The sequence below is a fragment of the Arcanobacterium urinimassiliense genome, assembly GCF_900119495.1.
Classification (GTDB): Bacteria; Actinomycetota; Actinomycetes; order Actinomycetales; family Actinomycetaceae; genus Arcanobacterium_A; species Arcanobacterium_A urinimassiliense.
On sequence record NZ_LT632435.1, the window covers coordinates 199,784 to 254,386 of the forward strand.

The following is a 54,603-nucleotide window of genomic DNA, read 5'->3' on the forward strand; positions in this document are numbered from 1 at the left end:
CTCTTTCGGCGCGGGGGTGCACTTAATGACGGAATAAAGTCGGCAGCTCGGCCAATACCGATGCAAGGCGTGCGCGTATATGCCCAATGGGTGGAAAAGCGCGGAGCTTCTCCTATTTACTGGGCCGTTACCGATGAAAACGGTGAATTTAATATCGCTATGCAGCCGGTGAATATGGCCAATGCAAAGAAGCTGGAATTTGATGCCAATCCGATGCTCGGCCAAGCTGAGAAAGTAAGAGTGTGGGCGGAGAACCCTGATAATAAGACCTATGCGGTGCTTTATAACTACACCATGGGCACTCTTTGGCCAAATGCACCGATTACGGATGTGGCGAATCGAGCAGATTGGAATCTCGTTACTAAGAAATTAACGAACGTACTTATCGCTTTCGGGGAAGCTCCTAAACCGGAGATAATGCATTTAGATAATCCAGCGGCCACGGAAGCGAAACAAGCAGGTGGATTTATTGAAGGCACAGTTTTCTGGAATCTAAATCGTTTGGTCAGCGGGGTATCTTGGTCGAATATTAATACGAAGAATTCTTCCGATATTCCGGCAAATTCAAAAGTCACTATTTCCTATCTTTCTGATTACGCTCTACAGCGCATTTATTCCGACGGCCCAGCTGCAATTGGTTTTGATGGCAAGATTCGCGCTTTGAAGTGGAATTCCGTCTGGGAAGCAAAGCTGCAAAATTGGATTAAGCGGGAAATGGCCAAAGAGGGCAAAGAAAAGTGGATAGCAGAGTCGGTAGCGGTGGAGAGTGATCCGGCTACTGGGAAGTATGTAGCCCAGTTCAAAGGTATTTGGGGCTTAGCTTGGGATACGAAAGCAAAAGTAGGCGGTTTGTGGACTCAAGAAGAAGTAAATCGTCTCCATACCTTGGCGCCGAGTGCAGATGCCGGATCTTGGGGAGCTACCCCCGTGGGCGAGCAGAAGCATATTAATGACGATTGGCTATTTATTTCTACCTCGCAAACTCCAGGAGTAGGAATTACCAGCCCTTGGCATATGAATGGCTATATGGGTAAATCTGTTTCTTGGGATGTGTGGAATATAAATCAAAGAAATCTGAGCTTCACGCCCGAATCAAGCGGTTTTGATGTCTATCCGTACGATATTACGGATAACTATGCACAGCCGGGTGATACTGCGCATACAGCTACCAGCGGTTTACCGATAAAAGCGGTAAATGGTTTGGAATATCAAATTGAGTGGACAGAGACCGAAACTGGTACCGTAGTGCAAACCTGTGATGTAGCAAGTGCAGATGGGGATGGAAAGCTTCCCTCTTGCGACTACAAAGTAGCGGATGACCTCGAGGGTACTACTTCTTATACGGCTACTCTTTACACTTATGCAGATGGTAAGCGTGGTTCTGCGCTAGCTGCGGATTCCTTTACTGCGGCAATTGCCAATACACCTGTTTACCAGCTGACGAAGGTCTCCCCCGGTAAATCTGCAGTATCGGGAGAGCCAGAATTTGCTGATGCCAAAGGTAGTACGGCTAATTCGGCAGAAGTAAAGAAGCAGGTAGTAAAGTACGAGCTGGCGGCGGCAGCGGCTGATGCAGTTGCTCCGGGCACGGCAAGTATTGATGCGGAGACGGGGAAAATCACTTTGCAGACTACAGCGGAACAGGCTGGCAAAGATCTCTTTATTCCGATGAAAGTTACCTTCAAAGACGGTAGCGTGCGTACCGGAAAAGCGCCGTTTACGGTATTGAAAGATACCGATGGAGATGGTCTGCCGGATCCGGATGATCCAGATAATCCGCAAACTGGAGAAGATTTTTGCCCCACGGTAGCTGGCCCAGATTTCAATGATGGCTGCCCGCTTCCGAAGTGGAATGACGGCGTCACGGATGTAAAGACTCCGATTGATCTGCCCAATGTGGGAGATAAAGGTCTAGTGGATTATCAAGGAAATCCGGTAGCAGGAAAAGTTACGAAACTTCCGGCCGGCGCTCAGATTGTGGTGAAGGGCAATGGTGAAGCGGAATTTGCCGCGGGCGCAGATGGAGTGAAAGATGCTCTGCGAGTGACTCCGAAGAATGCGAAAGACGGCGATAAGATTCTCCTCACTGTTAAAACTGCAGACAGCAAGCATGTAATTGACGATGCTGTGGTAGATATCTGGAACGACGAAGATGGAGATGGAGTACGGGATAAAGATGATGATTGCCCAGGTACTCCGGCAGGCACAAAGGTAAATGAGCGGGGTTGCCCGCTTCCAACTGCTGATAATGGCAAGACTACTGCTACTACTGGTAAGTTACCGAAGACGGGAGCTCCGGGAGCGGCTGGAGTATTTGCCTTGGCAGCTGCGCTAATGGGTGCCGGTATCGGGATGCGTTCTCGCCGAGCAGATTGATTTACTGCTACTAATGCGGAGTTAAAAACTCGGTAATTGATACGTGCGGCGGGCAGTTTCTCTAAGCTGCCCGCCGCACGCATATTATTTGTGTCTTTTTTGGACCCCTAGATAGTGTCCCTTCTCCGTTTTTTCTTGTGCCCCTTCTGTACCCCCTAGAGCCTTAAAATTGCCAAAAACTTACTCAATTTTACCTAAAGCGCCGCCGTCGTTTTTTGGCTTAAAATAAGCGAAAACCCCGCCAAATCAACGATTCAGCGGGGTGGCTGGCGGAGGATGGGGGATTCGAACCCTATCCCGCCTCCACCAGCTAAGATATAATAAACTTTTCTAAAAGTCCCCCTCTAGGGAGGTCTAATTTACAGCTTCGAGAGACTTTTATTTAACAGTTTGGATATGGGCAGGGGCGCTGTCGCTGTCCATTATATCGTCAAGACGATCTAGTGAAGCAGTCAGTAACGCATTACCTTCTTCAAAAAAGTCTTCGTTAAAATGTTTTTTCCAGAGGGGCATAAAGTCGTCTTCTAGCCAGTCTTCAAAAACTTCTTCGGTCGGTAGCTCGGTCCAGGCGTCGAGGTTTAACCAGGTTTTTGCTTCGTAGTCACTGATGAGATTTTCTAGATTTTCGATATGTTCGTTGCGGTTTGTCATTTTCTTTCCTTTTCCTTTGGTGTTAGGGGGAAGTTGTTTTCTTCCTTATGTCTATAAGTGTATGTGACATCATGTAACATTGCAAGAGGATAATGCATATATTCTAGTGAAGTAGGTCACATTAACGTTCTTCAACCACGTACTCAACCCGCACCATATATCCGAGCGCGGTAAGCCTAGCGCAAAGCGTAGCAACTTTAGCACTATGCTCACTCCAAGACATTAATTTCGCGTCTTCTCCCATGCCACGTCGATACGAAGAAGCAGAGCGATAGATAGAAAGCACTATCTCTTCTGGCTCCCCACTATCTGTTTCTCCGATAAAAGCTTCTGTCTGATCTATACAGTCTTCGATTTCATCTATCCTATCTAGATAAAGTTTTTCGATTTGTGCGGCAGCCTCGGGCGGGATAGGCCAGTAACCGTTCTCCCATCTAGTAATCGTCCTCCGGTCTTTATAGCCTAGCCTTTCGACTAAATCTTCCTGGCCTATTCCAAGAAATTGCCTGTAGGCACGTAATGTAGCTCCATCCATTCACTTACTCCTCTACTATTTGGATTTTTTGAGAATCTTGCGCGATATCCGCCTTAAAGGTTTCTACCTTTTGAGCTAAAAGCTCGTTAGTTTCGCCTGCTTCCCATGCGGGGATAAATTCGCGGTAAAGCCAAGTAACGAAAGCTTCTTCAGTCGGTAGAATAGTCCAAGTTTTTAGGTCGTCGAAATAATCTTCGAGTTCTTCATCTTCGAAAGCAGTTCTTAAATCATCTAGATGTATGTAGCGCTCTTTTACGATTGTCCAAGATTCTTTAATATCGGCTTTTACTTCTGCCTTAGTCCAGCCTAGTCGGTAGAAGTGTGGAAACTCTTGCGAATTATTAGTACCAGCTATAGCAAGTATCCCGTCCTCATCATAGAGGTATGTGGTGTAGGTGGTGATTCCTTCGGAGCGGTCGAAGTCCGGCACTATTTCGTAAATATCGCCGTTGTCGATGAATTTTTTATTGATGTGTACAAGCATTTTCTTTCCTTTTCCTTTGGTGTTAGGGGGAAGTTGTTTTCTTCCTTGTGCATATAAGTATATGCGACATCATGTAACATTGCAAGAGAATAACGCACACACTTTAGTGAAGTAGGTCACATAGTGTTTTAAGCATAAAAATAGTGCCCTACTAGCCACACCTATAGAAGGCGCAGCCAGTAGGGCACAAAAATTTTATTCAGCTAAATGCTTCGGCTCACGCTCTAGGCTAGCCATTTCTAGCTCTGCTAGGTTATCGCTGATGGTAGGAATAAAATCGGGTGCTACACTTTCCGGCTCTCCGGCAGTAGTTTTCATATCATACAAACCAGCAGCAGAAAGACCCAGAATAATGCCTTGCACGGCTGCTTGATACCAGCCGAAACTGCCAAGCGCGTACTGTGCTATAGCCAGCCCTACACCAAGCAACACAGCCAATAAGGCTGCCCATTTACCTTTCACACCAAGCGACTTACCCAAATTAACCAACGCCAACACAGCAGGGATAGAAGCTAAAGAAACAATAGTAGTACTCATACTCTATGCTCCCTTCCGTACCTGCTCACAGCGTGCCTGCAACACGGCAGCGTGAGCTTCAGTAACTTCCGCCCACGAAGGCGTATCAAACGCTATCGCAAGAGGATTATTATACGAGGCTAGGAACTTGTTTCCGTTAGAATGAGCTGCCCAGAACCCGCTAGAAGTGTTGAGGATAGCGCATTTCACGCTACCATCGCTAGCTTTCCAATAAATACCAACATTTCGCATTTTTTTCTTCCTTCTATCTTCCCCACCCGCACCAGTGTTTTGTGTAGGTGTAGACTTTCCGTTTCTTATTTCTTCCGCCCGTTTATCGAGCCAACCGAGCTTCGATTCCCACCGACCCGGACAAGCAGTATTGAAAAACCGTTTATGCGGTGAGAGAGGCAAATAGCCGNTTTACAGCTTCGAGAGACTTTTATTTAACAGTTTGGATATGGGCAGGGGCGCTGTCGCTGTCCATTATATCGTCAAGACGATCTAGTGAAGCAGTCAGTAACGCATTACCTTCTTCAAAAAAGTCTTCGTTAAAATGTTTTTTCCAGAGGGGCATAAAGTCGTCTTCTAGCCAGTCTTCAAAAACTTCTTCGGTCGGTAGCTCGGTCCAGGCGTCGAGGTTTAACCAGGTTTTTGCTTCGTAGTCACTGATGAGATTTTCTAGATTTTCGATATGTTCGTTGCGGTTTGTCATTTTCTTTCCTTTTCCTTTGGTGTTAGGGGGAAGTTGTTTTCTTCCTTATGTCTATAAGTGTATGTGACATCATGTAACATTGCAAGAGGATAATGCATATATTCTAGTGAAGTAGGTCACATTAACGTTCTTCAACCACGTACTCAACCCGCACCATATATCCGAGCGCGGTAAGCCTAGCGCAAAGCGTAGCAACTTTAGCACTATGCTCACTCCAAGACATTAATTTCGCGTCTTCTCCCATGCCACGTCGATACGAAGAAGCAGAGCGATAGATAGAAAGCACTATCTCTTCTGGCTCCCCACTATCTGTTTCTCCGATAAAAGCTTCTGTCTGATCTATACAGTCTTCGATTTCATCTATCCTATCTAGATAAAGTTTTTCGATTTGTGCGGCAGCCTCGGGCGGGATAGGCCAGTAACCGTTCTCCCATCTAGTAATCGTCCTCCGGTCTTTATAGCCTAGCCTTTCGACTAAATCTTCCTGGCCTATTCCAAGAAATTGCCTGTAGGCACGTAATGTAGCTCCATCCATTCACTTACTCCTCTACTATTTGGATTTTTTGAGAATCTTGCGCGATATCCGCCTTAAAGGTTTCTACCTTTTGAGCTAAAAGCTCGTTAGTTTCGCCTGCTTCCCATGCGGGGATAAATTCGCGGTAAAGCCAAGTAACGAAAGCTTCTTCAGTCGGTAGAATAGTCCAAGTTTTTAGGTCGTCGAAATAATCTTCGAGTTCTTCATCTTCGAAAGCAGTTCTTAAATCATCTAGATGTATGTAGCGCTCTTTTACGATTGTCCAAGATTCTTTAATATCGGCTTTTACTTCTGCCTTAGTCCAGCCTAGTCGGTAGAAGTGTGGAAACTCTTGCGAATTATTAGTACCAGCTATAGCAAGTATCCCGTCCTCATCATAGAGGTATGTGGTGTAGGTGGTGATTCCTTCGGAGCGGTCGAAGTCCGGCACTATTTCGTAAATATCGCCGTTGTCGATGAATTTTTTATTGATGTGTACAAGCATTTTCTTTCCTTTTCCTTTGGTGTTAGGGGGAAGTTGTTTTCTTCCTTGTGCATATAAGTATATGCGACATCATGTAACATTGCAAGAGAATAACGCACACACTTTAGTGAAGTAGGTCACATAGTGTTTTAAGCATAAAAATAGTGCCCTACTAGCCACACCTATAGAAGGCGCAGCCAGTAGGGCACAAAAATTTTATTCAGCTAAATGCTTCGGCTCACGCTCTAGGCTAGCCATTTCTAGCTCTGCTAGGTTATCGCTGATGGTAGGAATAAAATCGGGTGCTACACTTTCCGGCTCTCCGGCAGTAGTTTTCATATCATACAAACCAGCAGCAGAAAGACCCAGAATAATGCCTTGCACGGCTGCTTGATACCAGCCGAAACTGCCAAGCGCGTACTGTGCTATAGCCAGCCCTACACCAAGCAACACAGCCAATAAGGCTGCCCATTTACCTTTCACACCAAGCGACTTACCCAAATTAACCAACGCCAACACAGCAGGGATAGAAGCTAAAGAAACAATAGTAGTACTCATACTCTATGCTCCCTTCCGTACCTGCTCACAGCGTGCCTGCAACACGGCAGCGTGAGCTTCAGTAACTTCCGCCCACGAAGGCGTATCAAACGCTATCGCAAGAGGATTATTATACGAGGCTAGGAACTTGTTTCCGTTAGAATGAGCTGCCCAGAACCCGCTAGAAGTGTTGAGGATAGCGCATTTCACGCTACCATCGCTAGCTTTCCAATAAATACCAACATTTCGCATTTTTTTCTTCCTTCTATCTTCCCCACCCGCACCAGTGTTTTGTGTAGGTGTAGACTTTCCGTTTCTTATTTCTTCCGCCCGTTTATCGAGCCAACCGAGCTTCGATTCCCACCGACCCGGACAAGCAGTATTGAAAAACCGTTTATGCGGTGAGAGAGGCAAATAGCCGTAAGTTTTCCGTAAATCAGCTATTAGTTCCGCCACCGTTTCCATATCCGCTCTAGAACATTCTGGACGGCACTCAATACCTATCTGGCGCAAGTTTGCTGCCCAAGTCCCGGCATGATAGGCAGTATTTTCCGGCGAAATAATACAAGTTACGCGCCCGCCCGATACAACATAATGCGCGGAAGTTTTTCCGCCTGGACGGCAGAGAAAGCGTATTACATCGTCATGGTATTGCCCGTCATAGCCCCAATGGTGAATAGTTATACCTTGGATACGGTTGCCTTCCCGGCCAGGCTCATAGTTCGGTGAATCGTACTGCGTTTCATACCTATACGCCATAAACACCCTCCTTTCGGGTATTAAAAAAGCCACCCCCTAGAGGAGCGGCAATAAACATATTTTCTAATAGCTAGTTTTGGTGAGAAATCGTAGACGTGAGACTATCCATTTTTTGCCCGATACTCTCCACCTGCGCAGAAATCTGGCTCTGACCAGCCTTTAACTCTTTAATCTCCCTATCGTGCCCATCCACACGTGAGGTTAACAGCCCGCGTATTTCGTGCGTGGATTCTCGCTCTGATTCCCGATATTTTCGCTCCGCCTTAAACGCCTCAACCAACCATTCCACCTGGTCTTTCAGGCTCCCGCCATGATCTGGGGAGAGTTCCTGCATGGTTTGTTTCGAGCGTTTCAGTAGGGCTGCGAGCGCGGTAATAATCGCTGCGATGCCTACGCCGCCGCCGAGTGCAATAATTACTTCTGTCATAGTTTTTATATTCCTCTCGATTCGGTCTGTACTTCAGCGTCCGTCTTTGTAGGCGGATTGAGTATAGCCAGCACAGCAGTCTTAATCATCGCGTCGGATATGACGTTTTCGTCGTATCCTAGCCGGGAATGATACGGCTGGGTTGTTTTAGTTTTTTCCCATTTTTTTACGATTTCTTCACTCGAAGCAAGCTTTAGCCCCTGCCGAAAATACCAGGACTCGGGAGCCTCACCAGTATCTAAGTAGGCTGTAAGAGCAACAAAAACACGATTTCTGAAGTCTATATTTTCGTATATTTCATAGGCGGTCGCGTAGGCCATAGGTTTTCCTTTCGTTAGGATTGTTTGACGAGCTGCCACTGCAGGGATTCAATAGCAGGAGCATTATGCTTGTAATTCAATAAGCGCACTTGTGTATTGTTTCCGGTGGGTTGCCCTGTTTGGGCTAGTGTGAAGCCGCCTGTTTTCAAAATACTGTAGGCGAAGCCGTACCCGGCGGGAGGCTTGTATGGCAGGGGCATATATAGGGTGGTTGCTACCCAGTCGGAGCCGGAGTATCCCCACCGGTATGATGGGCAGGGTTGGATGCCGCTAGCTTGGTACCAGTGGCCTTGAATACGCAAAGAATTCTCTGGTATGACCTGCCCTGTTGGTGTTTTTACTCCAATAATGCAGGCTTTCCGGGCAGAAATATGGATGCGTACCCTATCTCCTACCTGGAGGGGGCAAAGCACATCCGGGTCAGTTAAGAGCGGTTTATTGTCGCCGTCGACTTGTACGGCTAGAGGGGTCAGGGCGGTTACTGTTCCCCACCGCCACGCATCCTGCTCCACCGGAGGTTTCAATAGTGTTGTGAGTGGGTTGTTGTCTAGCATTTTTTATACTCCTACCTGCCTAGATGTAACCTGCAGTAGCGCGCCGGGGGTGCAGTCGAGGCTCAAATTTTCTACCACCTCTAGGCCATCGTTCTCACCTCGCACCACAGCGTTTAGATCCAGTGGCGTGTAGAGCATTTCGCGCTTATATACTTTCCCGCTCACCCCGGTCTGTAAAAGCCGCTGTGCGTAAGCGTCCAGTACTGCCTGCGAAGTAACCTCAACATTCTGTTCGCTACGGGTTATCCAGCGGTGTTGCCGCTGATACGAGTAAGGCGATTCAGGGTTCTCGTTTCTTGCTATCGCTATCATGCCCGGCTTATCCCCTGTAGAAGTGGAGTGGCAAATAACCTCATTAGGTCGCAGTATTTCTTCATCCCACGCTAACCCCGGAAGATGCCTTTTATGCAGCTCGTTATCTTTGAAAGTGTAGACAACCGGGCGTCTTTCCGGTGGCGCATACTTGCTACACCGGAGCCGGCCTAAACTATCGGTGTAGATGGCGAAAAAGCCGCCCGCCCGTAGCAGCTCATTCACTATTTTTAGTCTAGTGGTGCCCGGTTCGAAAGTGAGTGGAGAGCGCAGCCGTTCCATCCCTGCATCCGGGTCAACAATCACCTGCAAGGCAGCAACCTCACTGCACAACTGTTGGACTTGTGCTATGACGTCGGTGCCGGCTGGGATAGTGAGGGTTTGTGCGGTTGCAGAATCAGCAAGGAAAGAAGTCAAGTCATAAAACTGTAGCTGCTGGGTGGTGTCGTTTTCGCTTCCCCCATCCTGATTTTTTGTACTGGTTACTGCGAAAACACCTAGCGAAGAAACCACCGGAGCCTCCGGGTTTGTTAGGTCTACGCGTTTTACTTGTATCCGGTAGTCATTCCAAGCAGTAGAGGTAATACTGGTTTCGGTTATGGTTGTTTCGCCTGACCAGCGGATTTGCGCGTTCACGTTTCCGGTTATTCGTCCGCCGGTAGCCGCTAGTTTCCGGATAGGCTGCAAATATAAATCGAGCAACCAAAATTCATAATCCTCCACCAACACGCTCATTTTTATTGCTCCTCGTTTTTAGTTTCAGTGTGGGTAAGCGACACAGTGTATCCGCCCCAGATTTCCCGAACATACGAAACATCAGAAACCACACCAAAACGCACCTGATCGTCTACCGTCCGGAGAGCAACCACCCCCGGATATGCCGCTAAAGCGCGGATAGCTTCAAGCTGTTTTTGTACATCTGGTTCGGAGGTTTTTTGCGGAATCAACATACCCCGCAACTGCTGTACACGTGAGTGTGCTTTGCCGCGCACCACCGTCGGCAGGCTATCTCCAGCCAGTACGTAGGTTTTATCTGTATAGAACCCGTGCCTAGTATCCATGCTTGGGTTGTAGCGTAGCTGGCTGAAAGACTGCCAGCCTGCACCCCAATTGAAGAAAATACCCTTCAACGGGCATTCCTCTAGCTCTAAAGGTGTAGAGAAAGACCGGGTAGATAGCTGCCGACTCACTGCCACCGCCCGATATTTCACCGACCCCATAGTAGGGGGAAGATAATCGGTGAAAATGTTTGCTTCCTGCCCGGCAGTTAGAGACCCTACTGTTATCCAGCCTTTCGTACTGTCCCAGCGTTGGATAAGATTCTCATCCACACTGACGCCCCCAGCCGGATTAACTACTTTAAGGTTTATGGAGGCGTTTTCACTCCAGGAAGCAGTAAGCGACGGTATCAGGGGTGCTGCGTATTCTACCGTGAAAGTCGAAGTAGCGGGGATGGAGTCTACGCGGGAAGAAATAACCGCCTCTAGGTTTACCGTGGTTTTGTTGGGTAGGTCGGTGATTTCCCACTTTATCGCCGGCGTACCATAGCCCGAACCAGTTTTAGCAAACTTCCCATCACTACTTTTTGCTTCTATTTTCCACCGTGCCGGCTCATCCACATCCGAAAGCAAAACCACCATCGTGGAAGCTTTATCTATTTTACTTCCCTGCCCCGGATACAAAATACGCAGCGAAGGCCGGTCAACAATCTCTAAAACCTGCAAAGGAGAATAAGGCGAAAACGTCTCATGCCCGCCCTGCGTGCAAACCTGCCATTCTAACCGTGTGCCATCTGTGAAGCTTTTATTTAAAACGTAGCTACTGCTAGAGGTCTGCTGGTTTATGGCTGTCCAGGTGCCGCCGTTAGTGCGGTACCGGATAGAAAAACGCCGCTGCTCCGTACCGTCTACCGGTTGGTGTGACCATTCGAATTTTACCGGCTCACCCGCCGGGTAATACCCGCCCGTAGGCGCAACAACCAACGGAGCATTCGGGGCAGCCAGTAAAAGCACACTGTTAGATTCGGCCAGTTCGGATTTCAGCCCGTTCTCGGTTATAGCCTGAATCTGATACTTATGCGGCTTGGTCGGGGTAGGGGCTTGGATAAGCCAGTTGGTGGCGCTAGCAGGAATATCTCCCGCTATCAGAGTGCTGCCTTCAAAAATACTGTAGGAAAGCGCCGTATTGTTGTTAGGATTCCGCCACGATAGCTCAATATCGCTACCGGATCTAGTGGCCTGCACGTTAGCCGGGGCAAACGGAGCTGTGTCCACCCAGTTCGACATGGTAGCGCCGAATAGTTTCAGGTTTTGTGCGTTCACCTGGAAAACAGTGTACTGATAGCGCTCGCCCGGCAGTACGCCGGTGTCGGTGATGCTGTAGCTGGCAGCGGTGGCGGGTGCTACTACCCGGAAGCCTTCCCAGGCACCATTTTCTTTCCGCCGGTCGATATTGAAATGCCCAACCTGCACCCCGCCTGTAGTGTTCCGGTTCCACGATAGGACGACGCGCCCGTCGGCATATTTCGCGGTAACGTTAGTAGGCCCGGGCATGTTGCTAGGTGCCCTGGGTGCGACTTTAAAGGTTACTTCTGCGCCTGGCACACTGTAATGGAAACCGGAGATGGAGGCGGTTATCCGGCCGCCGGATTCTACACCGGCCTGGCGGGTAAATTTTTTGTCTTCCACCCACAGCCGTTGCACATCCCCGCCAGCCACCACCGGAGTAGAGCCATTAAAAGTAAAACTGCCGGATACGTGTGTCTGCACCGAAGCGTTCCATGTAGCCGAAGTCTTCTGCAAAAAAACTTCGCCCCGCCACACTTCCTCAGTAGCCGACTGCGACAGGCGCGTAGCCTGCACACCAAGACGATACGCGCCATTAGCGGCACCCCACACTATAGCCATTCTCTACACTCCCATCATTCTTGAATACCTACCAATATTCCCAGCCAGCCCGTCAGCTGCACGCACACCCGGATGGGCAGCGATACGCCCATCAACTAGTTCAAAAAAGCCTTCCTCAGAAAGCCGCAACTGGCCTTGCACTACTGCTCCTTCGAAAGACGGCGCAGCCACCTGCACGGTAGGGGGAAGATTTTTCCGAGCTGAAACATATCCTCCTGCCGCGAATTTCGGCACCGCCATGCTATTAAGCTGATGGAAAAGTTCTGTACCGTATTTTTGAACCGCGGCCGCCCTGATTACGTATTCCCCATCAGATAGGCGAGCAGGGATAGAATCTGAAGTGCTAGTGCCAGGGCCCTTTATAAGCCCACCAGTCGCATGACCACCACTACTACCGCCAAAAATGCGGGTAATCGTTTCATGAATATTCTGGAAAATATCATGCACATGCTTAGATTTTGTTACTTTCCCATCCACGCTCTCCATCTGCTTCTTCAGCCCAGTAATGTCGTTAGATGCCTTCCATTTATCAAAATCAGCTTTAGTGCGCACCGTGTCAGGGATAAGCCCATAATTAGCAGCTAAAGCAACCGCTTCATCACCAGTCAAACCCATCTGAGTAGCCGTATTAATAAAATCTTGCGCTACCGAATGAGTTTTAGCTGCCAGTTCGTCAGTTGCGCCATTCTGGGCATAGTAGGTTTGGACAACTTTTTGAGAATCTTTCGCTAAATCAATCAACGACTGTTGATTTTCTCTTTGCGCTTTCGTCCCTTCCGCGCTAGCACCCACACCAGCATTAAGAGCTTCATTAATTTTCTCTAAACTATCTTTATATTTGATAGCTGCTTCGTCTGCGCTCAAATTTATTCCGGCGGCTTCAGCGAGCTGTTCTAAATATTTTCCTAAATCTTCTGCCGCCCCGGCAGCCGAGTCACCTACCTGATCTAGACCGTCAGCATTCGCAGTTGATGCGTCTGCCATTTCTCCCGCCGCGGTAGTTGCTTCACCGTAAGAATCCCGCATATATCCGAGAGCAGTATTCGAATCTAGAATTTTTTGCCGCTCTTCCGACATCGCCTTATTTTTTTCATCTACCGCATCAGCCCAGCCTGTACTATAACGCTGCGCCTGCATGGTACTAGTGTTGTATTTATTCAATTCTGCGTTAGTTTGATTTACCTGGTCGCGTAGCTGGTGTACGGTTTCGATAGCGTTTTTATCTCCAGCTATGGCTTTCCAAAAATCTGACGCGTGCCCGCCAGCTTTCTCATAAGATTTAGCCATTTTTTGTAAATCTTCATCCGCCGCTAAAGCCTGCAGACTCTGGTCAGTTATCGCGCCCGTGGTTTGGTCAAGGGTGGAACCGAGTTCTTCTTGGGCTTGTTTTGTTTCAGCGGTTTTCCCTGAAAGATACGAAAACGCCGTCCCTAACGCCACTATGGCTAAACCTATACCGCTACTAATGAGGGCGCCTTTAGCGCTTTTCCCTAGCATGGATATAGCTCTAGAAATGAAAGGAATATCAGCAGCTTTCAAAGCCCTGAAAGCACTCACAGTTTCCATTACTCGCGGGGCTAAAAGTAGGAAACCGCCCGTAGCTAAAGTCATTACGCCACCTAGACTGGTGAGGGCTCCTACTACTCCTTGAATAGGGCCTGGAAGTTTAGCCATAAAACCGGCCATGTCTGCCAGGAAACTCACGATAGGGCCCACAATCGGCAGAATGATTGACCCTATCGAAATGCCCATATCAGTGAGGTTGTTTTTCAAAACTTCAACACGGGAAGCCACCGTCTTATAGCGTTGTTCTGCTTCGTTTCCTAACGCGGCCCCTTCTTTGAAAGCCTGATTGCCCATACTCATAGCTTTAGAGAAAAGGTCAGCTGCGGAAGCGGAAGACCGCAATGCATTCCCTACCCGCACATCCGTCATACCAAGATCTTGAAGTATCGGCTGGATAGACTGACCAGATTTAGATATTTTCCCTAAACCTTGCACAAAAGAAGTGATAGCCCCGCCCGCATTTTTCTTAAACGCTGCCTGGAATTCTTTTGTAGTCATTCCTGCGGTTTTAGCGAAAACCTCCAGCTTAGAATTTCCGGTATCTACCGAGTTTCGCATTTCTATCATGACGCGAGAAAATGCGGTACCGCCAGCTTCCGCCTCAATACCCACCGAAGACAAGGCCGTCGCAATACCAAAAACGTCCCCTTCAGTAAGCCCAGCCTGTTTCCCTGCCGAAGCGAGCCGCATCGACATATCAGCAATCTCCCGCTCCGTCGTAGCAAAATTATTACCTAAAGCCACAATAGAAGAACCCAAGTTAGGGAATTTGTCTTGCGAAGTACCCATAATATTGGCGAATCTGGCAAGCGTGGTAGCTGCTTCTTCTGCGGAAAGATTAGTGGATTCGCCCATGTCAATCATGGTGCGGGTGAAAGAAGCAATGTTTTCTTTCTGTATCCCTAGCTGGCCGGCCGCTTCCGCAACACCCGCTATTTCTTTATGAGAAGCCGGCAACGTCCGCGCCATCTCCCGCAACTCACCATTCAACTTCGCATAATCTTCATCCGTACCATCAACAGTTTTCTTTACACCAGCGAACGCCGACTGCCAATCTACTGCCGCTTTAGCCGCGGCACCTAAACTTCCCACCGCAGCCAAACCAAACCCGGTAAGAGCCGCACCCGCAGCAGTCCACTGTGCCCGCTGATACTCCATTGACTGCGCCATACGGCCCAAACCTGTTGAAGCGACTTGTTTAGTTTTATCTGCTTTTTTCACTAAATCGTCTAGAGAAGTTTCCGCAGAGCGCACCTGTGCCTTAAAATCGGCAACATTAGCCCGCATAGTTACTGAAATAGTTTTATTACTACTCATTTTTGTGAAAACTCCTCAAAAAAAATGTGGCAACCTTTTTATCTGCGCCAGTTTGGATCTAGCCGCACTCCAATTTTTAGCCCCGGCTCCGGGTCTTTAACATCTTTCATATAGCGTTCTTTAGCTGCGCAACTACAGCAAATAATCGTGTCGTCTACTTCGAACCAGCCGTCCAGGTCGGCGTCGAAAGCTAGCCGGGCGGGTTGGCGGCAATCCGGGCAAAGACTCTGTTCAAAAATCTGTAATGCACAGGTTAGAAGCCTATCTAGGGTAGTCCAGCCGCTAGATTCTGGCTCTAAACCCAGAAACACGGTAGGGCGCACGCCCCAATTTTTTGCGCTCTGTAACTCCAAAAGAATTCCTCTATTTTTTGGTAGTCCGAGAGCGCTTGCTAAAAAACTGGTAGGCCGTCTATTTCTAGTTTTTGTAGTTCTGCCCAGGCTTTCACGAGTTCGGAAATTTGTACCGGCATGACGGTAGAAAGATGCACCAGGTCATCCCCGGTGAGGCCTTTCGGCTCTACAATCTGGGCAGCTATAAGATGGAGAGTTTTTTCTTTCTCCCCTAAAACGCCATGTTCGGTTTTAATTTTTTGTAAAAAGACAGCCTGTTCGTCTTTAGAAGCTTCCTCAATCTTTATATCCAGATAGGAAGCTAAATATTCTTTTTGAAGCTTTTCTAGCTTTTCTGTACAGGTTTTAACCCCTGCCGCGTCTCCACGTTGCATAGCTTCCATAGCCTGGTTGCGGATTAACGCGATTTTGTAGTTTAGATCTCCGCGTGAATATAGGCGTACCGTGGTGGAGTTTCTGCGGGCAGTAGCGAGGAAAGCTTGAAAATCAAAATTTTCTAACTCTTCATCTATTTCTATTTTCTTTTCCCGCTCAGTTTTCCCTAAATCTTCACTAACCGGGCTAGTTTCACTTATGGAGAGTTCATCTTCAAGGCTCATAAAACTTTTTCTTTCTACAAAAAAACGACACAAACAGAAAAAGGGGGTGGAGAGAAGTGGGAATAGAGTTTTTTGAAAGGAAAAGGAACAGAAAGGTTTCAAAAAAAAGCTATCCCACTTCTCTCACGCTTTTTTAGCTTGCTACTTTCACGTTTTCCCAAGCTGCACCTACAGCAAGCGGAATAACGCGCTTAATATAGCCAGCGAAACGGTCTTGCGGCTTCTGCGGGTCATCAGTAGTAACCTCATATACAGAAACCTCATCCCCGGCAGCCCATTCTTTAGACTCGAGCGGGCCTTCCCGCTCCACGAGCCACACCTGGGTGCCTTTTTCTTTCAAAGCTTCCCAAGCGAAATCATCTTCCTGACTAGCCACACCAGCATCGTCAAGATAGCGGAAGACCGAGAGATTCCCTGAGTAGGTGGAAAGCCCGAATGCTTGACCTTCTCCACGGTTACAGAGCTCAGTTTCGGTAATCGTGTTAGATCCGGCTGCGCCGAGTTGGTAGTCGGATTTCATGATTCGGCAGGAAATCTTTTTCCCTGCTTTTAGTTCTTGAACTGTGGGCGCATCCGGTTTAGCCGGCTTGACGGTTAAAAGCGTTAATAGTATTCGCCCGTCCGCGATAGTTTTAGGCATTATTTTTCTCCTTCAGATTGGTTTTTTGTTTTCCCTTTACCGGTAGTTTTTCCGGTACGGGCGTGAGCTTTTCACCATCTAGGGTGGTGAATTCTTTTCCAAGAATCGGATGGTCTACCCAATGCGAGGGTATCCATTGCCGTTCTCCGCGGCTATTTAAAACTTGGATTTTCATTTTTCTTCTTTCTGTGTGTAGAGAATGTAGATATCATCTGCGAAAACTGGGTACCCGCCACGTCCAGGAATATAGGCACTCTCATCCACTATTAGTGGCGTGGTGTCAGTGAGAATAAAATCGTGCACACCATAGCCGGTGCGGTAAGTTTTCCTATCTAGCCCAGCACGGAGCCGAGACTGGATAGCCTGGATAGATTCTTTATCTTCACCGACTATCCGGAGTCTTAGCTCTATCTGGGTGGTGTCCCGGCCGAGGATGGTTTCTTCATCGGAGCGGGCTCCGAGCCCGGTGAGGATTAGAACATAGGGAAGGTCTTTTTCAAACTGGGCTCCCGCAGCACTACCCTCAAAAATAAGGACAGTGGCAGGTAGCAGGTTACGGATTATTTTTTTCATTTGATTATGATTTCTTCCGCTATTTTTTCTAACTCCCGGATAAAATTCGGGGCTTCTTCCTCACCGGCTTTTACCGGGTCACGCACAGTACCTCCACCACGGGAAGTACCAAAATAAGCCACATTCGCTAACGCACCACGCGGCTTGTCTGGCCCTATCTCCACCTCGACTATTTTGTCTTCAAGAGTAAGGTCATAGCTTATAGTGTTAGCTATATGCCGGAAGCCTCTATCGGAAGATTGCCGTAAATCTTCCTGCATCGACTTTTTAACATTCACGCCCGCTTTCCGCACCACCGGCACAACCCAGCGGGCTAAACGCTCATCGACACGGCCTAAATCATGCGCAAATTTCCGCACTTCCCGCATATCAATATCCATCTCCGCCATAAGCAGCCCTCACCTCCTCAACCGGAACACGTAAAGCCGTCACATGCGTCTTCTGCCTAGCAGCCTGACGTACACTAAACTTTCGCCCAGCCATACCACCAAAACGGTCAGATAAAATCTCGACAATGTCTCCCGGCCACAAATCCGGGGCAGACACCGGAATATGCAGCATGAGACCCGTGTAAGGAAACACAGAGCCAGCTACTTCTACTTTTTCACTAGACTGCACCGGCGCAATTTTCCCAACACCAACCCACACACTCTGTAACTCCGGCACCATTTTCAAACTGTCCGGGTTGAGCTTTTTCTCTCGTCCTGGACGCAACACTTGCAGTCGCATACTATAAGCACGCTCTGCCTGTTTTTTTGCCTGCCAACTAATCCGCCGCACCAAAAACCACCCCCTAGTTTTGATACCAAGGAAACCGGTTAACACTACGGAAAGGCACATACCCGGTAGAAGTACTAGGCTGTAAGTCTTCACGTGCTACCGATATAGAACCGATTCCGGTAGAGGAAACGCCTATCCGAGAAAGGGAAGCTTTCTCACTACCAGTAAGATAGAAACCCATTTCTCGGATAGGCGCATTGGAGCCTGACCAATCATCCGCAGATTCGGATGAATAACCGCCCGGATTCGTGTACCCGCGGGAAGCGCATGCGATAGTCACGTTTTGCACCACTACAGGTATTTTCCCGGTGGGGAAAGTTTTACCAGCAAGCTCCATCTCAACCAGCCCAGCAGCTTGGCGTAAACACCATTCTGCCCGCTTCACATCGACGGCTTCACTTATTTCCTCACCTACAAAATCACCTAGATCTTGCACAGTGAGGCCAAAAAATTCACCCATGTTATTCATCCTCTTTTTCTACAAAAATCCCCTTTTTAGGCTGCTGCTAGTTTGAACGCCACCGCACGGTCAGCATCCAAAGTTGCCGCACCGTAGAAAGTGTCAATAACAGAACGGTCTACGAAATAATCCGGATCATAATCCTGTATCCAACGGAGCGAGAAACCGTCTTGAGCTACTATAGAGCCTTTCGCGGCACCCTGCGGGATAGCGGTAGTGCGGGTAACAAAAGTGAAAGCGTCCCGCTCGTAAGCGATAGCTTTATCTGCCGGGAGAGACGCATCAGCCACGATCGTGAAGCCGAACAGGTTTCCGATAATTGCTCGACGTAAAGCGTCCCCGCCGTCACCAGCTTCATTAATCTTCTGCAGCTGCGGAACAGAAAGCAGCAGAGCTTCCACATCTGCGCCAATAGCTAAATACCGGTTAGCGGCCGGCACTTTACGCTTATTAAGCACGGCACGAGCAGCAATAATCGACTTCAAAACGTTAGAGCCATCCTGCTTAATATCCTCAATCGGCTTCTTTTTATCATTCTGAATAGCCACCATTTGCGCAATAAGCGGGGTGGGGAGCTTATCTACCACGGATTCAGCCTGTGGACGCAGCACTTGCGTAGCTAAATCTTGAATGGTGAAAGTGCCTTCAAAGTCGTTAATTTTTACCGCATTATAGAGCTGGTCTTCCAGCTTCACGGCAACAAACGGTTCGCTTAGATCGTTGTATCCGATAGCTTCACCGGCGTCCCGGTTTGCTTTCGTATATACTTTCGCTTCACCAGCACTAATAGGCTTTTTCACATCGATGGTTGCGCCACGGCCAGGAATCATTTCTTGAGAATAATTCTGGTTTACGGTACGCGGCAGAATGCTCAAGTACCGCAGGGCGGTTAAAGAAGCCAGGGCGGCTTCTTTCGGGGTGTAAAGGCTGTTTGCCATAATATTTTCTCCTTAAAATGTTAAAAGCCGCTTTTTAAGCGGCTTAAAGAATAGTTTTTTAGTTACCGAACATTAGTTTCGTTAGCTCTTCAACAGTTGTTTCTTTATCTTGCCCGGTGTTTTTGGTTTTTCCGTCTAACGGGCGAGGCCGGGAAGAAACACTCGTATGGTTGCGGGGAATAAGCTTGAGAAGCTTTTCCGCATCCGCTAGCATTTCTTCTTTACTTCCCCCGTTGAGGCGTGTAGCAAGTTCTAGCGGAAGCGCGGTTTCTAGTGCGACTTCCATTTGCAGATTTTTCTGCATTGCTGTTTCGTAGAGCTGTTTATATTCGGAGAGGTCTTTTACCTGCTTTTCTGCCTCCTTAGCGCGGGCACGCAGATTACGGTTCTCTGAATTCTTTTTACTGATAACTGCACGAGCTTTCTCCACATCCCAGCTAGATTCAACATCTGCGCCAGCTTCAGTATCAGCTTCTGGGCTGGTTTCTTGCTCGATCGTGTTTTCTTTTTCCTCCAAGGGAATATTTTCCGCTTCCATTTCTGTCGCGGTAGCGTTTTGTTCGGTATCCATAAGGTTGCCTCCTAAAGGGCATAAGGTTTTTTCGTATAAAAATATCCACCCCTGAAAAGAGGGGTGGATAAAATAAAACCAGCACAAACCAAAACTGTTTTTAGTTCGTGCTGGTTAAAAGTTTTTAATGGCTTCTTTTATCTAATTTTTCGCATTTTAGGGACTAGCTTTCCGTAACCATGATTAGGATTAGCGTTAAAAGGTATTACTTCGCCGGTAGTTTTATCTACTAGAAAAGCAGGTTGACCAATAAGTCGATATTTTTCGTCATTACCTAAAGCATAGTAGTTATCGTCTTCAAGAATATGCGAAAACTCTACTTGCCTATTCTTAAACATTTCATGAAAGCGTGCTTCAGCTAGTTTGATTGCTTCTTCTAAACTAATCATCGCTCTCCCCTAATATTGTCCAAAGCACATTCTCAACAGGTTCCGCATTATCTAAACGCCACGCCCGTACAGTGCGAGGAATCATGCCTCTATTATATAAGAAACTTCCCACTTTTTCGCCAGTTTGCCCATCATAATAGTTAACACCAGAATCTGTATTCTCCCAAAACCAAGTATGCCCAGCCAGACTATCTTCCCAGGTGCCTGAAATAATTCCGCGTGCCCCAACCTCTAATTCCCTTAACTGTTTAGAGAGAGGATTAGCGTTACGGTTACACATCCGTTTCGGAATCCTGTCCCCAACCCGCCACTGATGTATAGCCGAAATATCAGTATCAAATTTTTTCATACACGGAGCAACCCCTGGAGCAGCCACTACATGATAGCCACGTGCATTAAGCTCCATAGCAATCGACGCTCTAACACAGTTCAACCCATCTTTACTAGGATTAACTAACTTATACGATTCAGAAGGCATTATAGGGTCGCCTTTAGATAAACAACCCAGACCTTTTATATTTGCGATAGAAGACTGCGAAATTGGTTTACCAAATACTGTTAAAGCAATATCAGCAGCAGAAGATTTTTGAGTAATACCATAAAACCTGTTTACATGTTTCTTATAAGCACCCTGTTTAACAGGTACCCCGTCTCTAAACATTTGCGGAGATATTCGCCGCATCCGCCACAGAATATTATCTCGCTCTTTGAAATGTTTACGCACCGGAGCTAACCGACGCTCTCCAGCATCATCAGCCATACCGGCAGCAGCCTTATATACGGCTGCCCAGTCTGCTTCCTCATCAGATGGCACCCAATCCCCGTAAACAATCTCCGCACTACAACCACAGTGATGGTGAGATTCAAAAAATGCCGTCTCTTCAGAATAAACCGGACCACGAGAAGCCAACATGGCACAAAAAGCGCACGGTTTCCCGTCTGTTACCCGACGGTAGCCGCCTGCACGCCCCGAATACTTCACCGTAATATCAATAAGATTACGGCCACCAGCTAAAGCCAACTGACCACAGTGAGCCGCTAAACGACTACAAGCCTTATCAACCGCCCGCCTATATGGGCTTCCTGAGCGGATACCTGCCTTAATCCCAGCCACACCCAACACAGTGATAGCTTCATCCGTTTTCGCCCGGTCATACACTGGTAGGCGAATATCCTCCCTCCAGCCAGTCTCCGCAAGAGAATACTCATCCACATAGGTTGCAGCATAGTCACGCGAACGATTAAACCCGTCCTCGGTTACACGTTGAACTTCGAGACGCCACCGCCACGAGCCAGAAATGTCCTCTTCGTTAACGTATTTAGCTAACGCTTTGACTCTTCGCTCAGTCTGCTCACCTAGCACTATTTGTTTTTTCCGATGTGCCTCGGTGAGTTTTCGCCCTTCCTCGCTATTCGCCACAACTAAATCCCGCTACCTCTACTCAACTGTTGCTCATATATGGCTGCGAGACGTTCTTCCCCTGCCGGGTTAGCGGCTATGTATTCTCGCCAGTCTTCAGCCATTTGCGGAGTGACGCCGGGAATCATGTCCCACAGTTTCTCCGGCGGTACAGACAGCGACTGTGCCATCTTTCCGAGCGCATCAGCAGCCTGTGAAAGTGAACGAGACTCCACATCTTCCCACTGGGCAGTAATCGAAAAATCGTTCGCATCCTCCACCCGGCCTTCCACCAGAGAAGCCAAACGTAGAACTTCCGCGATAGACCGCCCCATAGCTTTCTTTTTCTGCCGAATCTTATTCCGCTGCGTACTCCGCGCCTCCGCCAACGCATCAGCAGACAAATTCACTAACTGGCCGCCATTAAAAGTCCACACGGGCGTTTGAGAAGTAGCTGCCAGCATGTGCACGTCTGTTTCTACCGCCTGTAAAATACCGGAAAGCTGCGTTTCAGGCAAAGAACCAAAACTTACACCTTCTTCACCAGTGAGCACCGAATCGTTAGCGAGCTTCATTTTCGCTTCTTCACGCTCTGCCGCATCATTCGGCACTTCCATACCTGTAGCGTAAATAATCCGCCACGAATTATGATGCTGAATCAAAAGACGATCATAAAGAGTTTTAATAAGACGCTTCACGCCCGTCTTATTCTTCTCAACCTCACCAAAAGTACGCCCTTCTAAATCTTTATCAGAAGCAAACTGCACAACTGGTACTATTCCTAAATTGTGGGGGCGGGATTCTATAAGCTGAATTTCTCCACTATTTTCCCGGCCAAGAAAATGCACAAACTCTTCATCATAAAGCCGATAAACTTCCGTACCTCCCGGCTGCGGAATTACCCGCAACGCCGCAATCGGATACTCATCATCCGAAACATCACCATAGAGAGTGAAAAGGTTACGCGGGGAATAAGGCCGCATCCAAGCCCGCCCATCCGCATATAAAGGCGAATCACTCATAGCCGGCAACACCATCATATAAGCGTAACCGTAAGAAAGAGCCGCCTCCCACAACGCACCTTCCCGAGAAGGCATACCGTTATAAGCCCACGGCGCAAAAAGATTCTTCACATTACTTACAGAATCGGTGCTCACCCCGGAAAGAATCATTTGCTGCGCGGTTTCTTCCACAATAAGCCGTAAAAGAGGAGTTTCCGCCAATTCACGTAAAGCCCGCTTCTCAGGAGTGTTCCGCTTCCCAGCCTTAATAAAAGATGCAGAATAATTCACCGAATTTAACCAGGCATCTATCTCATCTAAACGCTGCAGCTCTTTCGACCGGTACGAGAGTAAATCTTTCGTCTGGCCTACTAACCTATTTACCATATTCTGCCTCCTCTCTTTTGTTTACTATTCATCCACATGCGCCGCACCAGCCCAGCACCGACCATAGCGACAGCCAAATCAACCTTCTTTTTCGAACTCCGATTTTCTTTCCCAATAGACAACCCCGCCCTGGTAGGGAACCGGCGCGCATTCAAAACATGCGTACGCAACCGCACATCCCCATCGTGTGGAAGCCCACCGTCAAGAATTTCCTGCTCACATATAGCCACCTGCGCCACGAAAGCCTTCAGATTATTAAAATCCGACATATCGAACATGATGGAGTGGCCGCGCCGGGTAGCGGTAGGCCATATTTTTAACCGGCGGCTATAGTCTTGATGCCACCGGTCAAACACTGGGTCCCAGTAGCGAAGAAAAGTTTCATCCTCCACCGCATGCGACGGGTCACCAAAAAAACCAACCACCTGGTAGTCTTCAAAAATTTTCCGAACCGTGGCGTCAACTTTTTCTCTAGATACCATCCAGCCATGCCCGCGCTCGCCCGGAGGACGCTGCCAATAACCAAACACCCTCCGGAAACCATCCGACAACCTAGCACCCACTAACGCAGTGCCGTCTTCTGTTTTAGAACAATCCAGGAAAAGAACTATCTGCTCCCCTAGCTCTAAAACGGTTTCTTTATCCAAGTTCTTGTCCCAATCCCGTGCACGTATCCAGGATTCTTCCGCGGACTGGATCTGGTTGTACCATTTCCGGCGAGACTCAGAAGCCGGATTCTTCGGGTTAAGAATATCTTTCATTATCCGCCCGCCATCACTGGTGTCGAGCCAGATAGAATCTCCTCGAATCACATCAATAACAGTCGGAATATTGTCAGCAGTTATCTTCGCATCATCCGGAGCTTCTAAAGAATCATATAGAAGCCCAAAATCTTGCTGCAGGGCACCGTCTGGAGAAGCAGAATCTAGTGTTGCTTCCCATCCTTCTCGGGTGCGTTGCGCTATAGAATCTTCACCTTCCCGGTAGGCGTTACAAATATCAAGTATTCGTGCAGGGCGGTCTTTTTTCGCTTTCGCCGCATTACCAGAAATCGCCCCATCCAACGCATGCCCACCATTGTTAGCTTTCCAATTCTGGGTCTCATTCCGGATAACTAGGCTAGGCCGGTTTCCTTCGATAGAGTCAGGAGAAGAACTTTTCGCCTCCATCAGTACGCTGTCTCCGAGTGCCCACACTGTGTTACGAAGCGGAAGAATCCCATACCGTAAACGTGCCTCCGGAGTGAGCATAGTGCGCACAAAACTCATAGTGTTATCGGTCTGTTCTTTAGCGACCGCAAACACTTGCACTCTAGCGGCGGGGTTAGGCCGCAAACTAACCTCACCATCGGTAGTAATTTTATCGGGTACGGATGGGCCGACTAGGTAGCATAAGCCGACGCCTGCGGCGAGCGGGTCTTTCCCGTGCCCTTTCAAACGCTGTAGCACGGCGTCTTCTTTCACCCACTGTAGATTCTCCGGGTTGACTGCGTGCCACCAGAGAATAAAGCGTGCCTGCTCGTCAGTCCACACCCATGGTTGGCCGTCCTCATTCCGTAAATAAAGCCCTGTCCATGCCAAAATATCCCAGCCACCAGAATATTCAGGAAGAATAAACCCTTTCTTGTTCCACTGCCAGGTTGGGCCAACTCGTACCGGGTTTATGGGCCAGTTAGGAGGAGGAGCAGAAGAAAGTTTCCGCCGATACCAGTCTTTAATCTCCCGCAGCTCATCTTCCCGCTCCCCTTTAATTAAAGAAGCAGCCTCACGAAGTTTAGCCATGCGCTTTCGCCCACCTGGACAGCCCCGCGGTGCGCTGTTGAAGCGAATCCACACTCTGTAAACCGTTACTATCAGAATGGTGTGCTCCAGTTTCCGCATCTGGTAGAGCGAGCCGGCCGATTAGCCGCCCGAAAAGGTCACGGTTTTGGCGAAGCTCATTAAGTAAAGGGTGCGCAACCGGCTGGCCTTTGTAGCCTTCCGAGACTACGCCTTCTCTACCGATTCGTCTTTGGAGAGTATTTATTAAATCTAAAGTCGCGCAGGCCTGCAGTAGTAAATCTTTTTCATGCTGGGAAAGACTGTAGGTGGAGAGCGTTTCTGCCCAAAGTTTCCGCCCCGCCGCACCTAAACTAGAAGGAACTTTCACCCCGCGTATTTTATTAGACATAAAATTTTCAACCTCCAAAAGGGTAACAAAAAGACGCCACCACCAAGGGCGACGCCTTTACAGCACAAAAAATTTAGAAAACTTTACCAGTTACACAAATGTACCGGCCTGAATCCGGAGGATAAATTTCAATATTCTTTCCCCCTTCCCGAATTACATGGCCTTTACCGCCCTGCATGGGCAGGAAAATATGTATGCCAGTACCGGAAGGCGAAACCTCCACCAGAATAGCTTTACCGCGATATTCGTCTATTATTTCTTTCGCCCAACCAGCAAGCCTTCTACCATCTAGACAATCATCTAGATCTACACATCCGATGCCTTCACCGAGCACCCAGCCGCGCCGACGAAAACCTTTCACCTCATTCCAACTAGCCCAGGTAGCCGGATTCGTAGACGATGCCGCCCGCCCATCTGTTTGGATAGGCATTTTCGTCCAGCGCCCGTTTCGTCGTACCGGCTTCCAGCACACCCAGCGGGAAGAGTTACGCATTTGGGCTGGAATTACTGCCCTGCGGTTTCGGTAGGCTTTTTGTCGGCAGGCGTTAGAGCAGAACCGGGCGCCTGCGCGTCTCCGGTAGGTGATATCTGTTTTACAGTTTTCACATTTGCTCATACCAACATTATATTACTGTTACGGTTAAACCGCTATATATAGCGGAAAAGTCTTATTTACTGTTTGAGAGTAAAAATTGGAACACGCTCAAACAAACACAGAAAAACAAGTAAACAAAAATGGTACCTGGAGTATTAAAAGTGGCTCAGATTTGATTCTGGAAAGCCTGTAGGCCGTTGTGGGTTCAACATTACGGCGCTCGCTCAAAAATAACCACTATCCGGCGGTTTTTTTTGGGCCGGGGGGAGGGGAGACACCCCCACCCTACTCCACCCATGCTCCATTAAACAAGTTTTTTATTTTCTTCCAGCAGTCGAGCTTTTGCGCGGATTCGCTGCAGCATTTCTTTCAGTCTTTTCAGCCACAAGCTCCGCCAAGCCATACGTGATGAGGAAGTCTATAGTAGGTTCACTATCCTCTATAATTTCTCCTGCTTTATATGTTGCGAGAGAGCGTAATAGTTTTGCTTTCATCTTATGATCCTTCCGGGGTGGGTCTCTGGGGGCAGTAGGCGGGAGTGGGCGGCATACCGGCGGCGGGTAATATTCTCTTGAATCGTTTTCTCTTTATGACATTCGCGTGAGAGAAGTTGGAGGTTGTCGAGGTTGTGGTTGTCTCCGGCAATAATGTGGTCTACCTCGGTACCTTTCCCGGTACACCCCGGGGCATGGGTGAGGGCTTGGCATAAGCCCCAGGCTCTTTTATATACGGTCCGTTTACGGGCAGGCCAGTCTTTAGGCAGGCGCTTCGCCCTATCGGAGGTGTACCAACTCAACGTTTCAGTGTTTCTTTGCCGGGTATAAAAATAAGGTTGTACCCGTTTTTGGGTGCAACCTTTCACCCCTAAGTGTATCGAAGTTTTATAAACAATACAAGCCACTCAGTTAATTAAATCCAGGGCTTGTTTTAGATCTATTTCGTTATCTAGGGTTTCTGTGAGTTTTCCTTCGCGTACCCATTGGCGGATTTGTTTACCTGGGATTTGAAAAGTTTTTTGAAATTCTTTTTTCGTTATCCAGATTTCTTCCGGATAATTCTGGGCGCGGAGTTTCAGTAAGGCAATGTTTTCTTTCCGGCTGCGCTCCACCCGGGTAGGTTTAACTATAAGCCGGGCAAGAAGCGTAGAGACTTTAATTATAGTTTCCGCCTGCTCCTCGGGAATAGTGCCGTATTGTTTTTCTGCTTCTTCTACATGTAGGGCCATCCAGGTGGCTGGGGGCATTTTTTCTTTTCCACTCCACCCCCATTCTTCAGCTATCTCTGCTAACTGGGTGAGGAGGCCGGTACGTTCTTCTCTTTCTAATAATCCTTTCTCGATAGGTGAAGTAGCGGCGGTGGGTGGGGTTTTTCCGCCTAGATCATAAGCGAGGGCGTGGAGTCCTAGGAGGGTGGCGTTTAGTTCGCCTAGCTCTGGGAGTAGGCGGCTTATTTGGGTGAGGTGATTCTTTAAGATTTTAATATCAGGCATAGGGGTCCGCTTAAGGTTTGTCTGCATATTGTGGGGCTGACTGTATTTTACCACTATATGTAGTGGTTTGACGGGTAGGAGGATACTATATTCGTTTTTCAAACTTGATATTGTATTCTCTGATATGGTCGTATTCTTTCCAGAATGACGGGTAGACGTTGGATATGCCGCAGTACACTTCGTATTGGACTACCCACTGTAGCCACGCCCACCCGTAACTATTTAGACGCACGGGAAACCAAGCAAATTTAATCCTGTGCCCGTACTCTTGTTTAACACTCATTTCTGCTCTTGCACTTCTATATAGGCAGACTTTTCTCCCTGTTTTCTTAACTCGAATAACTTATTTTCTTCCTCATAGTTACTATCTAAAAGTAGAAAATGCTCGTAATGCCTGCCGATAAACATAAGCACATCGCTCGGTATGAAAAAGTTACTTGCTTCCGGGTATATAACGTACTCAGGGTCGTATTGTTGTATTAAAGCAATATCCCGTAAAACATATCCGTAATGCGTCAGGTAGTGAATTACATCTATACTTTGCCTACTATCAAAATCTGCACTGCATATATCTTCCGGCACTTTACCGTTACACGTTACACATTTTAATCGCGCCATATGGCTCATTTTTTCTTCCCCTCTAAAGTTAATGTTTTAATCTGATCGTCTAAACTATCTAAAAGTTCACCCAGTAGCCGTGCTTCTTCTACTCCGCTAAGGCCCCAGGCGATACGATCCAGCAGGCGGCGCACTTCCGGCTTATCTTTAGTTTTCATTACGGTCCTCCTGTAACCTGGCTATTTCTTGATTTTTTCTAGTTAAAGCAGCCTGGAGGTAACTTATTTCTTGCCGTTTATCTTTTAAAATGCGTTTACGATCTTGTTTAGCTTCCTCCCGCTCCGCTTTCCAACAATCACCGCAATAAACCTCATGACCTTCCACCGAATCAGTCCAGATTATAGCTATAGCTTTACGGCATTTACAGCACTCCATCTCCAGCGCTTCAACCACGTGAGAAACGGAAGTAGTGTCGTCTTGTTGTTGTGCTTTGAAAAAATGCTCTAAATCAAAACACACCACCAGCAACAAAAGTCCAGCTATAACAGCCAGGAAAAGTTTTACTAGCCAGAGCTGTAGAGGGAGAGAGATTGCTAGGCCGATGCAGAGCCCGCAAGTAACGGTTAGAGTTACGAAATGCCAAAAAAGCGGCATACTATAAGTAATTTTCGTTTCTGTCAGTATTTTCCAAACATGCATCATTGTTGGTTTCCTTTCTTGATTTCTGTTTTAACCGCCTCAATCAAAGCGGCCTGAGTAACGTTCTTGTTTTGTAAAGCTTTCACAACCCGCTCATCAATCGTGCCTGTTGCTATTAGGTGGGTGATGGTGACGGGCCGGGTTTGGCCTTGTCGGTAAAGCCGCGCATTCAACTGCTGATAAAGTTCCAAAGACCAAGTAAGAGAAAACCAACAAACTAAATGCCCGCCCGCCTGCAGATTCAACCCATGTCCCGCGCTCGCAGGATGAATCAAAGCGAGAGAGATTTTCCCCTGGTTCCAGTCTTGGAAATCTTTACTACTCTCCAATAGACGCGCTTGCGGAAACCGCTCTTGGATTCTTTCCAAATCGTGCTTAAACCAATAAGCAACTAGCAGCGACTGTCCATTCGCAGCCTCAACAACATCTTCCAAAGCATCCAGTTTTAGATCATGTACGTGAATAATGCTTTTGTTTTCGCCATAAATAGCACCACTAGCTAACTGCAGAAGCTTGTTTGACAACACGGCAGCGTTCACCGCATCAACCTCGCCACCGTCAAGGTCAGCCACTAGCTCTTGCTTTAGCTTTCTATAGAATTTTTGTTCTTTAATGCCTAACCGTATTTTCTGCTGAGTATAAATAATTTTCGGTAGTTGAAGATAGTCTTGGGTCTGCATAGAAACGGTAATATCAGAGATTTTTTTATATATTTCTTCTTCCGCACCTTCTCGAAGTCGCCAAGAAAAAACCATATGCTGATTACGTTTATCCGGTACAAAATAGGCTTCTCGATAGTGAGTAATATACTTCCCTAAACGCGCTCCACCATCGATAAGCCGGAAGGGTGCCCACAAATCCATAAGGCCATTAGATGCAGGAGTACCAGTAAGACCCACAATGCGTTTAATTTTCGGTAGCACAGACCGGAGAGCTTTAAAGCGCTTAGATTGATTCGATTTAAAGCTAGAAAGCTCATCTATTATCACCATATCGAACGGCCAGGATTTCCCAAGAACTTCTACCAGCCAAGGAACATTTTCCCGATTGATTAGATACACATGGGCTTGTTTTTCCAGATTTTCTAAGCGTAGTTTTTTAGATCCAACTAGAGATATGGTTTTTAAGAGTCGTAAGTGTTCCCATTTAGCTATTTCTTCCGGCCATGTATCACGTGCCACCCGTAAAGGTGCTATCACTAAAACTTTAGAAACCTCAAAGCTATCCAATAGCAGATGCTCTATTGCAGTCAGAGTGGCTACAGTTTTCCCTAAACCCATTTCTAGAAAGACTGCCGCCTGGGGATGTTTTTCTATAAAAGTGGTTGTGTAATCCTGGTATGCGTGGGGCTTATATCGCATTTAGCACCTCCTCTATTTGATTAGGATGACTGATAGTGAAAACTTTTATGCCGAGTTGTTGAAGTTGTTTGTGGCGAAGTTTTTGTAAGGGTCTAAGTTTTCCTCCTGGGGCTTTTAGTTCTATGAAAGCTATTCGGCCGCCCGGGAGAATTATTAAACGATCGGGTACGCCATTCATAGAAGGAGAAATGAATTTTAATGCGTAACCATGCATATTTTTGACAGTTTGGGTGAGGGCTTTTTCTACTTGTTTTTCACGCATACCTACCCTCCTTGGAAAAGGTAGGGTGGGACAACTGTGACAAGATTTTCGCTATTCTTTTAAAACCCTTATTTAGGGACCTACATATAGATATATGTGTCCCTAAATATACTTTTTTAACTTTTATAGAAAAAGTTGTCCCAGTTGTCCCAGATGGATAGCTTTCGTTGACATATAGCCGTTTTCTTTGTTGACAACTTCTGGGACAACCTCTGGGACAACTGTTTTTTGTATCAATTCTTGTCCCAGAGAGGTTGTCCCACTTTTGGGGGTTGTCCCAGAAGTTGTCACGGGGGTTGTCCACAACTTTTTTCAATTGGGAGATATGATTTTTCATCAGTAATCAAGCTCCCACACGCGCTGCCTATTGTAAGGTTTTATGCGCATACGTTTTCCAGTTTTATGCCATCCCTCAATTTTTGCCATAATCGCAGAAATTGCATATGCATCCATCGGGCGAATAGATGCCGGGTCTTTTTCAAAGCATTCTGCCCAAATTTCTATATTAGAAACCGCTGTACGACGCCTATCTGCAACCGTAGATGCTCCGCCATCAAATTCCGACAAGCTACCATTGTTTAAAAAAATGCGTCTTTGATCCAGAGAAAGCTCATACCAATCTTTCGGTAGTGGCATATCTAAATATTCTCGCACTAGCCCCTCACGCTCATCAGTTTCCATAGCTTCCGACTGTGCTTCTAAAGCCTGCGCATCGGCTTCACCTGATAGATATAAGGGCTCTTTCTGTCTGTAGTAGTATTTAGCTTCCGCCCACAGTTGCTTAATGAAATCTGTATCAATATTCCACGGCTTATATTTAGCACCGGTGTAGACTTTGACCGGCCAAAAACGTCTATTGCCTGTAATATCTCGAAGAAAGCCTTGGTCAGCATTAGTAGAACCAACAATAATACTTTGTCTTAAATGCGATTCAACATTTATGCCATAGGCGGCACGATATTTGTCGTCTTGGCGTGAAATAAAAGATTTTACAGTTTCTATTTCGGCTTTTCGCATACCCGCAAGTTCCGCAATTTCGCATATCCAAAAGCCCTGTAGTTTTTCTGCCGCAGTTTTATCCCGCATATCAGTAAGCGTCAACGCGTCAGTAAACCAGTCTCCACCTAAGCGGGCAAATAGGGTAGATTTCCCTATCCCCTGTGGGCCGTTCAAGATAAGCATTGAATCAAATTTAATACCAGGCTGATAGATACGAGCGACAGCCGCGGTGAGCGTTTTACGGGTCACTGCCCGCGTATAGATGGTATCTGATGCGTTGAGAAAATCTATCAATAGGCTATCAACCCGCGGCACGCCATCCCAAACAGGTAAACTCTCCAAAAAATCCCGCACCGGATGATAAGCCCGTGCTGCAGCAGCAATCTGCACCGCATCTTTAACCTTAGCTGGAGAATATATTTTATATACCCGCTCTATATAGGCCTTCAGCTGAGAAAAATCAACATCTGTCCAGCCCGGCTTTAATTGTACCCACGGCAACTTTCCATTTACATCTATACCGTCGCGATGCAGATTAAAAGCAATAGAAGCAAGATTAGGGTCATTTTCGGTAATTTTCACGAAATTAGGCAAACTATCGGTGAAGCTACCATTCTTTTTTACTTCTAGCTGACTGAGCCAGTCCAGCATAGCATTATCGTCGATAATATCGAATTCGGTTTTTGCTTCTTGTAGACGCTCTTTCGCGAGAGTTTCTCGCACTTTATGATCTTGAGCCGCTAACTCACACATGGCCTTGTAGGATGGTAGCCGGTTAGAGGGCAGATTTTCTCCAGCAGTCTCATCCAAATCATGAAAACGATGTATACGCACCAAGTCAAATGCGTTTACTAGTTGGCTAGATGCGGGGTCAGTCGCATGATGAGAATAAGAATAAAGCCCATCATAAGTAACTACTCCAGCAGTAGATTCACCAGGAACATAATCGTATCTACCCTCAATAATAGAAGGCACATACACGTTTTTAAGAAACGTTTCTATAGCATCCTCTATAGGGTAGGTGCGGCAAAAAGCACCCACTATACCTGGCTTACCGGTGGGGTCAGCCTGTTTAGCGGCACGCGCCTGCAAGGCTTTTGTTTGCCTAGAAGATACTGGCCAGGTGGAGCTATCTCGCCAATCACTATAGGTAGCAAGAATACGATCTGGATCTATTAAAGCGCCGTCAAAGCAATCAAAAAAGTATTCCCCATCAGATGGGGTGGAAGGCCAGTACATTAGCCGGGTGGGCTCATAGGTGGTGTCGTCAAAATAGTCTATTCCTAGCATTTCAGCTATTTTGCGTGCCACTGCCGGATATTCATCCTCCGACACGGTACGTGCCAGTGGAAACAACAGTCGCAACCGTGGATGCTCCGGAGTATGCTTATGTGTCGAATAGACGCAGGCCGTCCATTCATGAATCATAGCGATTTCATCCCACAGGCTAGAATTCGCATAGTCAGCATCTAAAGTAATCAACGAACGATCTAGACAGGCGCCTTTCTTGCGTCGCCCATTTTTCAAATGCCCACCAACAAACCCGCCAATATCTTTAATCTCATCTTGACGCGCTTTAGATAAGGTTTTGAATTGAGCGACAGTTTCACTAGTGCGATAGGTGGCGGCCAGCTTATGCGTTAGCTCTTTCCAAGTGATGGTAGAATTTGTCCAAGTTTTAGCGAAGCGACTAGAAGCATAAGCATAAGAAAGTTTTAAGGTCGTTCCGGATTTAGTATCCATGATTTTTTAGTCTTTCTTGTAGTAGTCGCATATATACCCGTCAGCGTCGAGGGGCAGGTTGAAAGCCCAGTCAGGCTGAGCGCACATTAGAGTTTTCAAATGCTGTAGTGTTTTTTGCGCATCTTTTTTAGGTATTTCGCAAACAATTTCATCGTGTACGTGCATAACTATCCGATAGTTTGTTGCACATATTTTATGGAGTGCTTCAGCGAGTAGATCGCGAGCGATACCCTGCACAATGTTTTCTACAAACTTCGGGCCATAAGAAGAAATACGACTCCAACGCTTCGCATTATCTGTACCCATATAGGTGATTTCAGGTTTCCCATATCGGTTTTTATTCATTCTTGGTTTTAGATAATGTAGGCGTCTACCTGACGGTAGTTGTATATATAGTGCATCACCGGCGATACCTATTTCGAGTAGCCCATTGTAGGAGTATCTTCGCTGTGTAGATACAGCTGCTACACAAAGGCCGTCAATGTCTTTCCAAAGTTTCACAATATTAGGATTGGCTTGCCGCCACGCGTCAACTATCGGTTTCAGTTCAGGCTCTGCTAGCCCCATGTCGAGCGCACCCATAGCTTTCAAAGCACCAACGCTACCGCCATAGCCGCAAGCAAGCTCTGCAATCTTTCCTTTCTGCCGCAAATACCCATTTACCCCATGCTTTTCTACCGGCACTTTAAACATTTTTTCCGCCGACTGGCAGTAAATATCTCCACCTTGCATGAAAAGCTCGAGTCTCCATATTTCACCTGCTAACCAAGCCAAAATTCGTGCTTCGATAGCTGAATAGTCAATAACGGCAAACTTTCCATAGCTCCTGTCCGGTATGAAAGCCGTACGTATAAGCTGCGATAGCACGTCAGGCACTGACGGGTAAAGCAGCTCTAGAGCTTCAAAATTTTTAGACTTTACCAACTGTCTTGCCTGATCTAAATCAGGTAGATAGTTGCGGGGAAGATTCTGCACCTGTACTAAACGCCCAGCATATCTACCCGTGCGCCCCGCACCCATAAACTGCAATAGCCCATGGCCGCGCCCATTCAAGCTAATACTGCGCATAGCTTCATATTTTTTGATAGAGGTTTTCGCCAGCTCTAAACGTGCCTGTAAAACTTCCTGCACTACAGGATTCTCCACATCAGCAAGAGCTCTAGCTACTTCTTTTTTCGTCATCGACTCCATGCTCACGCCTTGACTCTGTAGCCAGTCTTTTAAAGCCATTGGTGAATTAGGATTCTCCAACCCTGTTAATTTTTTAGCGCGCGCTATAAGAGTCTCGTTGTAGGCGGTGGAACAGTCTATAGCCTGCTTTACAAAGACTGAATCTATCCCTACACCAGTATCGTTAATATGCTGATCGTCTGCATAATAGTCCCATTCTTTACTTGGGAGCGGGAAGGCCTTAAGTTTGTTAGCGATTTCTTTTTCTGCTTCCACATCCCGCAGACAATATCTCTTGAATTCTTCCCAGTCTTCTGGAGCATCCTTTGGTAGAGTTCGCTGCAGCTGTTCACCATTTTTGACTGGCTGGCAGAATTTCCTAATAAGAGCTTTTCCTGTATCTAGTTTCCCCTTATCTATAGCGAGAACAGTGCCAACATTTTGTAGCGATAATGGTAGGCCGCAGGCGGCAGCCCACACCATGGTGCAACGCCACTGTTCCGGCGGGAGGAAGTCTTGAGCTAAAAAGCCAGATAGGCACACTCTTTCAAAAGCGGCATTAAACGCAAACTTTTTCACCTTTTTATCAAGTAAAGCTTCTAATATAGAAAAAGGTACTTTTTCGCCCCTCATTAAATCCACAACTTGCACTGGGCCTTCATCTACTGCGTAGGCGAAAAGCAGAATTTCAAAAGAATCATGCGCCGCATACTTATATACTCCAACTTTAGATAGGTCGAGGTCGCAGTAGGTTTCTATATCTATATGTAGGCTTTTCAAGGTGGACGTCTCCTTTTTCTGCTAAGTTGGCTTGTGTTTTTAGGGCTTCTATCGGGAGTCGAACCCGACTTGCACCACCTGACTGGTGTAGAAGCCGAACGCTCTCAAATGAGAGAGGGTTAGAGATTTTTAGTTGAGGAAATCATTTTCCTCAGCCTCATCAAAGCTGACGGTTTCAAATTCGTCTTCTGCCTTTAAGGCGACACCTCCGAGGGGCTCCCCATCGCGCAGTTTTTGAATATTCCCAAGACCCGCAGCTACGCCACGATTGCCATTAGTGTTAAATGCGTAAAGATTTACGGAAATATTCACATAGCAGCCTGAATAGACTTCTGCCTGATCCATTACCGGTTGCACATTTTGGTCAACAATTTGGGGCCTATTTTTAGATGAGGCGTTAAAAAACATGCAGCCTGCGTAGGCTTCATCATCTGGACGTTCAACATCACCATCGCGTAAAGGAAGCTTTAACGCGCCAAGTGGTGGGGTTTTTCCATTAAACTTTTTATGCTTTCCTTCCTCAATAGCGGCTTTTACGGCTTTTTCAAAATCCGCGAGCGCTTTCTTATTAGATTTAGGAATAATGATGCTTGCCGAATATTTCGGCGTACTGTTAGCCTCGTTGCCTATACTGGCCGGTTCCCAAACGTGCGCGTAGGAAAGGCGCACATTGGAAAGTTTCAGATAGGTAGGAGATTCGATTCTGGACATTATATTTTCCTTTCATATTTATTTTTCGATTTTTTCGAATTCTTCATCTGCTGTTGCTATATGAAGCGGGGGGCGTTTATCCGATATGGGCACTAGGGCAGGTTTCCCAGCAGGTTTTTCTACCAGGCCGCCGAGAATTTCTTGAAAAGTTTTTTTGCCCATTCTTTTTTCTAAAGCTGTAATGCCGAGAAGCTTTTTTGTGTAAATATCGGTGTAGCCAGCTTTAATAGCTTTTTCTGCTACTAAGGCTTCATCACTGAATTTTCGTATCGAGCGGCCTTCTACAAGTTTGAATCCCTCATATTTAGCCCCATCTAACGCGGTTTGGAGCGCATAAGTTTCTACGTCAGATGCCCACTTTTTCAGATCCGGTATGGCTTCTAGAGCTTTTGTAAGCTCCTCGGGGGCAAGCTGCGCGGGGGGTTTAGCGAATTCGGCTTGGGCGATAGCTAGATTTTTTTCTGCTCTAGCTCGACAGGTGGCGCGGATTCGACAAAATCTGCACCATTCACCTGCCTGGAATTCCCCCTCGCCTGCAGCCGCCATTTTAGCTTTAGGTCGAACAACACTTTCAGCCCAATCGTTTAATTCTTTAACCGTGATTTCTGCCGTATCAACATGGTCTAGGCGAGGCTGAAAAATTGTCATCCGTACCCGGTCTATGTCATAGAGGGGCGCAAAAGTAGCTAAAGCACCTAAGGCATAGAGACGCATTTGTGGATTACCGTCAGCGAAAACCTGCACACCCTGACCATATTTAAGGTCAACAATATGCATGATCGGCTCGGATATTATTACGCAATCACCGGTACCAAAACCATCTGGAACAATATCGGAAAAATCTAGCCGCTGTTCCACACCGATAAAGGGTTTAGCGTTTTTGGATAGCTTTTTGGTGGCTGCTTTAACAAAATCGACATAGGCGTCGGTATAGTCTTCCATTCCTGCACAGTCGTAAATAGATTTCGGGCGTCGCCCGGTTTTGTGTTTCAGGTGGCGTAAGAGTTTCCATTCAGCAAGTGCATGCGCGGCAGTTCCTTCACGTGCAGCTTCTGAGCTACTATCAGGCTGAGCGGCCTCTAGTATTGCCGAGGGAGTGCAGTTTAACCAACGGTGCGCACCGGAAGCAGATAAAAGAGCGTGTACTTCAGGCATGCTAGTCTCCTACACCGAGGGAGGTAAGGAGCCCTAGATAAGATTCTTGCGGTAACTCGGAAAGCTTTTCGGCACCAAAATTTGTAAGAGCAGCTTTGATTTCTTTGGTTTTTCCTTCTGCCGCGAGCTGAGCCAATTTTGAACGCACTTGCTCCAAAGTAAAATCTGGACTCGACGTAGAATCCTTTACTACAGGAACTGGAGGCTTTTCTTCCCCGGTCAACTTTTCTACAGGAGTAGCGTTTAATAGTGCTATTTCTGCTAAATCTGCCAGCTTACTGAGCTCTATGCCGATTATTTGGAAAGCTTCAGCTAATTTTTCACTATCAATTTCTACATGCTTTTTCATTGGTTGTGCTCCTTTTCAATAGGTTGAGAATGTTGTTGTGTTGGTTGTGTTCTAGGAAGCGCCGGTAGGTTTCGGTGGCTTCTAGAATTTTTTGTTTCTTTTTAGGGAGTGAGCGGAGGAGTTTTTCTCTTTTCTTTACCCGTGCCCGCTTCTCCGGCCCTGATAGATATGGGCTTTTGCGAGGATTCTCTGATGGAGTAGCGCGCTTTCCTGTTTTAAGCTCCAGGTCGATAAGCTCTATCTGCTTTTTCCGATACAGATAGTCACGGATAGGCTTCCTATACTGTTCAGTCATGCCGGCGTAGATTCCCCACACATATTGAGGTGATTTTCCTGCCTCCGCCTGGCAAATTTCCTTATAGCATTCCTGGAGTGCTGGGCAGCCTTCACAGATAGCCACCGCAGGTTTGCTCCATTTCTGGGTGGATTTAGTAGGAAAAAATATTTCTGGATCTACACCCGCGCATGCAGGTTGGTTCTCCCACTTAGGTAAACTGTTTAAATAATCGAGAAGCTCCATAACTTTTAAGCCTTCCCATTTTCACTGTTTTTAAGCGCCATGTAGGTTTCAAGGAATTGAATTAGATTCTCCATATAGGGGCGTTGTTCTATGACTTGCTTGCCTTTTGATTCAACCCAGGTGTCTTGCGCGATTAGTTTTTTCAAGTCATCTAAATAGCCCCACCAGCAGCCAATGTTTATCTGCCAGCCCTGCTCAGTGGGGAGAACTATTGTTTGATATTTGTGTACGCCGGTAAGCTGCAGTATTTCGTCTGTTTCAGCGCCTATTAGGTTGGTATATTGTAGTGTGGTGTGTTCTAGTCGGGCGTGCAGCAAGTCGGCATCGAGCAGGTTAGCTCCTGCCAGCCAGGTGTGCTGTAAATGAGTTTTCGATAGGTTAGCACCCTGTAGGTTAGCTTCCCGTAGGTTGGCACCGTGCAGGTTAGCTCTTGCTAGGTTGGCGTACTGCAGGTTAGCTTCCTGCAGGCCGGCATGCTTTAGATTAACTTCCGGCAGGTAGGCGCATTGTAGGTTAGCTTTCTGTAGGCGAGCACCCTGTAGATTAGCTCCCTGTAGGCTGGCATGCTTTAGATTAGCTTCCTGTAGGTTGGCGTGCGATAAATTAGTGCCCTCTAGGTTGGCATTTTCTAAATTAATAAGCGGCAGCCAGGCGTTCGATAGGTCTATTCCAGCTAAAGAATCCACACCTAAAATTTTTAAAAGAATATCCTCGTTAAGAATGTTTTCCGGGTGTTGTTCCCGCCATTCCGCTATTTTTTCAGCGTTAGTCATTTCGTTTCCTTCTCTCTACAGTCCATGCAGGTAAATATCGGTGCCGAGGATGGTGAATACGGGTGTTGTGCCGCAGAAAAAAGCGGCCATGGCCCAGCCGATGTGGTTCCGGTCGATAAGCCAAGAAAAGAGAATCCCGGTAGCTATTAGTGTGGTGAGGCAGATTATCGCGCGTATTTCGCGCGCTCTCTGAACCCTGCATAGGTATTCGTCAAGTTCTATTTCCATGGGTTTTTCTTTCTATTCGGGGAGGATGGTTTTTTTCGGGATGCGCCACTGGCCACCGATTTTGATAGCGCCTTTAATCTCATGCCGCAGTAATGCCCGCTGGACCGTACAGTAGGAAACGCCGAGTATCACTGCTGCCTCTTTAATCGATAGGTATTGTTTACTGACGGTCATTTCTATATGCTTTCTTTGCTTGGGATGAGGTCGCCGATAGTGAAAGCCCCAGTTGTGTACATCATTTTTTCTAACTGGCCTATAGTCGCTTCATCCAAGGCATATGCGGCGAGAGTCGCATTCTTGTGGTTACGGCGCGCCGCCAGCCAAGCTTGTGCATCCGCGACTGTCCAATATTTCAAAGTTTTATCTATCCCTGCTTTATCTCCGGTGGGGAGAGCCACCTGTGACAGGGCAACTAGATCTAGTTCTTTCTCGGTTTCGGTGAAAGATTCAATAATGCGAATAATGTTGGTACGCACTAGATCTTTCCGAGAAGAACGCAACTTACTTAAATGCAGATTTACCAGGTTGGTGGCTTCCTGTTCCAGGTTGCGGGGCTCGTTTTCGAGTCGTTTCCGGATTTGGGTAGTGAGGAAGGCCCTAGTGTCGGTGGTTTGTACGCCTTCTGGGTGGGCGGCAACATACTGGTCGTATAGGGCGGTTATATATTCTTTACGCATTGTTTTGCTCCTTTTGGTTGATGAGGGTTTTTAGTTGGGTTAGATACCCGATAGCGGTATCTATCTGGCTGACGGTTAGGCGTGCATTTTCGGGCATTATTTGCGCCTCGTATGGGTAGGCTTCGCTCCAAACAACATCGGCATAGGTAGCCCCGCCGGCGAACGTGTTGAGGCCATCCTGGATGGCTTGCATGGTGACCATGCGGGAATGGGTGAGGGCTTGCTGCTGTTCACGCTCTGCCCTGGTGGCTTCCATCCATGCCGCATAAGCGGTGGGGATGTCCATTTCGCCTTTCTCGATGTAGGTGAGGTATTGGGTGGCGTTTTGGGTTTCCAGTTCGCTATGCAGGCGTTGCTGGCGGGCTTGCTCTTGGCGGGCTTGTTCGGTTTCGGCTTTGCGCCGGTTTCGTTCCGCAATTTTCTCAGCCTCCCGAGAAGCTTTTATTTGGTTTGCTTCTTCGAAAGCGTTACGGAATGCGATAGTGCCGTCGATAATGGGTTCGGAAAGGTGTGGTGCGTAGTCGAGAATCACGCCGGCTTGTCTAAGACGGGCAAGGAATGAATTCGACACATGTGTCGAATCTGAGAGTGCACCGTATGCCCATCTTCCGTCTTGCCGTAGCCCTGCTTCTTCGAGTATTAGCGCGGTAGCCATAGCACGCGCACCCACAGACATATGCCGCCTCGTGGTGTTGCAGTCGATAACATACTCAGCTAAATCATTACCGGTGTAGGTTACATAGTCTGGTTTTATCCCGGCCTGTTGGCAAGCTTTGTAGCGGTTGCGGCCGTCTAGAATACGTCCAGATTCGTCTAACACGATAGGCTGACGTAGCCCATGCGCCCGGATAGATTCAGTAAGTTCTTGCAGGTCTTCTTCAGGTAAGAGTGGAAACTTGTCTGCAAAAGGATGAGCACGCATTACTTCCCTGCCTTTTCGGTAGTGTTTGGGTTGGTTATTTGTAGACCTATGCTGGTTGCGATTTTGGTTATTTTTGTTTGTATTTCTTCGACTGTGTATGGGTTAAGGCCGTGCACAATCGAAGAAAGGTCATCCACTAACGCCGCGAGCTCAGGGTCTTGCACTGGGTTTGGTGTAGTTTTTTCAGGTACCTGATTGATTGAGCAGAGGAAAGTGCGGAAATCTTTTATAAGTAAAGTTCCAGTTATAGATCCCCAGGTATCTCCCTTGAAGGATTTAAGAGTTATGGTTTTGTCCGCGCTAAAAAAGTAAGGGTCTCCATTTTGGTCATAGACAGGAAAAATAGTTGCCATTATTTCCCTGCCTTTTCGGTAGTGTTTTGTTTTAGAATTTCAGGATGAATGTTTTTGCTTTTATTACTGGCAGCTTCGGCATACTGGCAGGTGTTTGCAGTATTGTTTTCAGTATTTTTGTTGATAAGCGTGCAAAGGACGCTAACCGCATAGCGCAGGACGCTCTCGATACGGCTGTCAAAGCGAACCAGATAGCAGCCGACGCTAACAAGATAGGTAGCGATGCGAACCTGGTCGCACAGCGAGCATTGCGGATTAGCAAAGATCAACGCACATATGAATGGCTGCTGGTAGCAGACAAGGATTCTTCCCAGCTGCGAGTCGTCAATAATAGTGGCAATACTGCTTTCGATTGTGTTGTTATTGTTAAAGGCCCAAAAGTATCCCCAGTTGAGCGCAGGTTGAAAGAATTGCCCGCTTTGAGTCAGGTGGTTTTCCAGCTCGATTTGTTTAGCGAGGATGGCCACCCGTGTAGTTTTGAGGATTTCTGGCGCTATAGGCGCGGCTGGGTGGCTTGTATTAGTTGGACTACTAGCGAGGGCGTATTTTTGTCCCAGACCGTAGGCTACGTGGAAACCAAGTTGAAAAGCGGCGGACGTATTTTTTGAGGTGTCCATTATTTCCCTGCCTTTCTTTCTTCCGCTTCCTCAGCACGACGCGCGAGTTCTGAAAGGGGGGTGCCTAAAACGGTGCAAGCTGTTAAAAGTTCTGTAGTCTTCATGGCTCTTTGTCCAGAGAAGCTTCGGGAAAGGACTGTGGGGTCTATTTCCATTTCCCGCGCAAGATGTTTCAGCAGTATCCCTTTGCGTATAGATTCCGCTTTTATCTCTTTCTCGATTGTCATTTCATTCCTATTTACGAATAACGAGGGTGTAATTTAACCACCTTTCACGGTGGTGATTAAATCGTATTCCTATTTACGAATAAAGTCAATTTATTGGCGTGTTGTATTCTTTTTTGCAAATATAGACACATGGGAAGAAAAGCATACATAATACACCCCATTGAAAAAGAAGCGCTTGGGATTCTTTATTCGCGTTTTATTGAAACCGGGATGACACACGAAGAGTTGGCAAATAAATTAACAACTCTAGGTAAAACTTCTGCTTTCAATTCTTTGAAAGGTAATCGAGGAACAACCATAACCGAATTTGAAGAATTATGTACCGCTTTGGGAGTGAGTGCGGTTAAAGTGCTTAAGCAGGCAGAGTCTGCAAAAACCTCACCATCTTCTGAAACTTCCTCTTCCCCGTCTTCTCCTACTACACTTTCTGAGGCTGAAGCCTACAAGATAGCAGAAGAGTTAGATCGTAAACTCCGTGCAGGCATGACGCCCGAGCAGCTCGGATTAGCCGCAAAAACCCGGGAAATAGACCCGTTAGACGCGCGTGGGGAAGAATCGCAAATACCGCCCGGTTGGGATGAGTAGGTAGAAGGGTGTTTTCCTTGGGGTGAGGGGATGTAAAAAACCGGCTATCTGAATCTATTCTTCTGGGAATAGTTCAGAAAAGGATCCCTGACCCTTTTATCACCGGTTTCTATTTTTAGCCTATCTGGTTGGGTGGGTTTCTGCAATAGTTTTTTATTAGTTTTATGGTGTGAAACACACTATAACTTTACTGTAATAAGTTGCAATCCGGTTGTGTGTTTAGTAAAATAAAACCATAAGGAGGTGAACAAATGTTAGACAAAATACTAGAAATCCTGACAGCGACCGGAGTCTTCACCGGAGGAATAGCCGCCCTCATAGAAGCAACCAGCCGCTACAGGAAATCAAAAAAGAAACGTAAATAAACGTTTCACGGAAGTGCCCCTCACCGAGGGGTCACTTCCCCTACAATCTAACACAAAAAACATGAAAAAAACATACTACTACACACTAACAGCATCCATCCTTGGACTAGGAACCCTAACTACGCAAATGCCCCTACCAGTGAAAATAGTTGGCGCTTTAACCACACTCACTTTCGGCATACTCGCCCTACTCCAAGCTACAGGAAAATTAAAATGACCATAAAATACTTATCCCTAGCCGGCGTAGCCACCAGGCTAGGAATATCCCCAAACACCGCTAGAGCTTACCGTGAACAAGGCAGATTGCCCATCCCGGATGCCACTATCGGAGACGGGCCTAGAGCTATGCTTGGCTGGCTCCCAGAAACAATAGACGAATGGAATAAAAACCGGCCCGGGCAAGGAACCAGAACCGACCTACGAAAATAGAAGTGTTTTAAAAAAGATTTGGCGGGGCACATATTAATATGCCCCGCCTGAAGTTTGTATAGGTAAAATTTTACCCGCGGCTGCAGACCATAACAGTCAAGACCGGTAAGCAGCTACAGACCATAACAGTCAAGACCACCTACATTTTCATAATACTCTAGTTAATTAGGGGAGTCTTCGGTTTTCCCGTTTCTTTTAATACTGTTCATAGCGTTAGGGATTACAGCTAAAATCCCTACTAAAACTCCGCCAAAAGTAGCCACTGGTTTATCAAGAATAGTCCCGAAACCAACCATGCAAACAGCTGTGGGTGCGATTAGTGCGAGAGTTACCGATAAAACTTTTAACGAAAAAGATTCAGCCTTCTTTTCAATAGTTTCATTATCTCTAGCCTGACCCTGTTGCCGTAAGCTTTCTTCTGCCATACATAAAATACGGTCAGCGCTACCTGGAAGTATTTGTTCGTACTGAGCAAACTGTTCCGGCGCAGGAATAGGCCCACTATGGATTGAATGCTGAGTTAGAGTAAGGGAATTTTTTAGTACTTCTTCGGGCAGGTTTTCTCCATCTATGATTGCTTGTAAAGCCTCTTCAGGAGTAGGGATTAAAGGTTGATTTTCTTCTCTGCCTGGTTTAGGGCCGTTTGCATGGATTGCCCTACCTGATTCCAAGCTGCTGTCAAGGGGTCTTGGTGCCGTATCGGACTGCGGTACTGCCTGTTGTTCCTCGGGTCGGGGTTGGCGTATATCTGTATCGCTTTTTTCATCCCGCGGAGCATTGCTTCGTTTGTCGCCATTCACAGCCCCTCCTTAATTTTACGGTATGTTTATGCTTCAGTTTCGACTCTAGCATAAGAACACTAGAGCATGTAAAAGAAATTTCTTCGGAGCTTACTCTTATACTGTTTTGCGTGACTCTAGATCAGCTCCTTGCCCAGTGTAGGAAACGGCAGTTGCATGTTTCGTTTCTACCGTTCCCTATACCAGGAGCATACTACCTACCAGAACGGCTAATAATCGTCGATAGTCGGCTTTCCGAGCAAGAACAGTTAGCCACGCTAGCCCACGAATATATTCACGCCTGCTGCTGGCATGACGGGCACCAAAGCCCAGAGATAGAAGCGGCCGTGAATCGCAGAGCCGCACGGCTACTAGTATCCCCGATAGAGTACGTTCTAGCAGAAAAGGTCTACGGCGGGAACGTGTTTCTTATCGCGGAAGAACTAAACCTCCCTGTATGGGTAATCGAGGCCTATCAAGAAACGCTGCTGGCTGGTTTTCATGCTTCTGCTGCCATGCGTGCAGCCAGCTCAGCATCTCTCCGTGCGGAAGAATGCTGATAAATCATTACCGTCTTCGGGTCACTATGGCCCGCGCGCGCCATCAAGTCCGCAATAGTAGCCCCCGCCCGGCCATAAAGCGTTAAACCAGAATGTCTAAGATCGTGAAACCGCCCTACCGGCAGGCCAGCATCCTCACAAGCCTTATGCAATATGTTACGGAGGGCTTTATCGGTAATAAATTGCGCTGGATACCGTAGGGGTGGGAAAAGGAGTGCGTCTTTCCCTGGAGGGGTAAAAGTATCAAGATGATACTTCAAAACACCTGCCGCATAATTGTCTAACTGTATTGTGCGGTAGCCGGCGTTTGATTTCGGCGGCCCCACTACAACCTGCCCGTGTTGGTCTCTTTTGGTGGCTCTTGAGACTTCTATCCAGTCCCCGGTTTTACTGCAGTCTTTTCTACGCAGGGCGGCAACTTCTCCAGAGCGCAGGCAGCCTAGACTGGCCGCCACGATAGCCGCCTTATACCGCTCTGGGGTGGCTTCAATGATTTGTTTTAGTTCTTTATAGGTGTAGGTAGTGTAGCTATTTGGGCGGCGGGGTGGTTTAGAGAAGAAACCGTCGGGCATTTGGGGTTTTTCTTTTATTACGTGTAGTTTTTGGGCGGCGGTTAGGCCGGCGGAAAAGTCCCGCATTATAGATCGCGCACTAGCAGGGCTCTGCGTAGCATTTAGATGCTTTAAAAATTTATGTATGTCCAGGCTGGTGATGTGGGCCAGTTTGGTGTTTTCTCCGAAATATGGCGCGATGTGGGCTACCCACCTGGAGCGGTAGGTACGGATAGTGTTAGGAGATTTTCCTATGGTTTCCATGTATTCGACCCAGTAGGGTATCCATTCTTTTATTGTGGCTATTTTTTGTTTTGCACCTTCCGTGGTGTAGATGCGATTTTCGTTCCATTCCCCGCGAACGATTTCGGAATGTACTAGATCTAGGAGTTGTTGTGCTTCGGTTTTGGTGGAGACGGTTGCGGTGTAGTATTCGTGGCCGTTTTTGCGCCAGCGGCCGCGATAGTTTTGGCCGTGTTTGATGATTGAGCCGAAGGTTTTGCGTGCCATTTTCTTGGCCCCCTTCTCTTAATTTTTTTGGACCCCTTCTGGCCCCCCTAGGATACCAAAAGTCGCTTAAAATTGCTTAAACTTGCCCAAAGCACCACTGCTGTTTTTCGGCTTAAAATAAAGGAAAACCCCGCCAAATCAACGATTCAGCGGGGTGGCTGGCGGAGGATGGGGGATTCGAACCCCNGTGCGAGAGTTACCGATAAAACTTTTAACGAAAAAGATTCAGCCTTCTTTTCAATAGTTTCATTATCTCTAGCCTGACCCTGTTGCCGTAAGCTTTCTTCTGCCATACATAAAATACGGTCAGCGCTACCTGGAAGTATTTGTTCGTACTGAGCAAACTGTTCCGGCGCAGGAATAGGCCCACTATGGATTGAATGCTGAGTTAGAGTAAGGGAATTTTTTAGTACTTCTTCGGGCAGGTTTTCTCCATCTATGATTGCTTGTAAAGCCTCTTCAGGAGTAGGGATTAAAGGTTGATTTTCTTCTCTGCCTGGTTTAGGGCCGTTTGCATGGATTGCCCTACCTGATTCCAAGCTGCTGTCAAGGGGTCTTGGTGCCGTATCGGACTGCGGTACTGCCTGTTGTTCCTCGGGTCGGGGTTGGCGTATATCTGTATCGCTTTTTTCATCCCGCGGAGCATTGCTTCGTTTGTCGCCATTCACAGCCCCTCCTTAATTTTACGGTATGTTTATGCTTCAGTTTCGACTCTAGCATAAGAACACTAGAGCATGTAAAAGAAATTTCTTCGGAGCTTACTCTTATACTGTTTTGCGTGACTCTAGATCAGCTCCTTGCCCAGTGTAGGAAACGGCAGTTGCATGTTTCGTTTCTACCGTTCCCTATACCAGGAGCATACTACCTACCAGAACGGCTAATAATCGTCGATAGTCGGCTTTCCGAGCAAGAACAGTTAGCCACGCTAGCCCACGAATATATTCACGCCTGCTGCTGGCATGACGGGCACCAAAGCCCAGAGATAGAAGCGGCCGTGAATCGCAGAGCCGCACGGCTACTAGTATCCCCGATAGAGTACGTTCTAGCAGAAAAGGTCTACGGCGGGAACGTGTTTCTTATCGCGGAAGAACTAAACCTCCCTGTATGGGTAATCGAGGCCTATCAAGAAACGCTGCTGGCTGGTTTTCATGCTTCTGCTGCCATGCGTGCAGCCAGCTCAGCATCTCTCCGTGCGGAAGAATGCTGATAAATCATTACCGTCTTCGGGTCACTATGGCCCGCGCGCGCCATCAAGTCCGCAATAGTAGCCCCCGCCCGGCCATAAAGCGTTAAACCAGAATGTCTAAGATCGTGAAACCGCCCTACCGGCAGGCCAGCATCCTCACAAGCCTTATGCAATATGTTACGGAGGGCTTTATCGGTAATAAATTGCGCTGGATACCGTAGGGGTGGGAAAAGGAGTGCGTCTTTCCCTGGAGGGGTAAAAGTATCAAGATGATACTTCAAAACACCTGCCGCATAATTGTCTAACTGTATTGTGCGGTAGCCGGCGTTTGATTTCGGCGGCCCCACTACAACCTGCCCGTGTTGGTCTCTTTTGGTGGCTCTTGAGACTTCTATCCAGTCCCCGGTTTTACTGCAGTCTTTTCTACGCAGGGCGGCAACTTCTCCAGAGCGCAGGCAGCCTAGACTGGCCGCCACGATAGCCGCCTTATACCGCTCTGGGGTGGCTTCAATGATTTGTTTTAGTTCTTTATAGGTGTAGGTAGTGTAGCTATTTGGGCGGCGGGGTGGTTTAGAGAAGAAACCGTCGGGCATTTGGGGTTTTTCTTTTATTACGTGTAGTTTTTGGGCGGCGGTTAGGCCGGCGGAAAAGTCCCGCATTATAGATCGCGCACTAGCAGGGCTCTGCGTAGCATTTAGATGCTTTAAAAATTTATGTATGTCCAGGCTGGTGATGTGGGCCAGTTTGGTGTTTTCTCCGAAATATGGCGCGATGTGGGCTACCCACCTGGAGCGGTAGGTACGGATAGTGTTAGGAGATTTTCCTATGGTTTCCATGTATTCGACCCAGTAGGGTATCCATTCTTTTATTGTGGCTATTTTTTGTTTTGCACCTTCCGTGGTGTAGATGCGATTTTCGTTCCATTCCCCGCGAACGATTTCGGAATGTACTAGATCTAGGAGTTGTTGTGCTTCGGTTTTGGTGGAGACGGTTGCGGTGTAGTATTCGTGGCCGTTTTTGCGCCAGCGGCCGCGATAGTTTTGGCCGTGTTTGATGATTGAGCCGAAGGTTTTGCGTGCCATTTTCTTGGCCCCCTTCTCTTAATTTTTTTGGACCCCTTCTGGCCCCCCTAGGATACCAAAAGTCGCTTAAAATTGCTTAAACTTGCCCAAAGCACCACTGCTGTTTTTCGGCTTAAAATAAAGGAAAACCCCGCCAAATCAACGATTCAGCGGGGTGGCTGGCGGAGGATGGGGGATTCGAACCCCCGAGGGCGTTAACCCAACACGCTTTCCAAGCGTGCGCCATAGGCCACTAGGCGAATCCTCCTCGGGCATCTACTTTATAAAATTTATAAAGTGAGCACAGATAATCATTCTAACTGGAGGGCGCGAAAAAAAGAAAGTCGATGAGGTAGAAGCGAGGTGGTTTTACTCTCATCGTCTTGTGGAGAGGACTCTGAGCGGAAAATCCCGTATTATAGGCAGTGGCTCCTCATGTGGCGTCATCTTGTGGAATCCCCCAGGGCAGGAATGCAGCAAGGGCACATAAGCTCTGGCGGGTGCGTGAGGAGTCTTTATTATGTGTCTTTATATTTTTATTGCCGAGCTTCTCACTAAATATCTATAAATAAACAGGGCGTGGGTAGAAGCGCTACAATATGCACGTGAATGAACTTGTATTAGGGATAGAAACTTCTTGCGATGAAACGGGTATTGCTTTGGTGCGCAACGGGGAACTGCTGGCGGACGTCACAGCTACCTCTATGGATGAATATGCCCGCTATGGTGGAATAATTCCGGAGATTGCCTCGCGCGCTCATTTAGAGTCTTTTCTTCCTACGCTGCAGGCGGTACTGGATAAAGCGGGAGTGGAGTTAGCGGAAGTAGATGCCGTGGCCGCTACTGCGGGGCCTGGTTTAATAGGATCTTTGATAGTAGGAGTGAGTGCGGCAAAGGCCTTGGCTTTTGCGCTGGGAAAGCCTTTCTACGGGGTCAATCACATTATCGCCCATCTTGCGGTAGATGAGCTTGTGCACGGAGATTTACCGGAAAAATTCGTAGGTTTGGTAGTTTCGGGCGGGCATTCCCACTTGCTGTTAGTGCGGAATATCGCCACAGACGTGGTAGAGCTGGGTGGCACTTTAGATGATGCTGCTGGCGAGGCTTTTGACAAAGTGGGGAGGCTGCTGGGTCTGCCTTATCCAGGTGGTCCGCATATCGATAGGTTAGCGCAGCAGGGAGATAGAGAAGCGATTCGATTCCCGCGGGCGCTTTCTTCTGCGAAAAATAAAGAAAAGCATCCCTATGATTATTCTTTCTCTGGGTTAAAGACGGCGGTGGCGCGTCATATCGAAGGTTTGGAAGCGCGCGGAGAAGAAATTCCTAAAGCCGATATTGCGGCCGGTTTTTCCGAAGCAGTAGATGATGCTCTTTCAGCCAAAGCTATTGAAGCTTGCCTACACAATGGCTGCGATACTTTAGTAATTGGGGGAGGGTTCTCGGCAAATTCTCGGTTGCGGGAATTGGCGCTAGAGCGTGGAGAGCGCCACGGCATTGAAGTGCGTATTCCACCTATTCGCTATTGCACAGATAATGGAGCGATGATAGCGGCACTTGGTTGGGAGATGGTGCGCAACGGTGTGGAGCCGTCGCCACTAGATATTACGGTAGATACCGGAATGCCACGCGATATCACTATTATCCACTAGTCAAGTAGATATCCAGCGGCTGAGTAGTAGCTATTTAGCAACTGGGCAGCGAAATTTATATTCTCCTGTTCAGCGCGGTATTTTATGCACTTGGCAGCTTCGGTGGGCAGAGAGCTGTTTTTCCTAGCCATTTGTTTTAGAAAAAGCGGTCGGCTGGAAAATTGCGTAGAATAAAGGCGTGAGTATTGCCCTGTACCGGCGTTATCGGCCGGAAACGTTTACGGAAGTAATTGGCCAAGAGCATGTGACGGAGCCGCTTATGGCAGCTCTCGCGTCCGGCAATACTACGCATGCCTATTTATTTTCTGGACCGCGTGGCTGCGGTAAGACTACTTCTGCGCGTATTTTGGCTCGGTGTTTAAATTGCGCCGAATACCCTATCGCTATTCCCTGTGGAAAATGTGATTCTTGTAAGGAACTGGCTCGTTCCGGATCAGGATCTTTAGACGTAGTAGAGCTGGATGCGGCTTCGCACGGCGGGGTAGACGATGCGCGCGAATTGCGGGAGCAAGCGGGATTTGCTCCGGTGCGCAATCGGTACAAGATTTTTATTATTGACGAAGCCCATATGGTCACCAACCAGGGTTTTAATGCGTTATTGAAACTAGTGGAAGAACCGCCGGCGCACGTTAAATTTATTTTTGCCACTACTGAGCCAGAAAAAGTAATCGGTACTATTCGTTCTCGTACGCACCACTATCCTTTCCGCCTAGTGCCGCCGCCTATTCTGCTCGAATACTTAGAGCAGATTTGCCAAGCGGAAGGGATAAAAGCCGGGAAAGACGTACTCTCTTTAGTGGTACGCGCTGGCACAGGATCGGTGCGAGATACGCTTTCAGTGTTAGATCAAATAATCGGCGGTTCTCAGGGTGATACTTTAGATTACGAGCGTGCCGTAGCTCTGCTGGGGTACACCTCGGCACATTTAATTGATGACGCAGTAGTAGCTATTGGAGAGAGAAACGGAGCAGAGCTCTTTACCGTAGTAGATAAAATAGTGCATTCGGGCCATGATCCGCGCCGTTTCGTAGAGGATTTACTGCAGAGATTCCGCGATTTAATAATTATTGCGCTCGCGGGGGAAGCTGCGGGAGATGTCTTTTCTTCGGTACCGGCAGATACTTATGCGCATATGCAAGAGCAGGCGCAGAAAATGGGTGCGCGGCGTGCTTCTCGCTGTGCCGATCTTACGAATGAAGCACTTAATTTTATGGTTGGCGCTACGGCACCGCGTTTGCAGCTGGAGTTGCTCTGTGCGCGGTTGCTGGTAGATGAACAAAAATCGCGCGATACGCAAGAAGTGAAATCGCTAGCGAATGGGGCTGTGAATGCCGAAGCTGGGCAGAAGCAAACACCTCCTCCTTTCGCTAAGCCTATGGAAGATCCGCGCCGGCGGGCAATGCCTAATATGCCACCTAGTATGCCCAGTACGCCGCAGATGCCTAATGCAATGAATAAGCCTAGTGCAGTGAATAAGTCCAGTATGCCGCCTGTGCCGCCCAATTCGCCGCAGTCTGCTGTCAATACCGCGCCGGCGGGTGGCGGCAATCCGGCGTCTACCGGAGCAAATTTGGAAGATAATTTAGGCAATAAAGACGATAAGACTGAGCAGGAGCAAATAGCGGCACAGTGGGAAGCTATTAAGGAGCAAGCGGCGAATACCTCTGCGGCAGCAGCTGAAGCCTTAGCGCCGGCAAGTGGAATAGCTCAGGTAGAGGGAGCGGTAGTGAGTATAGCTTTCCCCACTGCTGCACAAGCTCAGCACTTCAATAAAACGATTCCAGCTTTGAATGCGCTAGCTATGGCCATTTATCAGCATACTGGTTGGAAAAAGCGGCTATCGGGAGTGGAGGTACCGGGAGTACCGGCAGCACCTAAAATGCCAGCTATGCCTACTACCGCAGCAGCTAAGCCTATAGCTTCTGAAGCGCCGACTAATGGTGTCGAGCAAAATATGGAAGCTGCAGCAATTGTAGAAACTACCGAAACTGCAGAAACTGGGGATCCGGCTGGAGTGCTCGGGCAACTTCTCGAATCTCCGAAGGAAAAGCCGGCGATTTCTGTGGAGGAATCTGCAGTGGCATCTGCGGCGGCAGTAGCGGTGGCGTCTAGGGAGAAAATTCCTTCTGAAAAGCCTTTCTATGCGAAAGATATGCCAAAATTACCTCCAAAGCGCCCAGCTGCGTTGAATTCTGCGGCAGTAGATAATTCCGGGCAAGCTGGGTTAGCTGAGAAATCGGGGTTAACTGAGAAATCCGGAATTGCCGAAAAAGTTGTGCCCCAGCAGCCGAACGCAGAAGAAATAGCGGAGCGGGAAGAAGCAGAAGTATCGGCAGATGATCCAGTAATTGATCAATCCGAAGTAGTGGGATTAAAAGTCGTTTTGAAAAAATTTGACGGAAAAATAATCGGCAGGCAATCTGCTAAGGATGGCGCTTAATGGCAGGCATTTATGATGGAGCAGTACAGGAGCTTATTACTGAATTAGGAAGACTGCCGGGAATTGGCCCGAAAAGCGCACAGCGAATTGCTTTTCATCTGCTAGAGGTAGACGATGCAGAAGTGCAGACGCTGGTAGAGGCACTGCAAGCTGTAAAAGAAAAAGTGCGCTATTGCAGTGTGTGTGGCAACGTGACCGAAACAGAAATATGCCGCATTTGCGCCGATCCGCGCCGGCTCGATTCCGTGCTCTGTGTAGTGGAAGATTCGCGCGCTTTAGTGGCAATTGAAAAAGCGCGGGAATTTCGCGGTCGCTACCACGTATTAGGCGGTGCTATTGACCCAATAGGTGGAGTAGGGCCGGAAGATTTACGTATTCGTGAACTCTACCAACGATTAGCAGAGGGAAATATTAAAGAAGTAATTCTCGCTACCGATCCGAACGTAGAGGGGGAAGCCACCGCCACCTATTTATCGCTTAATTTAGCGCCGCTGGGTGTGATAGTTTCGCGCCTAGCTTCAGGGCTACCTATTGGTGGCGATTTGGAGTATGCCGATGAAATTACTATTTCGCGCGCGCTGGAGGGGCGCCGGCGTCTTTATTCGCCAGAAGAAACGAAATAGCAAGCAAAACGTGACTAACGTAATGCTAGCAGCGAGGAGAGTAGCCCGAAACGTTTTCCTTTCTCCTCTAGACTGAAGTAAGGGAAAGTTAATAAGGAGCACTAGTGAGCCTAGTTGTACAAAAATTCGGCGGATCTTCCGTAGCGGATGCAGAATCTATTCGGCGGGTAGCGCGGCGGATAGTAGATACTTATAACCAAGGTAATCAGGTAGTGGTAATTGTTTCGGCAATGGGAGATACCACCGATGACCTTATCGATTTAGCTCGTTCCGTCACTCCCCGCCCACGCGCGCGGGAAATGGATATTCTCCTCACGGCGGGGGAAAGAATTTCGATGGCGCTGCTGGCAATGGCAATATCGGATCTGGGAGTACCGGCGAATGCTTTTACTGGCCAACAGGCTGGGTTACTTACGAATGAGATTTACGGCAAAGCCTCTATTGTAGGAGTAGTGCCGGAGCGCATAGCTCGTACTATTCGCGAAGGCGGTATTGCCGTAATTGCCGGTTTTCAGGGAGTGAATACTGATAGCGACGACGTCACTACGCTGGGGCGCGGTGGTTCTGATACTACGGCAGTAGCTTTTGCAGCGGCGTTAAGGGCAGATTATTGTGAAATATTTTCCGATGTAGACGGGGTGTTCACAGCTGATCCGCGTATTGCTCCTACGGCTCATAAGCAGCCCGCGCTCACCTATGAAGAGACTTTAGAGTTAGCTGCTCACGGTACAAAAGTTTTACATTTACGTGCAGTTGAATATGCCCGCCGTTATCGGGTGCCATTGCATGTGCGTTCATCGTTTTCCGATAAGGAAGGAACCTGGATTGTGGAAGAGAAAGACGAGAAATATCTAGACGGCAAGAATGAAGCCCCGATGATTTCTGGGATTGCCCACGATAAATCGCAGGCAAAAATTACGGTAGCGGGTATTCCAGACGAACCGGGCACAGCTGCGCGGCTCTTTGCAATCGTGGCGAGTGCAGATGTAAATATCGATATGATTGTGCAAAATACTCCTACCAATGCAGCTAATTCGGCAAATATCTCTTTCACCTTGCCGAAAGATGATGTGCCGGCCGCTTTTAGCGCCTTAGAGGAAGCACAAGATGAATTAAAATTTACCAAGCTCAAATCTAATGAAGGCGTAGGTATTCTTTCGCTGGTAGGTGCGGGAATGCGCTCGCATCCGGGAGTATCGGCACGGCTTTTTGGAGCCTTGGCAGAAGCAGGAATTAATATCGATATGATTTCTACTTCGGAAATTCGTATTTCGGTAGTGCTTTCGGAAAACCAGCTCGATGAGGCAGTAAAAGTAGTGCATACGGCCTTTAATTTAGATTCAGAAGGCGAAGTAATCGTATACGGAGGTACGGGAAGATGAGTATTACATTAGCAGTAGTAGGCGCTACCGGGCAGGTAGGGCAAGTGATGCGTACGCTAATTGCGGAGCGGAATGTACCGGCCGAAAAGATCCGGTTTTTTGCTTCTGCGCGTTCTGCAGGTAAAGAGCTAGATTTCCGTGGGCAGAAAATAGTCGTAGAAGATATTGCCAAAGCGGATTTTTCAGGAATAGACGTAGCAGTTTTCTCCGCAGGTGCCAGCGTATCGAAAGAGTATGCGCCGAAATTTGTGCAAGCTGGAGCGCTGGTGGTAGATAACTCATCTGCTTGGCGAAAAGATCCGGAAGTACCGCTAGTGGTATCGGAAGTAAATCCGCAGGATCTGCGCAACCGCCCGAAAGGAATTATCGCTAATCCGAATTGCACCACTATGGCTGCTATGCCGGTATTAAAAGTGTTGCACGATGAAGCACAATTGCAGCGCTTGGTAGTTTCTTCCTATCAAGCAGTTTCCGGCTCGGGTGTGAAAGGCGTGCGGGCACTGGCTGAACAGACTCGCCAGGGCGCAGCCGAAAATTTGGAAGGCCTGGCTCTGGACGGCAATGCGATTAGCCATCCAGCTGATACCACTCCCTATGTGGCTCCGATTGCTTTTAACGTAGTAGCGTGGGCGGGAAATCTCGTGGAAGATGGTTCGCGAGAGACCGACGAAGAGCAGAAACTGCGTAACGAAACGCGGCGTATTCTGGGGATTCCGAATTTGCCGGTAGCGGGGACTTGTGTGCGCGTGCCGGTATTTACTGCTCATGCCTTGAGTATTAATGCTGAATTTGCATCTCCTATTAGCCCCGAACGGGCGATTGAGCTGCTAAAGAAAGCTCCGGGTGTGAAATATGTGGAGGTGCCTACTCCTTTACAAGGTGCTGGAGTAGATGATTGCCTCGTAGGGCGCATTCGGCAAGATCAATCCGTGCCAGACGGGCGCGGGCTGGTGCTGTTTGTGGTGGGTGATAACCTGCGAAAAGGTGCGGCTCTGAATACTGTGCAGTTGGCAGAATTACTGATTGCGGAGTTGCGCGGCGCATAAATAGCGGCGTAGTACAT

General features: G+C 47.7%; 66 protein-coding genes, 1 tRNA gene and 1 other RNA gene (1 of these 68 running past the window's edge). 10 read left to right on the top strand and 58 right to left on the bottom strand.

Features of this window, described 5'->3' with window-relative positions:
• A protein-coding gene (locus tag BQ7117_RS00920; RefSeq protein ID WP_073995786.1) for a YPDG domain-containing protein crosses the window boundary here: on the top strand, positions 1 to 2,376 show its 3' portion. The gene continues 270 nt to the left of window position 1, outside the view; 2,376 of the gene's 2,646 nt are visible here — the last part of the coding sequence; its start codon lies off the left edge, out of view; its stop codon occupies positions 2,374 to 2,376.
• 378 nt (positions 2,377 to 2,754) lie between these two features.
• Here BQ7117_RS00920 and BQ7117_RS00925 read toward each other — a convergent pair whose 3' ends face one another.
• From BQ7117_RS00925 to BQ7117_RS01185, 53 genes are all read right to left on the bottom strand, one after another.
• A complete protein-coding gene (locus BQ7117_RS00925) occupies positions 2,755 to 3,027 on the bottom strand; it encodes a hypothetical protein (protein ID WP_073995787.1) in 273 nt (90 codons plus the stop codon).
• A gap of 121 nt (positions 3,028 to 3,148) precedes the next feature.
• Positions 3,149 to 3,562: a helix-turn-helix domain-containing protein gene (locus BQ7117_RS00930; protein ID WP_073995788.1), complete on the bottom strand. Its 414-nt coding sequence runs from the start codon at positions 3,560 to 3,562 to the stop codon at positions 3,149 to 3,151.
• Between the two features lie 4 nt (positions 3,563 to 3,566).
• A complete protein-coding gene (locus tag BQ7117_RS00935) occupies positions 3,567 to 4,046 on the bottom strand; it encodes a hypothetical protein (RefSeq protein WP_073995789.1) in 480 nt (159 codons plus the stop codon).
• Between the two features lie 195 nt (positions 4,047 to 4,241).
• Positions 4,242 to 4,583 carry a hypothetical protein gene (locus tag BQ7117_RS00940; RefSeq protein WP_073995790.1) on the bottom strand — a complete coding sequence of 114 codons (342 nt, stop codon included), beginning with the start codon at positions 4,581 to 4,583 and terminating at the stop codon, positions 4,242 to 4,244.
• Positions 4,584 to 4,586: 3 nt separating this feature from the next.
• Complete coding sequence (locus BQ7117_RS07810; protein ID WP_073995791.1) at positions 4,587 to 4,814, bottom strand: hypothetical protein; 228 nt, start codon at positions 4,812 to 4,814, stop codon at positions 4,587 to 4,589.
• 190 nt (positions 4,815 to 5,004) lie between these two features.
• Entirely contained in the window at positions 5,005 to 5,277 is a 273-nt protein-coding gene (locus BQ7117_RS00950; protein WP_073995787.1) for a hypothetical protein, read from the bottom strand.
• A 121-nt stretch (positions 5,278 to 5,398) separates the two neighbouring features.
• Positions 5,399 to 5,812: a helix-turn-helix domain-containing protein gene (locus tag BQ7117_RS00955; RefSeq protein ID WP_073995788.1), complete on the bottom strand. Its 414-nt coding sequence runs from the start codon at positions 5,810 to 5,812 to the stop codon at positions 5,399 to 5,401.
• A gap of 4 nt (positions 5,813 to 5,816) precedes the next feature.
• Positions 5,817 to 6,296, bottom strand: coding sequence for a hypothetical protein (locus BQ7117_RS00960; protein ID WP_073995789.1), 480 nt, complete (start codon positions 6,294 to 6,296; stop codon positions 5,817 to 5,819).
• Between the two features lie 195 nt (positions 6,297 to 6,491).
• A complete protein-coding gene (locus BQ7117_RS00965) occupies positions 6,492 to 6,833 on the bottom strand; it encodes a hypothetical protein (RefSeq protein ID WP_073995790.1) in 342 nt (113 codons plus the stop codon).
• A 3-nt stretch (positions 6,834 to 6,836) separates the two neighbouring features.
• Positions 6,837 to 7,571 carry a peptidoglycan recognition protein family protein gene (locus BQ7117_RS00970; protein WP_073995792.1) on the bottom strand — a complete coding sequence of 245 codons (735 nt, stop codon included), beginning with the start codon at positions 7,569 to 7,571 and terminating at the stop codon, positions 6,837 to 6,839.
• A 70-nt stretch (positions 7,572 to 7,641) separates the two neighbouring features.
• A complete protein-coding gene (locus BQ7117_RS00975) occupies positions 7,642 to 7,998 on the bottom strand; it encodes a hypothetical protein (RefSeq protein ID WP_073995793.1) in 357 nt (118 codons plus the stop codon).
• Positions 7,999 to 8,003: 5 nt separating this feature from the next.
• Positions 8,004 to 8,318 (bottom strand): hypothetical protein, encoded by a 315-nt coding sequence (locus tag BQ7117_RS00980; RefSeq protein WP_073995794.1) that lies wholly within the window; start codon positions 8,316 to 8,318, stop codon positions 8,004 to 8,006.
• A 14-nt stretch (positions 8,319 to 8,332) separates the two neighbouring features.
• Positions 8,333 to 8,872 (bottom strand): hypothetical protein, encoded by a 540-nt coding sequence (locus BQ7117_RS00985; protein WP_073995795.1) that lies wholly within the window; start codon positions 8,870 to 8,872, stop codon positions 8,333 to 8,335.
• A gap of 3 nt (positions 8,873 to 8,875) precedes the next feature.
• Positions 8,876 to 9,919, bottom strand: coding sequence for a hypothetical protein (locus BQ7117_RS00990; RefSeq protein WP_073995796.1), 1,044 nt, complete (start codon positions 9,917 to 9,919; stop codon positions 8,876 to 8,878).
• Between the two features lie 2 nt (positions 9,920 to 9,921).
• Positions 9,922 to 12,090, bottom strand: coding sequence for a fibronectin type III domain-containing protein (locus BQ7117_RS00995; protein ID WP_073995797.1), 2,169 nt, complete (start codon positions 12,088 to 12,090; stop codon positions 9,922 to 9,924).
• A 3-nt stretch (positions 12,091 to 12,093) separates the two neighbouring features.
• Positions 12,094 to 14,973 (bottom strand): phage tail tape measure protein, encoded by a 2,880-nt coding sequence (locus tag BQ7117_RS01000; protein WP_073995798.1) that lies wholly within the window; start codon positions 14,971 to 14,973, stop codon positions 12,094 to 12,096.
• Between the two features lie 38 nt (positions 14,974 to 15,011).
• The gene (locus tag BQ7117_RS01005; RefSeq protein ID WP_073995799.1) at positions 15,012 to 15,326 is read right to left on the bottom strand and encodes a hypothetical protein; all 315 of its coding nucleotides are present in this window, start codon (positions 15,324 to 15,326) and stop codon (positions 15,012 to 15,014) included.
• 38 nt (positions 15,327 to 15,364) lie between these two features.
• Positions 15,365 to 15,925 (bottom strand): hypothetical protein, encoded by a 561-nt coding sequence (locus tag BQ7117_RS01010; protein ID WP_073995800.1) that lies wholly within the window; start codon positions 15,923 to 15,925, stop codon positions 15,365 to 15,367.
• A gap of 133 nt (positions 15,926 to 16,058) precedes the next feature.
• The gene (locus tag BQ7117_RS01015) at positions 16,059 to 16,565 is read right to left on the bottom strand and encodes a phage tail tube protein (RefSeq protein WP_073995801.1); all 507 of its coding nucleotides are present in this window, start codon (positions 16,563 to 16,565) and stop codon (positions 16,059 to 16,061) included.
• Positions 16,558 to 16,740, bottom strand: coding sequence for a hypothetical protein (locus BQ7117_RS01020; protein ID WP_073995802.1), 183 nt, complete (start codon positions 16,738 to 16,740; stop codon positions 16,558 to 16,560). Before BQ7117_RS01020 ends, BQ7117_RS01015 begins: the two co-directional genes overlap by 8 nt.
• Positions 16,737 to 17,138 (bottom strand): hypothetical protein, encoded by a 402-nt coding sequence (locus BQ7117_RS01025; RefSeq protein ID WP_073995803.1) that lies wholly within the window; start codon positions 17,136 to 17,138, stop codon positions 16,737 to 16,739. Before BQ7117_RS01025 ends, BQ7117_RS01020 begins: the two co-directional genes overlap by 4 nt.
• Entirely contained in the window at positions 17,135 to 17,527 is a 393-nt protein-coding gene (locus BQ7117_RS01030) for a hypothetical protein (RefSeq protein WP_143273936.1), read from the bottom strand. The genes BQ7117_RS01025 and BQ7117_RS01030 overlap by 4 nt, the downstream gene beginning before the upstream one ends.
• Positions 17,508 to 17,918 (bottom strand): DUF6093 family protein, encoded by a 411-nt coding sequence (locus tag BQ7117_RS01035; RefSeq protein ID WP_237563077.1) that lies wholly within the window; start codon positions 17,916 to 17,918, stop codon positions 17,508 to 17,510. The genes BQ7117_RS01030 and BQ7117_RS01035 overlap by 20 nt, the downstream gene beginning before the upstream one ends.
• 13 nt (positions 17,919 to 17,931) lie before the next feature.
• Positions 17,932 to 18,387: a hypothetical protein gene (locus BQ7117_RS01040; RefSeq protein ID WP_073995806.1), complete on the bottom strand. Its 456-nt coding sequence runs from the start codon at positions 18,385 to 18,387 to the stop codon at positions 17,932 to 17,934.
• A gap of 26 nt (positions 18,388 to 18,413) precedes the next feature.
• Entirely contained in the window at positions 18,414 to 19,316 is a 903-nt protein-coding gene (locus BQ7117_RS01045) for a major capsid protein (RefSeq protein WP_073995807.1), read from the bottom strand.
• Positions 19,317 to 19,374: 58 nt separating this feature from the next.
• Positions 19,375 to 19,887, bottom strand: coding sequence for a hypothetical protein (locus tag BQ7117_RS01050; RefSeq protein ID WP_073995808.1), 513 nt, complete (start codon positions 19,885 to 19,887; stop codon positions 19,375 to 19,377).
• Positions 19,888 to 20,024: 137 nt separating this feature from the next.
• The gene (locus BQ7117_RS01055) at positions 20,025 to 20,276 is read right to left on the bottom strand and encodes a hypothetical protein (RefSeq protein ID WP_073995809.1); all 252 of its coding nucleotides are present in this window, start codon (positions 20,274 to 20,276) and stop codon (positions 20,025 to 20,027) included.
• Positions 20,269 to 21,696 carry a VG15 protein gene (locus tag BQ7117_RS01060; protein WP_073995810.1) on the bottom strand — a complete coding sequence of 476 codons (1,428 nt, stop codon included), beginning with the start codon at positions 21,694 to 21,696 and terminating at the stop codon, positions 20,269 to 20,271. Before BQ7117_RS01060 ends, BQ7117_RS01055 begins: the two co-directional genes overlap by 8 nt.
• 2 nt (positions 21,697 to 21,698) lie before the next feature.
• A complete protein-coding gene (locus tag BQ7117_RS01065) occupies positions 21,699 to 23,063 on the bottom strand; it encodes a phage portal protein (protein ID WP_073995811.1) in 1,365 nt (454 codons plus the stop codon).
• On the bottom strand, positions 23,057 to 24,844 hold the full coding sequence (locus BQ7117_RS01070; RefSeq protein WP_073995812.1) for a hypothetical protein: 1,788 nt from the start codon (positions 24,842 to 24,844) through the stop codon (positions 23,057 to 23,059). The genes BQ7117_RS01065 and BQ7117_RS01070 overlap by 7 nt, the downstream gene beginning before the upstream one ends.
• On the bottom strand, positions 24,837 to 25,232 hold the full coding sequence (locus tag BQ7117_RS01075) for a hypothetical protein (protein WP_073995813.1): 396 nt from the start codon (positions 25,230 to 25,232) through the stop codon (positions 24,837 to 24,839). Before BQ7117_RS01075 ends, BQ7117_RS01070 begins: the two co-directional genes overlap by 8 nt.
• Positions 25,233 to 25,305: 73 nt before the next feature.
• Positions 25,306 to 25,848 (bottom strand): hypothetical protein, encoded by a 543-nt coding sequence (locus BQ7117_RS01080; protein ID WP_073995814.1) that lies wholly within the window; start codon positions 25,846 to 25,848, stop codon positions 25,306 to 25,308.
• 296 nt (positions 25,849 to 26,144) lie between these two features.
• Positions 26,145 to 26,321, bottom strand: a complete 177-nt coding sequence (locus BQ7117_RS07680) for a hypothetical protein (RefSeq protein ID WP_154662960.1) — start codon at positions 26,319 to 26,321, stop codon at positions 26,145 to 26,147.
• Positions 26,318 to 26,728: an HNH endonuclease gene (locus tag BQ7117_RS07955; RefSeq protein WP_419865603.1), complete on the bottom strand. Its 411-nt coding sequence runs from the start codon at positions 26,726 to 26,728 to the stop codon at positions 26,318 to 26,320. The genes BQ7117_RS07680 and BQ7117_RS07955 overlap by 4 nt, the downstream gene beginning before the upstream one ends.
• A complete protein-coding gene (locus tag BQ7117_RS01090) occupies positions 26,729 to 27,316 on the bottom strand; it encodes a hypothetical protein (protein ID WP_073995816.1) in 588 nt (195 codons plus the stop codon).
• Between the two features lie 279 nt (positions 27,317 to 27,595).
• A complete protein-coding gene (locus BQ7117_RS01100; RefSeq protein ID WP_073995818.1) occupies positions 27,596 to 27,943 on the bottom strand; it encodes a hypothetical protein in 348 nt (115 codons plus the stop codon).
• Positions 27,940 to 28,092, bottom strand: a complete 153-nt coding sequence (locus tag BQ7117_RS07685; RefSeq protein ID WP_154662961.1) for a hypothetical protein — start codon at positions 28,090 to 28,092, stop codon at positions 27,940 to 27,942. The genes BQ7117_RS01100 and BQ7117_RS07685 overlap by 4 nt, the downstream gene beginning before the upstream one ends.
• Positions 28,082 to 28,576 carry a hypothetical protein gene (locus BQ7117_RS01105; RefSeq protein ID WP_073995819.1) on the bottom strand — a complete coding sequence of 165 codons (495 nt, stop codon included), beginning with the start codon at positions 28,574 to 28,576 and terminating at the stop codon, positions 28,082 to 28,084. The genes BQ7117_RS07685 and BQ7117_RS01105 overlap by 11 nt, the downstream gene beginning before the upstream one ends.
• Positions 28,573 to 29,934 (bottom strand): DEAD/DEAH box helicase, encoded by a 1,362-nt coding sequence (locus BQ7117_RS01110; protein WP_073995820.1) that lies wholly within the window; start codon positions 29,932 to 29,934, stop codon positions 28,573 to 28,575. The genes BQ7117_RS01105 and BQ7117_RS01110 overlap by 4 nt, the downstream gene beginning before the upstream one ends.
• Positions 29,924 to 30,196 (bottom strand): VRR-NUC domain-containing protein, encoded by a 273-nt coding sequence (locus BQ7117_RS01115; RefSeq protein WP_073995821.1) that lies wholly within the window; start codon positions 30,194 to 30,196, stop codon positions 29,924 to 29,926. Before BQ7117_RS01115 ends, BQ7117_RS01110 begins: the two co-directional genes overlap by 11 nt.
• Before the next feature lie 336 nt (positions 30,197 to 30,532).
• Entirely contained in the window at positions 30,533 to 32,938 is a 2,406-nt protein-coding gene (locus tag BQ7117_RS01120) for a virulence-associated E family protein (protein WP_073995822.1), read from the bottom strand.
• Between the two features lie 6 nt (positions 32,939 to 32,944).
• Entirely contained in the window at positions 32,945 to 34,888 is a 1,944-nt protein-coding gene (locus tag BQ7117_RS01125; protein ID WP_073995823.1) for a DNA polymerase, read from the bottom strand.
• 129 nt (positions 34,889 to 35,017) lie between these two features.
• The gene (locus BQ7117_RS01130; RefSeq protein ID WP_073995824.1) at positions 35,018 to 35,599 is read right to left on the bottom strand and encodes a DUF2815 family protein; all 582 of its coding nucleotides are present in this window, start codon (positions 35,597 to 35,599) and stop codon (positions 35,018 to 35,020) included.
• Between the two features lie 18 nt (positions 35,600 to 35,617).
• The gene (locus tag BQ7117_RS01135) at positions 35,618 to 36,754 is read right to left on the bottom strand and encodes a DUF2800 domain-containing protein (RefSeq protein ID WP_073995825.1); all 1,137 of its coding nucleotides are present in this window, start codon (positions 36,752 to 36,754) and stop codon (positions 35,618 to 35,620) included.
• 1 nt (position 36,755) lies between these two features.
• Positions 36,756 to 37,103: a hypothetical protein gene (locus BQ7117_RS01140; RefSeq protein WP_084789798.1), complete on the bottom strand. Its 348-nt coding sequence runs from the start codon at positions 37,101 to 37,103 to the stop codon at positions 36,756 to 36,758.
• Entirely contained in the window at positions 37,081 to 37,623 is a 543-nt protein-coding gene (locus BQ7117_RS01145; protein ID WP_073995826.1) for a WhiB family transcriptional regulator, read from the bottom strand. Before BQ7117_RS01145 ends, BQ7117_RS01140 begins: the two co-directional genes overlap by 23 nt.
• Before the next feature lie 5 nt (positions 37,624 to 37,628).
• The gene (locus BQ7117_RS01150) at positions 37,629 to 38,396 is read right to left on the bottom strand and encodes a pentapeptide repeat-containing protein (RefSeq protein WP_073995827.1); all 768 of its coding nucleotides are present in this window, start codon (positions 38,394 to 38,396) and stop codon (positions 37,629 to 37,631) included.
• A gap of 240 nt (positions 38,397 to 38,636) precedes the next feature.
• Entirely contained in the window at positions 38,637 to 38,798 is a 162-nt protein-coding gene (locus BQ7117_RS01160) for a helix-turn-helix domain-containing protein (protein WP_084789799.1), read from the bottom strand.
• Between the two features lie 2 nt (positions 38,799 to 38,800).
• Positions 38,801 to 39,301, bottom strand: coding sequence for a hypothetical protein (locus BQ7117_RS01165; RefSeq protein ID WP_073995829.1), 501 nt, complete (start codon positions 39,299 to 39,301; stop codon positions 38,801 to 38,803).
• Positions 39,294 to 40,223, bottom strand: coding sequence for a ParB/RepB/Spo0J family partition protein (locus BQ7117_RS01170; RefSeq protein ID WP_073995830.1), 930 nt, complete (start codon positions 40,221 to 40,223; stop codon positions 39,294 to 39,296). The genes BQ7117_RS01165 and BQ7117_RS01170 overlap by 8 nt, the downstream gene beginning before the upstream one ends.
• A complete protein-coding gene (locus BQ7117_RS01175; RefSeq protein WP_073995831.1) occupies positions 40,223 to 40,576 on the bottom strand; it encodes a hypothetical protein in 354 nt (117 codons plus the stop codon). Before BQ7117_RS01175 ends, BQ7117_RS01170 begins: the two co-directional genes overlap by 1 nt.
• Complete coding sequence (locus BQ7117_RS01180; RefSeq protein ID WP_073995832.1) at positions 40,576 to 41,193, bottom strand: hypothetical protein; 618 nt, start codon at positions 41,191 to 41,193, stop codon at positions 40,576 to 40,578. Before BQ7117_RS01180 ends, BQ7117_RS01175 begins: the two co-directional genes overlap by 1 nt.
• A complete protein-coding gene (locus BQ7117_RS01185) occupies positions 41,193 to 41,420 on the bottom strand; it encodes a helix-turn-helix domain-containing protein (protein ID WP_073995833.1) in 228 nt (75 codons plus the stop codon). The genes BQ7117_RS01180 and BQ7117_RS01185 overlap by 1 nt, the downstream gene beginning before the upstream one ends.
• Before the next feature lie 129 nt (positions 41,421 to 41,549).
• Between BQ7117_RS01185 and BQ7117_RS01190 the strand changes: the two genes are divergently transcribed.
• Positions 41,550 to 42,005 (top strand): hypothetical protein, encoded by a 456-nt coding sequence (locus BQ7117_RS01190; RefSeq protein WP_073995834.1) that lies wholly within the window; start codon positions 41,550 to 41,552, stop codon positions 42,003 to 42,005.
• Between the two features lie 955 nt (positions 42,006 to 42,960).
• Here BQ7117_RS01190 and BQ7117_RS01205 read toward each other — a convergent pair.
• Complete coding sequence (locus BQ7117_RS01205) at positions 42,961 to 43,599, bottom strand: DUF2335 domain-containing protein (protein ID WP_073995837.1); 639 nt, start codon at positions 43,597 to 43,599, stop codon at positions 42,961 to 42,963.
• A gap of 110 nt (positions 43,600 to 43,709) precedes the next feature.
• Between BQ7117_RS01205 and BQ7117_RS07960 the strand changes: the two genes are divergently transcribed.
• A complete protein-coding gene (locus BQ7117_RS07960; RefSeq protein WP_419865604.1) occupies positions 43,710 to 44,138 on the top strand; it encodes an ImmA/IrrE family metallo-endopeptidase in 429 nt (142 codons plus the stop codon).
• Here BQ7117_RS07960 and BQ7117_RS01210 read toward each other — a convergent pair.
• Both BQ7117_RS01210 and BQ7117_RS07880 read right to left on the bottom strand, forming a co-directional pair.
• A complete protein-coding gene (locus BQ7117_RS01210; protein ID WP_073995838.1) occupies positions 44,078 to 45,199 on the bottom strand; it encodes a tyrosine-type recombinase/integrase in 1,122 nt (373 codons plus the stop codon). The genes BQ7117_RS07960 and BQ7117_RS01210 overlap by 61 nt on opposite strands.
• Before the next feature lie 146 nt (positions 45,200 to 45,345).
• Positions 45,346 to 45,867, bottom strand: coding sequence for a DUF2335 domain-containing protein (locus tag BQ7117_RS07880; RefSeq protein WP_073995839.1), 522 nt, complete (start codon positions 45,865 to 45,867; stop codon positions 45,346 to 45,348).
• 110 nt (positions 45,868 to 45,977) lie between these two features.
• Here BQ7117_RS07880 and BQ7117_RS07965 point away from each other — a divergent pair, with 110 nt between their 5' ends.
• A complete protein-coding gene (locus BQ7117_RS07965) occupies positions 45,978 to 46,406 on the top strand; it encodes an ImmA/IrrE family metallo-endopeptidase (RefSeq protein ID WP_419865604.1) in 429 nt (142 codons plus the stop codon).
• Here BQ7117_RS07965 and BQ7117_RS01220 read toward each other — a convergent pair.
• Positions 46,346 to 47,467, bottom strand: a complete 1,122-nt coding sequence (locus BQ7117_RS01220) for a tyrosine-type recombinase/integrase (RefSeq protein WP_073995838.1) — start codon at positions 47,465 to 47,467, stop codon at positions 46,346 to 46,348. The two genes, BQ7117_RS07965 and BQ7117_RS01220, sit on opposite strands and share 61 nt — an antisense overlap.
• Positions 47,468 to 47,626: 159 nt before the next feature.
• A tRNA-Ser gene (locus tag BQ7117_RS01225) sits at positions 47,627 to 47,714 on the bottom strand.
• A 156-nt stretch (positions 47,715 to 47,870) separates the two neighbouring features.
• On the opposite strand from BQ7117_RS01225, the gene ffs reads away from it, so the two are divergent.
• The 6 genes from ffs (at position 47,871) to BQ7117_RS01255 (ending at position 54,586) form a co-directional block, all read left to right on the top strand.
• Positions 47,871 to 47,966, top strand: an RNA gene (ffs, locus tag BQ7117_RS01230) — signal recognition particle sRNA small type.
• 85 nt (positions 47,967 to 48,051) lie between these two features.
• Positions 48,052 to 49,095, top strand: coding sequence for a tRNA (adenosine(37)-N6)-threonylcarbamoyltransferase complex transferase subunit TsaD (gene tsaD / locus BQ7117_RS01235; RefSeq protein ID WP_237563025.1), 1,044 nt, complete (start codon positions 48,052 to 48,054; stop codon positions 49,093 to 49,095).
• 178 nt (positions 49,096 to 49,273) lie between these two features.
• On the top strand, positions 49,274 to 51,535 hold the full coding sequence (locus BQ7117_RS01240; RefSeq protein ID WP_073995841.1) for a DNA polymerase III subunit gamma and tau: 2,262 nt from the start codon (positions 49,274 to 49,276) through the stop codon (positions 51,533 to 51,535).
• Complete coding sequence (gene recR / locus BQ7117_RS01245) at positions 51,535 to 52,158, top strand: recombination mediator RecR (protein WP_237563026.1); 624 nt, start codon at positions 51,535 to 51,537, stop codon at positions 52,156 to 52,158. Before BQ7117_RS01240 ends, recR begins: the two co-directional genes overlap by 1 nt.
• Positions 52,159 to 52,262: 104 nt before the next feature.
• Entirely contained in the window at positions 52,263 to 53,540 is a 1,278-nt protein-coding gene (locus BQ7117_RS01250) for an aspartate kinase (protein WP_073995842.1), read from the top strand.
• Positions 53,537 to 54,586 (top strand): aspartate-semialdehyde dehydrogenase, encoded by a 1,050-nt coding sequence (locus tag BQ7117_RS01255; RefSeq protein ID WP_073995843.1) that lies wholly within the window; start codon positions 53,537 to 53,539, stop codon positions 54,584 to 54,586. Before BQ7117_RS01250 ends, BQ7117_RS01255 begins: the two co-directional genes overlap by 4 nt.
• The last annotated feature ends 17 nt before the right edge of the window (positions 54,587 to 54,603 follow it).

What these genes read in the sequence shown, in the direction of transcription:
- BQ7117_RS01180 (WP_073995832.1), bottom strand. Translation starts at nt 41,193, where the DNA reads ATGGACACCTCAAAAAATACGTCCGCCGCTTTTCAACTTGGTTTCCAC.
- BQ7117_RS01120 (WP_073995822.1), bottom strand. Translation starts at nt 32,938, where the DNA reads ATGGATACTAAATCCGGAACGACCTTAAAACTTTCTTATGCTTATGCT.
- BQ7117_RS01105 (WP_073995819.1), bottom strand. Translation starts at nt 28,576, where the DNA reads ATGATGCATGTTTGGAAAATACTGACAGAAACGAAAATTACTTATAGT.
- BQ7117_RS01165 (WP_073995829.1), bottom strand. Translation starts at nt 39,301, where the DNA reads ATGCGTAAAGAATATATAACCGCCCTATACGACCAGTATGTTGCCGCC.
- BQ7117_RS01170 (WP_073995830.1), bottom strand. Translation starts at nt 40,223, where the DNA reads ATGCGTGCTCATCCTTTTGCAGACAAGTTTCCACTCTTACCTGAAGAA.
- BQ7117_RS01185 (WP_073995833.1), bottom strand. Translation starts at nt 41,420, where the DNA reads ATGACAATCGAGAAAGAGATAAAAGCGGAATCTATACGCAAAGGGATA.
- BQ7117_RS01160 (WP_084789799.1), bottom strand. Translation starts at nt 38,798, where the DNA reads ATGACCGTCAGTAAACAATACCTATCGATTAAAGAGGCAGCAGTGATA.
- BQ7117_RS01015 (WP_073995801.1), bottom strand. Translation starts at nt 16,565, where the DNA reads ATGCCTAAAACTATCGCGGACGGGCGAATACTATTAACGCTTTTAACC.
- BQ7117_RS01210 (WP_073995838.1), bottom strand. Translation starts at nt 45,199, where the DNA reads ATGGCACGCAAAACCTTCGGCTCAATCATCAAACACGGCCAAAACTAT.
- BQ7117_RS00935 (WP_073995789.1), bottom strand. Translation starts at nt 4,046, where the DNA reads ATGCTTGTACACATCAATAAAAAATTCATCGACAACGGCGATATTTAC.
- recR (WP_237563026.1), top strand. Translation starts at nt 51,535, where the DNA reads ATGGCAGGCATTTATGATGGAGCAGTACAGGAGCTTATTACTGAATTA.
- BQ7117_RS00940 (WP_073995790.1), bottom strand. Translation starts at nt 4,583, where the DNA reads ATGAGTACTACTATTGTTTCTTTAGCTTCTATCCCTGCTGTGTTGGCG.
- BQ7117_RS00960 (WP_073995789.1), bottom strand. Translation starts at nt 6,296, where the DNA reads ATGCTTGTACACATCAATAAAAAATTCATCGACAACGGCGATATTTAC.
- BQ7117_RS01055 (WP_073995809.1), bottom strand. Translation starts at nt 20,276, where the DNA reads ATGATTAGTTTAGAAGAAGCAATCAAACTAGCTGAAGCACGCTTTCAT.
- BQ7117_RS01065 (WP_073995811.1), bottom strand. Translation starts at nt 23,063, where the DNA reads ATGGTAAATAGGTTAGTAGGCCAGACGAAAGATTTACTCTCGTACCGG.
- BQ7117_RS01075 (WP_073995813.1), bottom strand. Translation starts at nt 25,232, where the DNA reads ATGTCTAATAAAATACGCGGGGTGAAAGTTCCTTCTAGTTTAGGTGCG.
- BQ7117_RS00990 (WP_073995796.1), bottom strand. Translation starts at nt 9,919, where the DNA reads ATGAGCGTGTTGGTGGAGGATTATGAATTTTGGTTGCTCGATTTATAT.
- BQ7117_RS01090 (WP_073995816.1), bottom strand. Translation starts at nt 27,316, where the DNA reads ATGCCTGATATTAAAATCTTAAAGAATCACCTCACCCAAATAAGCCGC.
- BQ7117_RS00950 (WP_073995787.1), bottom strand. Translation starts at nt 5,277, where the DNA reads ATGACAAACCGCAACGAACATATCGAAAATCTAGAAAATCTCATCAGT.
- BQ7117_RS01070 (WP_073995812.1), bottom strand. Translation starts at nt 24,844, where the DNA reads ATGGCTAAACTTCGTGAGGCTGCTTCTTTAATTAAAGGGGAGCGGGAA.
- BQ7117_RS01255 (WP_073995843.1), top strand. Translation starts at nt 53,537, where the DNA reads ATGAGTATTACATTAGCAGTAGTAGGCGCTACCGGGCAGGTAGGGCAA.
- BQ7117_RS01045 (WP_073995807.1), bottom strand. Translation starts at nt 19,316, where the DNA reads ATGGCAAACAGCCTTTACACCCCGAAAGAAGCCGCCCTGGCTTCTTTA.
- BQ7117_RS00965 (WP_073995790.1), bottom strand. Translation starts at nt 6,833, where the DNA reads ATGAGTACTACTATTGTTTCTTTAGCTTCTATCCCTGCTGTGTTGGCG.
- BQ7117_RS01140 (WP_084789798.1), bottom strand. Translation starts at nt 37,103, where the DNA reads ATGAAAAAGCATGTAGAAATTGATAGTGAAAAATTAGCTGAAGCTTTC.
- BQ7117_RS07685 (WP_154662961.1), bottom strand. Translation starts at nt 28,092, where the DNA reads ATGAAAACTAAAGATAAGCCGGAAGTGCGCCGCCTGCTGGATCGTATC.
- BQ7117_RS07810 (WP_073995791.1), bottom strand. Translation starts at nt 4,814, where the DNA reads ATGCGAAATGTTGGTATTTATTGGAAAGCTAGCGATGGTAGCGTGAAA.
- BQ7117_RS01110 (WP_073995820.1), bottom strand. Translation starts at nt 29,934, where the DNA reads ATGCGATATAAGCCCCACGCATACCAGGATTACACAACCACTTTTATA.
- BQ7117_RS00985 (WP_073995795.1), bottom strand. Translation starts at nt 8,872, where the DNA reads ATGCTAGACAACAACCCACTCACAACACTATTGAAACCTCCGGTGGAG.
- BQ7117_RS00980 (WP_073995794.1), bottom strand. Translation starts at nt 8,318, where the DNA reads ATGGCCTACGCGACCGCCTATGAAATATACGAAAATATAGACTTCAGA.
- BQ7117_RS01130 (WP_073995824.1), bottom strand. Translation starts at nt 35,599, where the DNA reads ATGTCCAGAATCGAATCTCCTACCTATCTGAAACTTTCCAATGTGCGC.
- BQ7117_RS00955 (WP_073995788.1), bottom strand. Translation starts at nt 5,812, where the DNA reads ATGGATGGAGCTACATTACGTGCCTACAGGCAATTTCTTGGAATAGGC.
- BQ7117_RS00975 (WP_073995793.1), bottom strand. Translation starts at nt 7,998, where the DNA reads ATGACAGAAGTAATTATTGCACTCGGCGGCGGCGTAGGCATCGCAGCG.
- BQ7117_RS01050 (WP_073995808.1), bottom strand. Translation starts at nt 19,887, where the DNA reads ATGGATACCGAACAAAACGCTACCGCGACAGAAATGGAAGCGGAAAAT.
- BQ7117_RS01030 (WP_143273936.1), bottom strand. Translation starts at nt 17,527, where the DNA reads ATGGCGGAGATGGATATTGATATGCGGGAAGTGCGGAAATTTGCGCAT.
- BQ7117_RS01010 (WP_073995800.1), bottom strand. Translation starts at nt 15,925, where the DNA reads ATGAGCCTTGAAGATGAACTCTCCATAAGTGAAACTAGCCCGGTTAGT.
- BQ7117_RS01190 (WP_073995834.1), top strand. Translation starts at nt 41,550, where the DNA reads ATGGGAAGAAAAGCATACATAATACACCCCATTGAAAAAGAAGCGCTT.
- BQ7117_RS00925 (WP_073995787.1), bottom strand. Translation starts at nt 3,027, where the DNA reads ATGACAAACCGCAACGAACATATCGAAAATCTAGAAAATCTCATCAGT.
- BQ7117_RS07680 (WP_154662960.1), bottom strand. Translation starts at nt 26,321, where the DNA reads ATGAAAGCAAAACTATTACGCTCTCTCGCAACATATAAAGCAGGAGAA.
- BQ7117_RS00930 (WP_073995788.1), bottom strand. Translation starts at nt 3,562, where the DNA reads ATGGATGGAGCTACATTACGTGCCTACAGGCAATTTCTTGGAATAGGC.
- BQ7117_RS01150 (WP_073995827.1), bottom strand. Translation starts at nt 38,396, where the DNA reads ATGACTAACGCTGAAAAAATAGCGGAATGGCGGGAACAACACCCGGAA.
- BQ7117_RS01040 (WP_073995806.1), bottom strand. Translation starts at nt 18,387, where the DNA reads ATGAATAACATGGGTGAATTTTTTGGCCTCACTGTGCAAGATCTAGGT.
- BQ7117_RS01175 (WP_073995831.1), bottom strand. Translation starts at nt 40,576, where the DNA reads ATGGCAACTATTTTTCCTGTCTATGACCAAAATGGAGACCCTTACTTT.
- BQ7117_RS01115 (WP_073995821.1), bottom strand. Translation starts at nt 30,196, where the DNA reads ATGCGTGAAAAACAAGTAGAAAAAGCCCTCACCCAAACTGTCAAAAAT.
- BQ7117_RS01080 (WP_073995814.1), bottom strand. Translation starts at nt 25,848, where the DNA reads ATGAGCAAATGTGAAAACTGTAAAACAGATATCACCTACCGGAGACGC.
- BQ7117_RS01025 (WP_073995803.1), bottom strand. Translation starts at nt 17,138, where the DNA reads ATGAAAAAAATAATCCGTAACCTGCTACCTGCCACTGTCCTTATTTTT.
- BQ7117_RS01100 (WP_073995818.1), bottom strand. Translation starts at nt 27,943, where the DNA reads ATGAGCCATATGGCGCGATTAAAATGTGTAACGTGTAACGGTAAAGTG.
- BQ7117_RS01000 (WP_073995798.1), bottom strand. Translation starts at nt 14,973, where the DNA reads ATGAGTAGTAATAAAACTATTTCAGTAACTATGCGGGCTAATGTTGCC.
- BQ7117_RS01020 (WP_073995802.1), bottom strand. Translation starts at nt 16,740, where the DNA reads ATGAAAATCCAAGTTTTAAATAGCCGCGGAGAACGGCAATGGATACCC.
- BQ7117_RS01135 (WP_073995825.1), bottom strand. Translation starts at nt 36,754, where the DNA reads ATGCCTGAAGTACACGCTCTTTTATCTGCTTCCGGTGCGCACCGTTGG.
- BQ7117_RS00995 (WP_073995797.1), bottom strand. Translation starts at nt 12,090, where the DNA reads ATGGCTATAGTGTGGGGTGCCGCTAATGGCGCGTATCGTCTTGGTGTG.
- BQ7117_RS01220 (WP_073995838.1), bottom strand. Translation starts at nt 47,467, where the DNA reads ATGGCACGCAAAACCTTCGGCTCAATCATCAAACACGGCCAAAACTAT.
- BQ7117_RS01145 (WP_073995826.1), bottom strand. Translation starts at nt 37,623, where the DNA reads ATGGAGCTTCTCGATTATTTAAACAGTTTACCTAAGTGGGAGAACCAA.
- BQ7117_RS00970 (WP_073995792.1), bottom strand. Translation starts at nt 7,571, where the DNA reads ATGGCGTATAGGTATGAAACGCAGTACGATTCACCGAACTATGAGCCT.